Origin of the sequence: Azospirillum argentinense (assembly GCF_000632475.1) — a bacterium.
GTDB classification, from domain to species: Bacteria; Pseudomonadota; Alphaproteobacteria; order Azospirillales; family Azospirillaceae; genus Azospirillum; species Azospirillum baldaniorum.
In genome coordinates this window covers 2,096,379-2,151,777 of record NZ_CP007793.1, presented here as the reverse complement: position 1 = coordinate 2,151,777, position 55,399 = coordinate 2,096,379, and the positions used below count along the sequence as shown (strand labels likewise).

At 68.2% G+C, this 55,399-nt stretch carries 54 protein-coding genes (2 of these 54 only partly in view); 31 read left to right on the top strand and 23 right to left on the bottom strand.

Annotated features, from left to right (window positions below; genetic code table 11):
* Positions 1 to 51, bottom strand: the 5' portion of a protein-coding gene (locus ABAZ39_RS10240; RefSeq protein ID WP_051657926.1) for a PRC-barrel domain-containing protein. The gene continues 459 nt to the left of window position 1, outside the view; the window shows 51 of its 510 coding nt (coding positions 1-51); its start codon is at positions 49 to 51; the stop codon falls past the left edge of the window.
* A gap of 528 nt (positions 52 to 579) precedes the next feature.
* Between ABAZ39_RS10240 and ABAZ39_RS10235 the strand changes: the two genes are divergently transcribed.
* A complete protein-coding gene (locus ABAZ39_RS10235) occupies positions 580 to 4,299 on the top strand; it encodes a vitamin B12-dependent ribonucleotide reductase (protein ID WP_038529130.1) in 3,720 nt (1,239 codons plus the stop codon).
* A 110-nt stretch (positions 4,300 to 4,409) separates the two neighbouring features.
* Here the strand turns inward: ABAZ39_RS10235 and ABAZ39_RS10230 are convergent, their stop codons facing one another.
* A complete protein-coding gene (locus ABAZ39_RS10230) occupies positions 4,410 to 4,892 on the bottom strand; it encodes a bacteriohemerythrin (RefSeq protein ID WP_014239689.1) in 483 nt (160 codons plus the stop codon).
* Positions 4,893 to 5,103: 211 nt separating this feature from the next.
* On the opposite strand from ABAZ39_RS10230, the gene ABAZ39_RS10225 reads away from it, so the two are divergent.
* Complete coding sequence (locus tag ABAZ39_RS10225) at positions 5,104 to 6,708, top strand: S10 family peptidase (protein ID WP_038529128.1); 1,605 nt, start codon at positions 5,104 to 5,106, stop codon at positions 6,706 to 6,708.
* A gap of 111 nt (positions 6,709 to 6,819) precedes the next feature.
* Here the strand turns inward: ABAZ39_RS10225 and ABAZ39_RS10220 are convergent, their stop codons facing one another.
* A complete protein-coding gene (locus ABAZ39_RS10220) occupies positions 6,820 to 8,685 on the bottom strand; it encodes a flagellin N-terminal helical domain-containing protein (RefSeq protein WP_038529126.1) in 1,866 nt (621 codons plus the stop codon).
* A gap of 405 nt (positions 8,686 to 9,090) precedes the next feature.
* On the opposite strand from ABAZ39_RS10220, the gene ABAZ39_RS10215 reads away from it, so the two are divergent.
* Both ABAZ39_RS10215 and ABAZ39_RS10210 read left to right on the top strand, forming a co-directional pair.
* Complete coding sequence (locus tag ABAZ39_RS10215) at positions 9,091 to 9,558, top strand: RidA family protein (protein ID WP_038531171.1); 468 nt, start codon at positions 9,091 to 9,093, stop codon at positions 9,556 to 9,558.
* 91 nt (positions 9,559 to 9,649) lie between these two features.
* Positions 9,650 to 10,870, top strand: coding sequence for a GNAT family N-acetyltransferase (locus ABAZ39_RS10210; RefSeq protein ID WP_051657924.1), 1,221 nt, complete (start codon positions 9,650 to 9,652; stop codon positions 10,868 to 10,870).
* Positions 10,871 to 10,877: 7 nt separating this feature from the next.
* Here ABAZ39_RS10210 and ABAZ39_RS10205 read toward each other — a convergent pair whose 3' ends face one another.
* On the bottom strand, positions 10,878 to 11,354 hold the full coding sequence (locus ABAZ39_RS10205; protein WP_038529124.1) for a nucleoside deaminase: 477 nt from the start codon (positions 11,352 to 11,354) through the stop codon (positions 10,878 to 10,880).
* 179 nt (positions 11,355 to 11,533) lie between these two features.
* Between ABAZ39_RS10205 and ABAZ39_RS10200 the strand changes: the two genes are divergently transcribed.
* On the top strand, positions 11,534 to 12,844 hold the full coding sequence (locus tag ABAZ39_RS10200) for a pentapeptide repeat-containing protein (protein ID WP_051657923.1): 1,311 nt from the start codon (positions 11,534 to 11,536) through the stop codon (positions 12,842 to 12,844).
* Positions 12,845 to 12,847: 3 nt separating this feature from the next.
* Here ABAZ39_RS10200 and ABAZ39_RS10195 read toward each other — a convergent pair whose 3' ends face one another.
* A complete protein-coding gene (locus ABAZ39_RS10195) occupies positions 12,848 to 13,960 on the bottom strand; it encodes a CaiB/BaiF CoA transferase family protein (protein WP_038529122.1) in 1,113 nt (370 codons plus the stop codon).
* A gap of 152 nt (positions 13,961 to 14,112) precedes the next feature.
* Between ABAZ39_RS10195 and ABAZ39_RS10190 the strand changes: the two genes are divergently transcribed.
* On the top strand, positions 14,113 to 14,304 hold the full coding sequence (locus ABAZ39_RS10190; RefSeq protein ID WP_038529120.1) for a YegP family protein: 192 nt from the start codon (positions 14,113 to 14,115) through the stop codon (positions 14,302 to 14,304).
* A 97-nt stretch (positions 14,305 to 14,401) separates the two neighbouring features.
* On the opposite strand, the gene clpA is transcribed toward ABAZ39_RS10190, so the two are convergent.
* The 4 genes from clpA to ABAZ39_RS10170 form a co-directional block, all read right to left on the bottom strand.
* On the bottom strand, positions 14,402 to 16,717 hold the full coding sequence (gene clpA / locus ABAZ39_RS10185) for an ATP-dependent Clp protease ATP-binding subunit ClpA (protein WP_014239699.1): 2,316 nt from the start codon (positions 16,715 to 16,717) through the stop codon (positions 14,402 to 14,404).
* 8 nt (positions 16,718 to 16,725) lie between these two features.
* Complete coding sequence (gene clpS, locus ABAZ39_RS10180; protein ID WP_038529118.1) at positions 16,726 to 17,052, bottom strand: ATP-dependent Clp protease adapter ClpS; 327 nt, start codon at positions 17,050 to 17,052, stop codon at positions 16,726 to 16,728.
* Positions 17,053 to 17,507: 455 nt separating this feature from the next.
* Positions 17,508 to 17,993 (bottom strand): phasin family protein, encoded by a 486-nt coding sequence (locus ABAZ39_RS10175; RefSeq protein WP_014239701.1) that lies wholly within the window; start codon positions 17,991 to 17,993, stop codon positions 17,508 to 17,510.
* Between the two features lie 268 nt (positions 17,994 to 18,261).
* Positions 18,262 to 18,798, bottom strand: a complete 537-nt coding sequence (locus tag ABAZ39_RS10170) for a phasin family protein (protein WP_051657922.1) — start codon at positions 18,796 to 18,798, stop codon at positions 18,262 to 18,264.
* Positions 18,799 to 19,218: 420 nt separating this feature from the next.
* On the opposite strand from ABAZ39_RS10170, the gene ABAZ39_RS10165 reads away from it, so the two are divergent.
* Positions 19,219 to 19,980: a proteasome-type protease gene (locus ABAZ39_RS10165; protein ID WP_038529116.1), complete on the top strand. Its 762-nt coding sequence runs from the start codon at positions 19,219 to 19,221 to the stop codon at positions 19,978 to 19,980.
* Between the two features lie 108 nt (positions 19,981 to 20,088).
* Here ABAZ39_RS10165 and ABAZ39_RS10160 read toward each other — a convergent pair whose 3' ends face one another.
* A complete protein-coding gene (locus ABAZ39_RS10160; RefSeq protein WP_247881565.1) occupies positions 20,089 to 20,811 on the bottom strand; it encodes a hypothetical protein in 723 nt (240 codons plus the stop codon).
* Between the two features lie 313 nt (positions 20,812 to 21,124).
* Between ABAZ39_RS10160 and ABAZ39_RS10155 the strand changes: the two genes are divergently transcribed.
* The gene (locus tag ABAZ39_RS10155) at positions 21,125 to 22,516 is read left to right on the top strand and encodes a D-alanyl-D-alanine carboxypeptidase family protein (protein WP_038529112.1); all 1,392 of its coding nucleotides are present in this window, start codon (positions 21,125 to 21,127) and stop codon (positions 22,514 to 22,516) included.
* A gap of 78 nt (positions 22,517 to 22,594) precedes the next feature.
* Here the strand turns inward: ABAZ39_RS10155 and ABAZ39_RS10150 are convergent, their stop codons facing one another.
* Complete coding sequence (locus ABAZ39_RS10150; protein ID WP_081862945.1) at positions 22,595 to 23,431, bottom strand: ABC transporter substrate-binding protein; 837 nt, start codon at positions 23,429 to 23,431, stop codon at positions 22,595 to 22,597.
* Positions 23,432 to 23,543: 112 nt separating this feature from the next.
* Complete coding sequence (locus ABAZ39_RS10145; protein WP_038529110.1) at positions 23,544 to 24,239, bottom strand: ABC transporter permease; 696 nt, start codon at positions 24,237 to 24,239, stop codon at positions 23,544 to 23,546.
* A 119-nt stretch (positions 24,240 to 24,358) separates the two neighbouring features.
* Here ABAZ39_RS10145 and fdhD point away from each other — a divergent pair, with 119 nt between their 5' ends.
* The 13 genes from fdhD to ABAZ39_RS10080 all read left to right on the top strand — a co-directional run bounded on the left by fdhD (position 24,359) and on the right by ABAZ39_RS10080 (position 35,628).
* Positions 24,359 to 25,240: a formate dehydrogenase accessory sulfurtransferase FdhD gene (fdhD, locus tag ABAZ39_RS10140; protein WP_038529108.1), complete on the top strand. Its 882-nt coding sequence runs from the start codon at positions 24,359 to 24,361 to the stop codon at positions 25,238 to 25,240.
* Entirely contained in the window at positions 25,230 to 25,856 is a 627-nt protein-coding gene (gene mobA / locus ABAZ39_RS10135) for a molybdenum cofactor guanylyltransferase MobA (protein ID WP_038529106.1), read from the top strand. The genes fdhD and mobA overlap by 11 nt, the downstream gene beginning before the upstream one ends.
* Positions 25,853 to 26,347 carry a DUF3305 domain-containing protein gene (locus ABAZ39_RS10130; protein WP_038529104.1) on the top strand — a complete coding sequence of 165 codons (495 nt, stop codon included), beginning with the start codon at positions 25,853 to 25,855 and terminating at the stop codon, positions 26,345 to 26,347. The genes mobA and ABAZ39_RS10130 overlap by 4 nt, the downstream gene beginning before the upstream one ends.
* Before the next feature lie 143 nt (positions 26,348 to 26,490).
* Entirely contained in the window at positions 26,491 to 27,081 is a 591-nt protein-coding gene (locus ABAZ39_RS10125; RefSeq protein ID WP_038529102.1) for a DUF3306 domain-containing protein, read from the top strand.
* A gap of 290 nt (positions 27,082 to 27,371) precedes the next feature.
* Positions 27,372 to 27,983, top strand: a complete 612-nt coding sequence (locus tag ABAZ39_RS10120; protein WP_038531157.1) for a TorD/DmsD family molecular chaperone — start codon at positions 27,372 to 27,374, stop codon at positions 27,981 to 27,983.
* A gap of 176 nt (positions 27,984 to 28,159) precedes the next feature.
* On the top strand, positions 28,160 to 28,360 hold the full coding sequence (locus ABAZ39_RS10115) for a hypothetical protein (protein ID WP_038529100.1): 201 nt from the start codon (positions 28,160 to 28,162) through the stop codon (positions 28,358 to 28,360).
* A 15-nt stretch (positions 28,361 to 28,375) separates the two neighbouring features.
* Positions 28,376 to 31,264 carry a formate dehydrogenase subunit alpha gene (locus ABAZ39_RS10110; protein ID WP_038529098.1) on the top strand — a complete coding sequence of 963 codons (2,889 nt, stop codon included), beginning with the start codon at positions 28,376 to 28,378 and terminating at the stop codon, positions 31,262 to 31,264.
* A 20-nt stretch (positions 31,265 to 31,284) separates the two neighbouring features.
* The gene (gene fdh3B, locus ABAZ39_RS10105) at positions 31,285 to 31,881 is read left to right on the top strand and encodes a formate dehydrogenase FDH3 subunit beta (RefSeq protein ID WP_038529096.1); all 597 of its coding nucleotides are present in this window, start codon (positions 31,285 to 31,287) and stop codon (positions 31,879 to 31,881) included.
* A complete protein-coding gene (locus tag ABAZ39_RS10100; RefSeq protein WP_038529094.1) occupies positions 31,878 to 32,072 on the top strand; it encodes a hypothetical protein in 195 nt (64 codons plus the stop codon). Before fdh3B ends, ABAZ39_RS10100 begins: the two co-directional genes overlap by 4 nt.
* Positions 32,073 to 32,118: 46 nt before the next feature.
* Positions 32,119 to 33,177 carry a formate dehydrogenase subunit gamma gene (locus ABAZ39_RS10095; protein WP_038529093.1) on the top strand — a complete coding sequence of 353 codons (1,059 nt, stop codon included), beginning with the start codon at positions 32,119 to 32,121 and terminating at the stop codon, positions 33,175 to 33,177.
* Positions 33,178 to 33,188: 11 nt separating this feature from the next.
* On the top strand, positions 33,189 to 33,566 hold the full coding sequence (locus tag ABAZ39_RS10090) for a hypothetical protein (RefSeq protein ID WP_038529090.1): 378 nt from the start codon (positions 33,189 to 33,191) through the stop codon (positions 33,564 to 33,566).
* A 115-nt stretch (positions 33,567 to 33,681) separates the two neighbouring features.
* Entirely contained in the window at positions 33,682 to 34,686 is a 1,005-nt protein-coding gene (locus tag ABAZ39_RS10085) for a WD40 repeat domain-containing protein (RefSeq protein ID WP_051657921.1), read from the top strand.
* 243 nt (positions 34,687 to 34,929) lie between these two features.
* The gene (locus ABAZ39_RS10080) at positions 34,930 to 35,628 is read left to right on the top strand and encodes a class II aldolase/adducin family protein (RefSeq protein WP_038529088.1); all 699 of its coding nucleotides are present in this window, start codon (positions 34,930 to 34,932) and stop codon (positions 35,626 to 35,628) included.
* 2 nt (positions 35,629 to 35,630) lie between these two features.
* Here the strand turns inward: ABAZ39_RS10080 and ABAZ39_RS10075 are convergent, their stop codons facing one another.
* From ABAZ39_RS10075 to ABAZ39_RS10025, 11 genes are all read right to left on the bottom strand, one after another.
* A complete protein-coding gene (locus ABAZ39_RS10075) occupies positions 35,631 to 37,703 on the bottom strand; it encodes a sensor histidine kinase (RefSeq protein WP_038529086.1) in 2,073 nt (690 codons plus the stop codon).
* 192 nt (positions 37,704 to 37,895) lie between these two features.
* A complete protein-coding gene (locus tag ABAZ39_RS10070) occupies positions 37,896 to 38,699 on the bottom strand; it encodes a DODA-type extradiol aromatic ring-opening family dioxygenase (RefSeq protein ID WP_051657920.1) in 804 nt (267 codons plus the stop codon).
* 112 nt (positions 38,700 to 38,811) lie between these two features.
* Complete coding sequence (locus ABAZ39_RS10065) at positions 38,812 to 39,291, bottom strand: F0F1 ATP synthase subunit B family protein (protein ID WP_038529084.1); 480 nt, start codon at positions 39,289 to 39,291, stop codon at positions 38,812 to 38,814.
* Positions 39,288 to 39,938, bottom strand: a complete 651-nt coding sequence (locus tag ABAZ39_RS10060) for a F0F1 ATP synthase subunit B family protein (RefSeq protein WP_051140136.1) — start codon at positions 39,936 to 39,938, stop codon at positions 39,288 to 39,290. The genes ABAZ39_RS10065 and ABAZ39_RS10060 overlap by 4 nt, the downstream gene beginning before the upstream one ends.
* An 87-nt stretch (positions 39,939 to 40,025) precedes the next feature.
* Positions 40,026 to 40,250 carry an ATP synthase subunit C family protein gene (locus ABAZ39_RS10055; protein WP_014239727.1) on the bottom strand — a complete coding sequence of 75 codons (225 nt, stop codon included), beginning with the start codon at positions 40,248 to 40,250 and terminating at the stop codon, positions 40,026 to 40,028.
* 73 nt (positions 40,251 to 40,323) lie between these two features.
* The gene (locus tag ABAZ39_RS10050) at positions 40,324 to 41,067 is read right to left on the bottom strand and encodes a F0F1 ATP synthase subunit A (RefSeq protein ID WP_035672105.1); all 744 of its coding nucleotides are present in this window, start codon (positions 41,065 to 41,067) and stop codon (positions 40,324 to 40,326) included.
* A gap of 12 nt (positions 41,068 to 41,079) precedes the next feature.
* A complete protein-coding gene (locus ABAZ39_RS10045; protein ID WP_014239729.1) occupies positions 41,080 to 41,442 on the bottom strand; it encodes an AtpZ/AtpI family protein in 363 nt (120 codons plus the stop codon).
* Positions 41,443 to 41,618: 176 nt separating this feature from the next.
* Positions 41,619 to 42,221, bottom strand: a complete 603-nt coding sequence (locus ABAZ39_RS10040) for an SCO family protein (RefSeq protein WP_038529081.1) — start codon at positions 42,219 to 42,221, stop codon at positions 41,619 to 41,621.
* 71 nt (positions 42,222 to 42,292) lie between these two features.
* Positions 42,293 to 42,523 carry a hypothetical protein gene (locus ABAZ39_RS10035; RefSeq protein WP_038529079.1) on the bottom strand — a complete coding sequence of 77 codons (231 nt, stop codon included), beginning with the start codon at positions 42,521 to 42,523 and terminating at the stop codon, positions 42,293 to 42,295.
* Between the two features lie 27 nt (positions 42,524 to 42,550).
* Positions 42,551 to 44,695 (bottom strand): bacteriohemerythrin, encoded by a 2,145-nt coding sequence (locus tag ABAZ39_RS10030; protein ID WP_038529076.1) that lies wholly within the window; start codon positions 44,693 to 44,695, stop codon positions 42,551 to 42,553.
* A gap of 289 nt (positions 44,696 to 44,984) precedes the next feature.
* A complete protein-coding gene (locus ABAZ39_RS10025) occupies positions 44,985 to 45,722 on the bottom strand; it encodes a PhoH family protein (protein WP_038529073.1) in 738 nt (245 codons plus the stop codon).
* A 741-nt stretch (positions 45,723 to 46,463) separates the two neighbouring features.
* Here ABAZ39_RS10025 and minC point away from each other — a divergent pair.
* The 10 genes from minC to ABAZ39_RS09975 form a co-directional block, all read left to right on the top strand.
* A complete protein-coding gene (minC, locus tag ABAZ39_RS10020; RefSeq protein WP_038529070.1) occupies positions 46,464 to 47,222 on the top strand; it encodes a septum site-determining protein MinC in 759 nt (252 codons plus the stop codon).
* Positions 47,223 to 47,363: 141 nt separating this feature from the next.
* Positions 47,364 to 48,179: a septum site-determining protein MinD gene (gene minD, locus ABAZ39_RS10015; protein WP_035672130.1), complete on the top strand. Its 816-nt coding sequence runs from the start codon at positions 47,364 to 47,366 to the stop codon at positions 48,177 to 48,179.
* The gene (minE, locus tag ABAZ39_RS37805) at positions 48,176 to 48,571 is read left to right on the top strand and encodes a cell division topological specificity factor MinE (RefSeq protein WP_014239739.1); all 396 of its coding nucleotides are present in this window, start codon (positions 48,176 to 48,178) and stop codon (positions 48,569 to 48,571) included. The genes minD and minE overlap by 4 nt, the downstream gene beginning before the upstream one ends.
* Before the next feature lie 240 nt (positions 48,572 to 48,811).
* Positions 48,812 to 50,215 carry a CRTAC1 family protein gene (locus ABAZ39_RS10005; protein WP_038529063.1) on the top strand — a complete coding sequence of 468 codons (1,404 nt, stop codon included), beginning with the start codon at positions 48,812 to 48,814 and terminating at the stop codon, positions 50,213 to 50,215.
* 264 nt (positions 50,216 to 50,479) lie between these two features.
* Positions 50,480 to 51,028: a PAS domain-containing protein gene (locus ABAZ39_RS10000; protein WP_051657919.1), complete on the top strand. Its 549-nt coding sequence runs from the start codon at positions 50,480 to 50,482 to the stop codon at positions 51,026 to 51,028.
* On the top strand, positions 51,003 to 52,313 hold the full coding sequence (locus tag ABAZ39_RS09995) for a methyl-accepting chemotaxis protein (protein WP_038529061.1): 1,311 nt from the start codon (positions 51,003 to 51,005) through the stop codon (positions 52,311 to 52,313). Before ABAZ39_RS10000 ends, ABAZ39_RS09995 begins: the two co-directional genes overlap by 26 nt.
* 430 nt (positions 52,314 to 52,743) lie before the next feature.
* Entirely contained in the window at positions 52,744 to 53,850 is a 1,107-nt protein-coding gene (locus tag ABAZ39_RS09990) for a methyl-accepting chemotaxis protein (RefSeq protein WP_038529058.1), read from the top strand.
* 79 nt (positions 53,851 to 53,929) lie between these two features.
* Complete coding sequence (dgcA, locus tag ABAZ39_RS09985) at positions 53,930 to 54,928, top strand: N-acetyl-D-Glu racemase DgcA (RefSeq protein WP_038529055.1); 999 nt, start codon at positions 53,930 to 53,932, stop codon at positions 54,926 to 54,928.
* Positions 54,925 to 55,308 (top strand): cupin domain-containing protein, encoded by a 384-nt coding sequence (locus tag ABAZ39_RS09980; RefSeq protein WP_038529052.1) that lies wholly within the window; start codon positions 54,925 to 54,927, stop codon positions 55,306 to 55,308. Before dgcA ends, ABAZ39_RS09980 begins: the two co-directional genes overlap by 4 nt.
* On the top strand, positions 55,305 to 55,399 hold the 5' portion of the coding sequence (locus ABAZ39_RS09975) for an aminotransferase class V-fold PLP-dependent enzyme (protein ID WP_038529049.1). Its footprint extends 1,108 nt past the window's final position; the window shows 95 of its 1,203 coding nt (coding positions 1-95); its start codon is at positions 55,305 to 55,307; its stop codon lies off the right edge, out of view. Before ABAZ39_RS09980 ends, ABAZ39_RS09975 begins: the two co-directional genes overlap by 4 nt.

The window sequence follows — 55,399 nt, the reverse complement described above, 5'->3', positions numbered from 1 at the left end:
ACCGGTCATCAGCGCCAGGGCGGACAGGGTCGCGATCACCGTCTTGTGCATGGAAGCTCTCCTCGTTGCACGAAACCGACCCTTCCAACCGGAGGGAGCGGGAAAGGTCACGCGGGGCCGCCTGTGACATCGTGGGGCGACTCGGGGCGCCGTCCGGGTGCCTCGCCACGGGGCGGGTCCAGCGGGCAAAAGTGGGGTCGCGGGTATGAAGGGCTGGAGAAGGGCGTACCGCCGATTCGCCCCCGTGGCTCCTGGGGTCGGAGGGGCCCGGCAACCCCGCGAAAGTGACGGATTCCTTACAGGAATCAGGCGCCGGAGGCTTTCGGTGCAGGACTAGATGTGGGGGTGGGCGGATTTTTTCCGGGAACCGGCGGCGGCTTGGCCCGTTGACCTGATGCGCCATATCTAGGAGGTAGGCCCGCGTCAAGCACACAATATCTTGGGCCGGGTCTTGCTTGGCCCAAAGCTTGAGGCTAGGATGCGCACCAACATACAGGGTGTTGCGTTCGTCAGCCAGCGCGAGCTGCGCCGCACGGAGCGCGACACCTTTGTTCGCCAGCCAGAGGGAGCACGAGTCACATGCGGGTCCAGCGTCGTTTCACGAAAGAGGGTCAGGATGCTTACGCCGCTCTCGGCTTCCGCCGCACGACGAGCGAGATCCGCAACCCTGACGGCTCTGTGGTCTTCCAGCAGACGGACATCGAGGTTCCCGAGAATTACAGCCAGGTCGCCAGCGACATCCTGGCCCAGAAGTATTTCCGCAAGGCCGGCGTTCCGGTCGCCCTGAAGGCGGTCGAGGAGAACACCGTCCCGTCCTGGCTGTGGCGCAAGACCGCCGACGAGGCGGCGCTGGCGGCCCTGCCGAAGGAGAAGCGCTATTCCGGCGAGAAGTCGGCCAAGCAGGTCTTCGACCGTCTGGCCGGCACCTGGACCTACTGGGGCTGGAAGGGCGGCTATTTCGACACCGAGGCCGACGCCCGCGCCTTCTTCGACGAGATGCGCTTCATGCTGGCCGCCCAGATGGCGGCTCCGAACAGCCCGCAGTGGTTCAACACCGGCCTGCACTGGGCCTACGGCATCGACGGCCCGAGCCAGGGCCACTTCTACGTCGATTTCAAGACCGGCCTGCTGACCTCCTCCGCCTCGGCCTACGAGCACCCGCAGCCGCACGCCTGCTTCATCCAGTCCGTCGCCGACGATCTTGTGAACGAGGGCGGCATCATGGACCTGTGGGTCCGCGAGGCGCGCCTGTTCAAGTACGGCTCGGGCACCGGTTCCAACTTCTCCCGCCTGCGCGGCGAGGGTGAGAAGCTGGCCGGCGGCGGCAAGTCGTCGGGCCTGATGAGCTTCCTGAAGATCGGCGACCGCGCGGCGGGCGCCATCAAGTCGGGCGGCACCACCCGCCGTGCGGCCAAGATGGTCACGGTGGACATGGACCACCCGGACATCGAGGCCTACATCGACTGGAAGGTGACCGAGGAGCAGAAGGTCGCCGCCCTCGTCACCGGCTCCAAGATCTGCCGCGAGCACCTGACCGCCATCATGGCCGCCGCCCAGGATGGCCAGGACCCGAAGGTCAACAAGGAGCTGAAGAAGGCCATCGTCGCCGCCCGCAAGGCGCAGGTGCCGGAGAACTACGTCCAGCGCGTGATCCAGTTCGCCGCCCAGGGCTTCACCAGCATCGAGTTCAAGACCTACAACACCGATTGGGACTCGGACGCCTACCTGACGGTGGCCGGCCAGAACTCCAACAACTCGGTGCGCATCTCCGACGACTTCATCCAGGCCGTCCTGAACGACGACGAGTGGAAGCTGATCCGCCGCACCGACGGCACGGTTCATCGCACGCTCCGCGCCCGCGACCTGTGGGACAAGGTCGGCTACGCCGCCTGGGCCTGCGCCGATCCGGGCGTGCAGTTCGACACCACGATCAACGACTGGCACACCTGCCCGGCCTCGGGGCGCATCAACGCCTCGAACCCGTGCTCGGAGTACATGTTCCTCGACGACACGGCCTGCAACCTCGCCTCGCTGAACCTGATGTCGTTCCGTCTGAAGGACGGGTCCTTCGACGTCGAGGCGTTCGAGCACGCCTGCCGCCTGTGGACCATGGTGCTGGAAATCTCCGTGCTGATGGCGCAGTTCCCGTCCAAGGAGATCGCCCAGCTGTCCTACGAGTTCCGCACGCTGGGCCTGGGCTTCGCCAACCTCGGCGGCCTGCTGATGTCCTCCGGCCTGCCCTACGACTCGGCGGAAGGCCGCGCCTACTGCGCCGCCATTTCGGCGGTGATGACCGGCGTCGCCTACGCTACCTCCGCCGAGATGGCGCAGGAGCTGGGCGCCTTCCCGGCCTATGAGCAGAACCGCGACCACATGCTGCGGGTCATCCGCAACCACCGCCGCGCCGCCTGCGGCGAGATGGAGGGTTACGAGGGCCTGTCGGTCAAGCCGGTGCCCTTCGTCGCCGACGAGTGCCCGGAGCAGGAACTGGCGATGGCCGCCGTCCGCGCCTGGGACATGGCGCTGGAGCTGGGCGAGCAGCACGGCTTCCGCAACGCCCAGGCCACCGTGGTCGCCCCGACCGGCACCATCGGCCTGGTCATGGATTGCGACACCACGGGCATCGAGCCGGACTTCGCGCTGGTGAAGTTCAAGAAGCTGGCCGGCGGCGGCTACTTCAAGATCGTGAACCGTCTGGTGCCGGAGGCTCTGCGCACGCTGGGCTACACCGTTGACCAGATCGCCGCGATCGAGCGCTACGCGGTCGGCCACGGCACGCTGAAGGGCGCGCCGGGCGTCAACCACGAGACGCTGGCGGCCAAGGGCTTCCCGGCCGAGGTGCTGGAGAAGCTGGAGGGCAACCTCGCCACCGCCTTCGACATCAAGTTCGCCTTCAACCGCTGGACGGTCGGCGCCGACGTCATCGTCGACACGCTGGGCATCCCCGCCGAGCAGATGGACGCGCCGGGCTTCGACCTGCTGACCGCTCTCGGCTTCACCAAGGCCGAGCTTGAGGCGGCGAACACCTTCTGCTGCGGCGCCATGACGCTGGAGGGTGCGCCCTTCCTGAAGGACGAGCATCTGCCGGTGTTCGACTGCGCCAACCCCTGCGGCCGCATCGGCAAGCGCTTCCTGTCCTGGGAATCGCACATCACCATGATGGCCGCATCGCAGCCCTTCATCTCCGGCGCCATCTCCAAGACCATCAACATGCCGAACACGGCGACGGTCGAGGAATGCAAGGACGCCTACCTGCTGTCCTGGCGCCTGGGCATTAAGGCCAACGCGCTGTACCGCGACGGCTCCAAGCTGAGCCAGCCGCTCTCCGCCGCCCTGCTGGACGACGAGGAGGACGCGGTCGAGGAGATCGTCGAGGCGGCGAACGCCACCCGCACCCAGATGGTGTCCGAGCGCATCGTCGAGAAGGTCGTGGAGCGCATCATCGAGCGCAAGCGCACCGAGCGCGAGCGTCTGCCGCACCGCCGCAAGGGCTACACCCAGAAGGCGACCGTCGGCGGCCACAAGATCTACCTGCGCACCGGCGAGTACGAGGACGGCCGCATCGGCGAGATCTTCATCGACATGCACAAGGAGGGCGCCGCCTTCCGCTCGCTGATGAACAACTTCGCCATCGCGGTGTCGATCGGCCTGCAGTACGGCGTGCCGCTGGAAGAGTTCGTGGAGGCCTTCACCTTCACCCGCTTCGAGCCGTCGGGCATGGTGACCGGCAACGACACCATCAAGATGGCGACCTCGGTCATCGACTACATCTTCCGCGAGATCGCCATCTCCTACCTGGGCCGCACCGATCTGGCGCACGCCACGCCGGAGGATCTGGTGCCCTTCACGGTCGGCAGCGGCGACAAGCAGGGCGACCTGCCGGAGACCGGCGCGGTCCAGCCGTCGGACATTGTCCGCAAGGTCGCGTCCACCGGCTATGTCCGCAACAACCTGCGCGTCCTGAACGGCGGGCAGACCCAGCGGGTCTCCGCTGCGGCGGCCCTGGCCGCCACCGGCACCGCGGCCCAGGCCACGGCGTCCGCCGCCCACGCGGCGGTGGCCTCCAGCCCGGCGGTCGGCGCCGCGGTGGTCCATGCCGGCGGCACGGCCCCGGTCGGCGGCACCACCGGTACGGCTTACGGCGGCAGCAACAGCGACCAGCGCTACGACCGCATCCGCGAGGCCCGCGCCCGCGGCTACGAGGGGGATCAGTGCGGGGAGTGCGGCAACATGACGCTTGTCCGCAACGGCACCTGCCTGAAGTGCGACACCTGCGGCTCCACCACGGGCTGCAGCTGAGGCCAGTCGGTTCCATCCCCGGCATGGCGTGGAAAAGGGGAGGTCCTCGGACCTCCCCTTTTTTCATGCGGGCTGCCGTGAACGCACGCTCCGGCGGGAGCGGGACGGGATCAGACCGGGATGTTGGGGAAGACGCGGCCGGACAGCTGGGCGTCGGCCAGCTCCGCCGGAACGGCGTCGCGCTCCTTCAGCCAGCGGGCGAACTGGCGGTCGGCGGAGTTGATGTGCAGCATCAGCCATTGCGGCAGGAAGGTCGCCAGATACTCGGCGATGTTCTCCTCCGGCACGTTGCCGGTGGTGAAGGCGTGCAACTGCTCCCACGCCAGGGAATGCTGGACCAGATGGTCGGCCAGGAAAGGATAGCCGGCCTCCTCCATCACCTTCTGCTCGCTCGCGAAGTGAATCTCCGTATAGACCACCGCATCGGCCAGCGTCCGATAGACCTCTTCGCGGGAGCGGCCCTCGGCGACGGCGACATGGAACGCCTGGACCAGTTCGATCCAATGCTTGTGCTGCTCGTCGATGTCCTCGACGCCCAACGCAAGATCGTCGCTCCAGACGAGATCCTGAAAATTCTCGGCGGGCATGTCCATGATCGCGATGACTCGGCTTAGGGTGGTGGAAGCCTGCACATCATAAACACGGTCGTATGTGCATCAATGGTCTGAATTGAGATAAATTGTCGCGGTTTCGGTGGTGATCCGGGACGCGCGACGAGGGGCTGTGTCCTTGCCGGACACCGGCTGCGGGTCAATATGCGGGGCTGTGACGACACAGCCGACGGGATGCGCCATGCGACGTGCCATGAACCGCCGCCTCCGCCTTTTGCCACTGCTCGCCGCGCTGGCGCTGCCGCCGATCCAGGCCGCGAGCGCCCAGGACGTGGCGCCCCAGAGCGCACCGGCCCGGAACGAACAGAACCAGGGCGCCCCGAAGCCGGCGGACCGGGCCGGCGGGTTCGACGCCCAGCGCAGCGAGACCAGGCACCAGCTGCCCTTGCCGTCCGGGCCGCTCGCCTACACGGCGGTGGCGGAGTTCCTGCCGCTGCGCGACGGCCCGCGCGAGGAGGCGGCGGCCCGTGTCTTCACCGTCTCCTATACGTTGGATGGAGGCACGCCGGACGGGACGTCCCGCGGCCGGCGGCCGGTCGCCTTCGTGTTCAACGGCGGGCCGGGGGCCTCTTCGGCCTATCTGCACCTGGGTGCGCTGGGGCCGAAGGTGGTCGGCTTCAACGATGACGGGTCGCTGATCCGCCCGCCAGCCCCTCTGCTCGACAACCCGGACAGCTGGCTGGCCTTCACCGATCTGGTCTTCGTCGATCCGGTCGGCACGGGCTACAGCCGGGGCATCCTACGCGACGGCGGGCGCGACGGCGGGAAGGACGGCGGCGCGCGGCGGGACGAGGACCCCGGCAAGCGCTTCTGGTCGGTCGACGCCGACAGCCGGGCCATGGCCGAGATCGTCCGGCTCTGGCTGACCCGCAACGGGCGCTGGGAGTCGCCGAAATTCCTGGTGGGGGAAAGCTATGGCGGGTTCCGCATCGCCAAGATGGCCAACCGGCTGATCGACGACACCGGAATCGCGGTCAACGGGCTGATCATGGTGTCGCCGGTGGTCGATTTCGCCACCATCCGCGGCGGCGGCGGGCTTCTGGTGCCGGCGCTGCGGCTGCCCTCCTACGCCGCCTCGGCCGCCGCCAACGGTCTGGCGTCCGGCACCCCGGAGCAGGCGGCCGTGGCGGCGGAGCGCTACGCCTTCACCGGCTACCTCACCGGGCTGGCCGGGCTGGACTATCGCCGGCCCGGCGCGGCGCGGGACTTTTTCGCCGAGGTGGCGCGCACCACCGGCCTGCCTGAGGAGCTGGTGACCCGTTTCCGCGGCGAGATTCCCACCGACGTCTTCGCTCGCGAACTGCTGCGCGGGCGTGGGCAGGTCGCCAGCGTCTATGACGGCACCTTCACCGCCGCGGATCCCGACCCGTCGGCGGCGCGCCTGTCCTTCGATCCTTTCCTGAAGGGCACGGTGCCGACCTACACCACCGCCTTCGCCGCCTACGCCCACGAGTGGCTGGGCGTGCGGACGGAGGTGCCGTTCGATCTGCTCAGCGACCGGGTGAACCGGGGCTGGGAGTGGCCGCGCTCCGGCCAGCCCAGCGCGGTGGACGATCTCCAGGCCGCCCTGACCCTGCAGCCCGCGCTGCGGGTGCTGATCGCCCATGGGCGCACCGACCTCATCACCCCCTACATGGCGTCGCGCTGGGTGGCGTCCCGCCTGGAGCTGCCGGACGGGCAGGCCGACCGGGTGGCCGTGACCGTCTACGAGGGCGGCCACATGATGTACACGCGCGCGCCCGAGCGCGCGAAGCTGGCCGCCGACGCGCGGGCCCTGATCGAGGCTGCCCTGCGGTAGGGTGGCCTCTGATAGGGCGGATGGGCGGCCAAAAGAAAACAGGCGCCCCGGTGGGGCGCCTGCTGCGCAATGCCTTGCCTCGGCCTGTGGTCGCCGGCTGGACCTTGCCGGTTAGAACAGACGCAGGATCGACTGCTGCGACTGGTTGGCCAGCGAGAGGGCGATGGTGCCGAGCTGCTGACGGGTCTGCAGCATCAGCAGGCTCGCGCCTTCCTCGTTCTGGTCGGCCAGCGTCAGCTTGTTGGCGCCTTCGACCAGCACGTCGCTGAACTCCTTGGTGAAGGTTTCGCGGGTCGTGATGATGTTCAGGTTGGTCGACAGCGTCTGCGAGGCCGAACGCAGGCTCTGCTTCGCGTAGTCGATGCTGGCGACCGCCTTGTCGATGTCGGCGCGGTCCGTCCAGTCGTTCTGCGCGTAGTCCAGACGCAGGCCCTGGCCGCTGGTGCTCAGGTTCTGCGACTTCACCGTGATCGCGTTGGTGTTGCGCTCGTTGAGCTGCACCGTCAGATCATTGGAGGTGTTGGCGTCGGTCACCTGCACCGAGACCAGGTTGGCCGCCGAGCTGGCCGCCGCCGCCTGCTTGATGCTCTTCTGGTCGACGTTGAAGCGCACCGTGCCGGTGTCGAACGCGAAGGCGTTCTCGCCTTCCGACAGCTTGCCCTCGCCGCGCTTGGACATGCCGTCGCGGGTCACCGTGGCGCCGCTCAGGTTGCTGACCTGGATCTGGATGTCGACCTTCTTCTCGATGGTCGAGATGCCGTTGCCGGCGTTGGCGGCCTGCTCCAGAAGATTGCGGTCCACCACGAAGGACACCACGGTGCCCGACGCGAAGCTCTCGGAGATGCGCTTGGTCAGGGCGTTGTCGGCGGAGGCCTTGACGGTCATCTCGCGGGCGGCGTTGGTCGTCGTCGCGCCCGACAGGGTGATCGTGCCGGTGCCGTTGACCGTGACGGTATCGACGTCCTTGCCGCTGAGGCGGCCGTTGGCGCCCAGCGCGTTGTTGATCGACGCCGTGAGCTGCCTGGCGATGTTGACGCGGGCGGTCTGGCCCGTCGCCACGTCACCGGCGGTGGCGATATAGGTGAAGGTCTGGTCTTCGACGGTGATGGTGAAGCTGTCGCCCGCCTCGATCGTGCCGCCCATCGTCACCTGGGTGAGCTGCGCGGTGCCCGACTTCGCCGCCTCCGTCGTGTTGGCGGCCATGGTCTGGCTGTTGTCGAAGTAGGTGATCGTGCGCGACTCGTTGCCGTCCGTAATGATGAAGGACCGCTCGCGGCCCTTCGCGCCGCGGACCTCGATCTGCACGTCGGAGAAGCTGCCGAGCGACGTGGCCATCGTGCCGGACAGCTTCAGGCCGACCAGGCCGTGGGCCATCTCGGCGCTGTTGATCTCGCCGGCCGCGCCCTCGATGGAGCCGTCGCCCTTGACGCGCACCGTGTAGGTGTCGGTCGACACCACGTTGGTGACGCGGGCGTTCTCGATGCCCTGGATGGTGTTGACGGCGCGGCGCGACTCGCTGGTGGAGTCCAGGCGCATGCCGTCGCCGGCCAGCAGGTTCTTGCCGGCATAGCCGCTGTCGCCGGCCAGCTTGTCGATCTGCTCCTTCAGCGCGTTGAACTGGTTGGCCAGCGTCTTGCGGGTGGCGACGGAGCCGGCATCGGTGCCGAGCGCGGAATAGGCGGCGGTGGTCAGGCCGCGCGCCTGCTCGATCATGCTTTCGATCGCGGTCACGCCCTTGTCGGCGGCCTTGATGGTGCTGATCGACTGACCCATGGCGTCCTTCAACGACGACAGGTCACCGGCGCGCTGGGTCAGGCTCTTCGCTGCGAAGAACGACGTCGGACCGTCGAGAGCCGAGTTGATCTTGTTGCCGGTCGAGAGGATGTTCTGTTTGACACCGATCTTGTCGTTCACGCTCTGCAGTTGCAGCAGATTCGTGCGCATTGACGCGGTGAGAGTGACGTCGTTGATGGCCATGGTTCCAAGTCTCCTTCTGAGGCTCGCCCCGCGGCTGGTGCTTGAAACCGAAGCGAGGCAACGTGCATTTGCGCGGTCCTCCTCTATCAAGACCCGTGCCAATTTCCGGGCCATCTGGTAACGCATTGATACTGAAAGAGATAATGGGGCCTTGCGTGATGGGGTGGCCCGCGCAGGCCGGACGGTCCTTCCCATGCCGGTGGAAAGTTTTGCCGGGCAGAAAGGGTGTTGCGCCCCGGACTCCGGGACAAAACTTCCCAGTTGGCCGACCGGTCGGCCGCGCGCCGGGTGCCGGTAAGCTCTTGGTGCCGGCGGAGGAGGGAGCTATCGTCGGGGTCTCGCACCCATCGCGGCGCCACCCATCGGAGCGTTCTCGGCGCCCGCAACGAAGACGGAGGGATGAGCATGGCCGGACGCATCGAGGCGCGGCTGAAGGAGTTGGGGATCGAGCTGCCGCAGGCGGCGGCCCCGGTGGCGGCCTATGTGCCCTACACCCAGTCGGGCAACACGCTCTACGTGTCGGGGCAGGTCACCGTGTGGAACGGCGAGCGCCGCTTCGTCGGCAAGCTGGGCCAGGACTTCACGGTGGAGCAGGGCCAGCAGGCGGCGCGGCTGTGCGCCCTGAACATCATCGCCCAGGCGAAGGCGGCCTGTGGCGGCGATCTCGACCGGGTGGTGCGCGTGCTGCGGCTGGGCGGCTTCGTCAACGGCACGCCGGACTTCCATGACCATCCGCTGGTCATCAACGGCGCGTCGGAACTGATGATGCAGGTGTTCGGCGACGCCGGAAAGCACGCCCGCGCCGCGGTCGGCGCCCCGTCGCTGCCCGGCAACGTGGCCGTCGAGGTGGACGCCATCCTCGAACTGGCCTGATCCGGGCTCCGCATCGGGGGGAGGGGGCGGGCCTCTTGCCGCGGCGCGGCAAAGCGCCCACCTCCCTCGGCGTACCCGCGAAGGAGAGACCATGCCCGACGGCAAGGACAGCGGCCCCACCCTCGGCGCCGACCCCGAGGCCGGGGGGACGATCACCGTCAAGGTTCTGACCGGCATCGGTCTGGCCGATCCCCAGGAATGGGACGCCTGCGCCGGGCCGGACAACCCGTTTCTCAGCCACGCCTTCCTGCTGGCGCTGGAGGAGTCGGGGTCGGCCATCGGCCGCACCGGCTGGCAGCCCAGCCACCTCGCCGCCCTCGACGGGGCGGGGCGCATCATGGGCGCGGTGCCGCTCTATCTGAAGAACCATTCCTATGGCGAATATGTCTTCGACCACGCCTGGGCGCACGCCTATGAGCGGGCGGGCGGGCAGTATTACCCGAAGCTGCAGTGCGCCGTGCCCTTCACCCCGGTGCCGGGGCCGCGCCTTCTGGTCCGGCCCGGCGCCTCGATCCAGGGGATGGAGGCGGTCGCCGGCGCCCTGATCCAGGGGATGGAGGAGGTGGCGCGGCGCTATGGCGTCTCCTCGGTCCACGTCACCTTCCCGGAGGAGGGCGATTGGCGCCGCCTCGGCGAGGCCGGCTGGCTGCTCCGCGAAGGCGTGCAGTATCATTGGGAAAACCGCGGCTACGCCAGCTTCGACGATTTCCTGGGCACCCTGAACAGCCGCAAGCGCAAGACCATCCGCAAGGAGCGGCGCGAAGTGGCGGAGAGCAGCGTCCGGTTGCACAGCCTGACTGGCGCCGACCTGAAGCCGGAGCATTGGGACGCCTTCTACCGCTTCTATCTGGAGACCGCCGACCGGAAATGGGGCGGCGGCTATCTGAACCGCGCCTTCTTCCGGCTTCTGGGCGAGACCATGGCCGACCGGGTTATGCTGGTGATGTGCGAGGACAACGGGGAGTGGGTGGCCGGCGCCCTGAACCTGATCGGGGCCGACGCCCTCTATGGCCGCAACTGGGGCTCCGACGGCAGCTATCGTTTCCTGCATTTCGAGGCGTGCTACTACCGCGCGCTGGACTTCGCCATCGAGCGCGGCCTCGGCCGGGTCGAGGCCGGCGCCCAGGGGGAGCACAAGATCCAGCGCGGCTACCTGCCGGTGCCGACCTACAGCGCCCACTGGGTGGCCGACCCCGGCTTTCGCCGCGCCATCGCCGATTACCTGCGCCGCGAGCGGCCCGGTGTGGCGGCGGAGCGCGAGGCGCTGATGGAGCTGTCACCCTACCGCCAGGATGGCCTGCCGGAGCAGTAGGGCCAGATCAGTAGGGAACGCGGTCGGGCCGGGCGGCCCATTCGTCGAAGACGGCGCGCGCCTCGTCGGCCAGCAAACGCTGCATGGGGACTGCCCGCTGCTCCAGCGGCAGGGCAATTTCCGTGTAGAGGAAGGCGTCGTCGAAACCGATGGACGCCGCGTCGTCGCGCCCGTTGGCGTAGACGATGCGCCCGATCCGCGCCCAGTAGATCGCCGACAGGCACATCGGGCAGGGCTCGCAGCTCGTGTAGACGGTTGCCCCGGCGAGGCTGAAGCTGCCGAGATCACGACAGGCGTTGCGGATCGCGACGACCTCGGCGTGCGCCGTCGGGTCGTTGGTGGAGGTCACGCAGTTCCACCCCTCGCCGATGATCCGGCCGTCCCGCGCGATGACCGCGCCGAAGGGGCCGCCGGCGTTGCCCTGCATATGTGTGCGGCTGAGCGCGATGGCGCGGCGCAGGCACTCCGTGTCGAAACTCGTCATGCTTTCCCTCTCCCAACCCTAACCGCGTTGTCGTTCAATGGTTTAAAGACTGCTCCATGGCCCCGGTCCGGCATGCGTCCGTGGCATTGCAGGGGTGGCGGACGATTGGGGATTTCTCCTTTACTGCCCATGCGCAATGCGTAGTGTGGGCGGGATCAGCCGACCGACGGACCCGCCCGATGACCGACCGCGCCATGGAATTCCTGAAGCAGGTGCGGGACCATCTATTCTATCTCAAACTGAGGCCGGGCGGTGTGCGCCTTCAGGCGAAGGGCGTCGATCTGTCGAGGCTGCGGCTGAAGGGCTTCAACCTGCAAACGGCCATCCTCACCCAGGGCAACTTTTCCGATGCCCAGCTTGAGGAGGTCAGCTTCGCCATGTCCGACCTGTTCGGGGCGAATTTCAGCCGGGCGAAGCTGGTGGGCTCCTCCTTCGCGCGGGCGGACCTGCGTGGGACGAACTTCCTGAAGGCCGACCTGACCCGCACCGACTTCGAAGGGGCCGATCTGCGCCCCGGCCAGATCATGGTCCACCGCGCCGGGCGCGAGGACGAGGAGGAGCGGCGGCCCGCCAACCTGACGGACGCGCGGATGGACGGCGTCAACTTCAAGGGCGCCGACCTCAGCCACGCCGAACTGGCCAACGCCTCGACGGCGGGCGGCGACTTCAGCAACGCCAACCTGTTCGCCGCCAATCTGGCCGGGGCCGACCTGACCGAGGCGAACTTCAGCGGGGCCAAAATGAAGCGCGCCGTGCTGAACGGCGCCAACCTGACCCGCGCCATCCTGCGCAACGCCGACCTGCGCGAGGCGACCCTGCGCAACGTCGACCTGACCGTGGCGGACACGCGGGGCGCCAACCTCAGCGGTGCCGTCTACATGAAGAACGCCGACGCCCTGCCGGCGCCGGTGCGCAGCGTGCTGGACGCCCATATCCTGTGGATCAACAGCGGCGGCGGGGCCGGGCTGCGGGCGGACTTCACCGGGATGGACCTGCGCGGGCTGGACCTCACCGCCTGCGATCTGTCGGGCGGGGTGTTCCGCGACGCCAAGCTGGACGAGGCGCGGCTGTCCAACGCCTCGCTCTCGCTGGCCGATTTCGGCGGGGCCAGCCTGCGCCGGGTGCGGCTGGACCAAGCGGTGCTGACCGGGGCGAACCTGAGCGGGGCCGACCTGACCGGGGCGGACCTCCACGGTGGTGACCTCGGCATGGTGGAGTTGCGCAACCCGGACGGCACCCCGACCGGGCGGAGCTGGCCGACCAACCTGACGAACGCCACGCTGGCCGCCGCCGACCTGCGCGGCGCCCGGCTGACCGGGGCCAAGCTGGCCGGCGCCAGTTTCGAGATGGCCAACCTCGCCTCCGCCGACCTGCGCGGCTGCGACGACGCGGCGGCGAACCTGTCGAAGGCCAGCCTGATGGGCGCCCGCCGCGGCCCGCTGGACGCGCGGCCGCCGCGCGACGGCGGCGGGCCCCTCATCGCCCTGTAGGCCTCACGTCCAGGCGGCGAGCACCGCGGCCGCGGTGGACTCGCGCAAGGGCGCGCGCTCGGGCGGACTTCCGCCATCGACGCGCAGGCCCATCAGGGTCTCCACCAGCGGCTCCGGTCCCGGCGTGACGCGGACTTGGCCGCGGGCGGCGATGTGGGGGTGGTCCGGCATCTCCGCCAGCGTCGGCAGTGCCTCGAAGCAGCAGTCCACCGGGTCGAGCAGCGCCTTCCAGTCGGCGAGGCTGCGTGTGGCGAACAGGGCGTCCAGTTCCGCGATCAGGGCGGCCTGGGGCAGCGGGTCGCCCTGCCGGGCGATCCAGTCGGGGCGTCCCACCGCCTCGCAGAAGCCTTGCCAGAACTTGGCCTCCAGCGCCGACAGGGTGGCGAAGCGGCCGTCGGCGGTGCGGTAGATGCGGTAGCAGGCGGCCCCGCCGGACAGCAGCGCCTCGCCGCGGGCCGGGACCTCGCCGCGGGCGTCGGCGGTCAGGTTGAAGCCCTGCCAGCCCAGCACCGTTTCCATGATCGACAGGTCGAGGAAGCAGCCTTCGCCGCTGCGCTGGCGCCCGAACAGGGCGGCGACCACCGCCAGCGCTGCCTGCTGGGCCGAGGCGAAGTCGGCGACCGGCGGGTGGCTGATCGAGGGGTGGTCCGGCGTGCCCGAGGAATCCAGGCCGCCGCCGACCGCCATGTAGTTGAGGTCATGGCCCGCCCGCCGGGCGTAAGGACCGCTGCTGCCCCATCCGGACAGGCTGGCGTGGACCAGCCGCGGGTTCAGCGCGCGCAGCCGGGCGTGGCCGACCCCCAGCTTGTCCAGCACGCCCGGGCGGTAGCTTTCCACCAGGGCGTCGGCCCCGGCGATCAGCGTCTCGAAGGCGCCGCGGTCGCCCTCGTCCTTCAGGTTCAGGCGGATGACCGTCTTGCCGGCGTTCAGCAGCTTGTAGGCGGCGGTCGTGCCGTCGGCATCGGTGGGACCCATTTGGCGCAGCGGATCGCCGCTCGGCGGCTCCACCTTCACCACTTCGGCGCCGAGGTCGGCCAGCATCTGGGCGGCGTAGGGACCCGGCAGATACTGGCCGAGATCGATGACGCGCAGTCCGCTCAGGAAAGGAAGGGGCATGGTGCGTTTCCTCGTTCTTCGTTTCGGCGTGCTTCGTTTTGGGGGCCGCCTGGAAGGAGTGTCCATGATGCGGCGTCGGGAATGCAACCGCCTACCCTTCACAGTCGTGCCGCCTCCGCCGTCCGTATCAGACCAACGGCGAGGAGGAACACATGTCCACGGGCAAGGCTGCCAAATACAAGGTCTACAAGGATCACCGCAACGAATGGCGCTGGACCTTCCACGCCGCCAACGGCGAGGCCATCGCCGTCAGCAGCGAGGGCTACACGGCCGAGCGCGACTGCCTGCACGGCATCGCCCTGATGAAGAGTTCCAACGACGCGGTCGTCCTGGTCGAGGAATGATGGTTCAAAGAGGAATGATGGTTCAAAGAGCCGGCCGACCGGACAAAAAGAAAGGGGGCCTTGCGGCCCCCTTTTTCGCGTTGCGTGCGAGCCGGCGTCATTCCGCCAGTTCGTGCACGACCTCGTCCTCGTCCTCGTCGCCGGAGCGCCGCTTGCGCGACCCCTCGGTGTACTCGAAGGCGGGCTTGTCGTCCTTCACGGTGACCTTGACCAAACCGCCCTTGGCGAGCTTGCCGAACAGCAGCTCTTCCGCCAGCGGCTTCTTCAGGTGCTCCTGGATCACGCGGCCCAGCGGACGCGCGCCGTAGAGCGGGTCGTAGCCCTTCTTGCCCAGCCACTCGCGGGCCTGATCGTCGAGTTCGATCGTGACGCCGCGGTCCTCGAGCTGCGCTTCCATCTGCATGATGAACTTGTCCACCACGCGGTTGATGACCTCCTGGGTCAGCGGCGCGAAGGGGATGATCGCATCCAGACGGTTGCGGAACTCCGGCGTGAACAGCTTCTCCACCGCTTCCATGTCCTCGCCGACCCGACGCTCGCGCTCGAAGCCGATGGCCGGCTTGGCCATGTCCGCGGCGCCCGCGTTGGAGGTCATGATGAGGATGACGTTGCGGAAGTCCACCGTCTTGCCGTTGTGGTCGGTCAGCTTGCCGTGATCCATGATCTGCAACAGGATGTTGAACAGATCCGGATGGGCCTTCTCGATCTCGTCGAGCAGCAGCACGCAATGCGGATGCTGGTCGATGGCGTCGGTCAGCAGGCCGCCCTGGTCGAACCCGACATAGCCCGGAGGGGCGCCGATCAGGCGGGAGACGGTGTGCCGCTCCATATACTCCGACATGTCGAAGCGGGTCAGCTCGATGCCCAGCGTGAGGGAGAGCTGGCGGGCCACCTCGGTCTTGCCGACGCCGGTCGGGCCGGTGAACAGGTAGTTGCCGATCGGCTTCTCCGGCTCGCGCAGGCCGGCGCGGGCCAGCTTGATGGCGGAGACGAGCGCATCGATGGCCTTGTTCTGGCCGAAGACCATGGTCTTCAGGTCGCGCTCCAGGTTGAGGAGCGTCTCCTTGTCGTCGCGGCTGACCGACTTCGGCGGGATGCGGGCGATCTTGGCGACCACCGCCTCCACGTCCTTGACGGAGATCTTCTTCTTCCGCTTGTTCTCCGGCAGCAGCATCTGCGCGGCGCCGACCTCGTCGATGATGTCGATGGCCTTGTCCGGCAGCTTGCGGTCGCCGATGTACTTCGCGGACAGCTCCACCGCCGAACGGATCGCGTCGTTGGTGTAGCTCACCCGGTGGTGCTTCTCGTAGTAGGTCTTGATCCCCTGGAGGATCTTGATCGCATCCTCGACCGTCGGCTCGTTGACGTCGATCTTCTGGAAGCGCCGGACGAGCGCCCGGTCCTTCTCGAAATAGTTCCGGTATTCCTTGTAGGTCGTCGAACCGATGCAACGCAGCGAGCCGGAGGCGAGGGCCGGCTTCAGCAGGTTCGAGGCGTCCATCGCACCGCCCGAGGTCGCACCGGCGCCAATGACCGTGTGGATCTCGTCGATGAAGAGGACGGCACCTTCCGTGGCCTCCAGTTCGGAGACGACGGCCTTGAGGCGCTCTTCGAAGTCGCCGCGGTACCGCGTACCGGCGAGCAGGGAGCCCATGTCGAGCGCGAAGATGGTGGCGCCCTTCAGCACCTCCGGGACCTCGCCATGGACGATGCGGCGGGCCAGCCCCTCGGCGATGGCGGTCTTGCCGACACCGGGGTCACCGACATACAGCGGGTTGTTCTTCGACCGCCGGCACAGGATCTGGATGGTCCGTTCGACCTCCTGCTCCCGTCCGATCAGCGGATCGATCTTCCCGCTGGCCGCCTTCTTGTTCAGGTTGACGCAATAAGCCTCTAGGGCTTCGCTGCCTTTCTTCACGACCTTCTCCGCCGCCGCGTCCTCGTCGGCTCCGGTAACGCGCTTCGCTTCCGAGCGGCCCGGGGCCTTCGCGATTCCGTGAGAGATGTAGTTCACCGCGTCGAAACGGGTCATCTCCTGCTCCTGCAGGAAATAGACCGCGTGGCTTTCGCGTTCAGAGAACAGGGCGACGAGCACATTTGCTCCCGTCACCTCTTCACGCCCCGACGACTGGACGTGGATGGCCGCGCGTTGCAGCACCCGCTGGAAGCCAGCCGTCGGCTTAGCATCATCGGGCCTGTTCGTGATCAGGTTCGCAAGCTCGTTGTCGAGGTAATCCGAGAGTTCGGCGCGCAGTCGGTCCAGATCGACCCCACAAGCGCGCAAGACGGCCATTGCATCGGCATCCTCGGTCAATGCGAGCAGCAAGTGTTCGAGCGTCGCGTATTCGTGCCTGCGCTCGTTCGCATGGGCCAGGGCTCGGTGCAGCGTCTGTTCCAAGTTACGCGACAGCATCTGTGGCCTTAATCCTTTTCTAGCGTACATTGCAGCGGGTGCTGGTGCTGGCGCGCAAAGTCCATCACCTGCGTGACTTTCGTCTCCGCCACCTCGTAGGTGAACACGCCGCACAAGCCCACACCCCGCCGGTGCACATGCAGCATGATCCGCGTAGCCTCCTCGCGCGACTTGGCAAAGAAGCGCTCCAAGACATGAACGACGAATTCCATAGGTGTGTAGTCGTCGTTCAACATCAAGACCTTATACATCGAGGGCTTTTTAGTCTTAGGCTTGGTTTTGATAACCACGCCCGTGGTGGTGCCCTCGTCGCCGTGCTTGTCGTTTTCGGCCATGGTCTCAACAGGTCAACATCGCGATGTACGTCGCATGAATGATATGAGAACTCCGGGCGCGGTGGGAAGGGGCCGTTTTCGGTGAGTCCCCATTTGGGAGAGGCCCATTCGGAACAAGACCTGCCCGGCTACCCCGGAATTGGTGGAAGGCATTTGATTTTGCGGCAGAACTGCCGCACCGGCGTGCCAAAAATGGCACGACCCGTAGCCTGTAGATGTCCCTCGCGCCCAAAAGAAACAAGCCCGGCGGTCTGCACCGCCGGGCTTTCCCGGAACTTCACAATGCCGTGAGGCGGCAGGATTTAAAGCGGTACCGCCTTGCGCCGTCCGCACCCCCGGACGACAGCGTCCCGGGGGCGGCGGAGGTGGGAGCCGCCCCGGCCCTGCGGCCGGGTCTGTGGAATTGCTGGCTCCGGGACATTTTGTCTCAGGCTGACGTCTGGGACCGGCCTGGATCAGGCGGCCTTCGCCGCGACCGGCTTGGACAGCGTCTCGACCGTGACCTGGAGGCGGTCGTTGATCGGCGCGAAGGCGTCCTTGGCGGTCTTCAGCGACAGCTCCTGCAGCTTGGCGCTCTCCTTGACGAAGGTCTCGAAGCTCGCCTTGGCGAAGCTGCTCTGCAGCTCGACCAGCTCCTGAACGGTCTTGACGGCCAGCAGGGCCTTACCGGTGGCGGCGCTCTTCTCCAGCGAGGACTGGGTGAAGGAGGCGACCTGCTTGCCGGCTTCCTCGGCGCCCTTGGCGACGATGGTGCCCGACTTCACGACGGCGTCGACGTTGCCCTTGGTCAGGGCGGTCAGCTCGTCGAAGCCCTTCAGGATCTGGGCCGAGGCCTTCTCGAACTGCTCCTGCTGGGCCTTGACCAGGCCGTCCACGTTCTGCTTGGCGGCGGACACGGCGTCTTCGAAGGTCTTGGTGGCGGCGGCGAACTTGTCGGTCATGGAACGGCTCCTCGAATTTCATCGGGTTGACCCGCGCCGGACCCACCGATTGGCGACCGCGCGGATGATCCGACCAGCGACCCCGTGGCTTCGGGCGTCGGGTCGATGCTGCAATGCAGCATGACTAAACTTAAGGCAGGTTCCGGCGCCTGTCAACGGGATTTTGTGCGGTGCACAAAAACTTTTGCGCGTCCCGGCCGGCCCCGTCACGCGCGGAGCCCGGCCGTCGTGGAACGGCCGGGCTCCGTGGTTTCGCCGTGTGGGCGGATCAGGCTGCGATCGGCTTGGACAGGGTGCTGACGGTGACCGACACGCGGTCCTTCAGCGGGGTCAGGGCCGCCGTGGCGACGCGGGTGCCGATGCCCTGGAGGCGGGAGGACTCCGCGACGAAGGCGTCGAAGCTGGCCTTCACATACTCGCTCTGGAGATCGACGACCTCCTTCAGCGACTTGGCGGTCAGCAGGGCCTTGCCGGTGGTGACCGACTTGTCGAAGGAGGCCTGCGCGTAGGCGGTCACCTCGCGGGTCAGCTCCTCCGCGCCCTGGGTGGCGATGCTGCCGCTCTGGATCAGCGCTTCCACGTTGGCCTTGTTCAGGGCCTGAAGCTCGGCGGAGATCTTCAGAAGCTGGGAGGACAGCTTCTCGACCTGCTCCTTGGTGGCGGAGGCGGTCTGCTCGAACGTCTTCGCGGCCTGCTCCTGGCCGGCCTTGACGAAGCCCTCGACCTGCTCCTTGGCCTGGGCGGCGGCGTTCTCGAACGCCTGGGTGGGGGCGGGGGCCGGCTTGGCCTTCGTCACGGTCGTCATGCCTTGCGTTCCTTCCTTGGTCGAAGCCCGGCGCGCATCAACCCGGACCGGCGGACCGTCCGCCTGCGGGGCGCAGACCGGCTGCGTTGGGGAGACCCGGACGGCTCCGGGCCCGAAAATGCTGCAGTGCAGCAATGGCTAAACTATGGGCATTCTCCGGTGGAGTCAACAAAGAATCTTGTGCGCCGCACAATATATCAGTTGAGCCCGGTCCCTTTGCTTGGTCGGTACGGCGAAAGCTCCACCGTTCCGCCTCATGGGAAAACCGATCCACTTCGGTTCGACTGGGCGGAGCCTTTACGAAAGCTTTACCGCCAATCCTGCCCAATCATACTCTGCCCGCCGAAGGGACGCGCTTCGGCCAAAGGTCAGACCAACCGCGGCGAAACGTCGCAGCTTTCAGTTCGGGAACGTTCTTTCATGACCTATTGCCTCGGCATCAAGACCCGCGACGGCCTGATCGGCCTGTCCGACGGGCGCATCACCAGCGGTTCGCAGCTGTCGTCCGCGCGCAAGGTGACCATGGTGGGCAGCGGCGGCGACCGCTTCTTCATCCTGAATTCCGGCCTGCGCAGCGTGCGCGACAAGACGCTGGCCTACCTGCGCCGCGACATGTCCCGCCGCCGCGGCGAGACCTATCCGACCATGCTGGATGCGCTGTCGGCCTTCACGGCCTGCCTGCGCCAGGTGGCGGCGGAGGACAAGGAGGCGCTGGAGGCGTCCAAGCTGGCCTTCAACCTGCACGCCATCATCGGCGGCCAGCTCGCCGAGGACCGCGAACCCTACATGTTCCTGGTCTACCCGGAGGGCAACTGGATCGAGGTGGACGAGCGCACGCCCTACCTGTCGATCGGCGCCACCGCCTACGGCAAGCCGATCCTCGACCGCGCGCTGTCCTACAGCACGGACATGCGGACGGCGCTGAAGATCGCCTACCTGTCCTTCGACAGCACGCGCTTCTCGTCCAACGACGTCGGCTTCCCCATCGACATGGTGACCTTCAACGCCGAGGAACGGCTGTGGCGCCAGTCGAACTTCGACTACGACGATCTGGTCGAGCAGCGCCTGTGGTGGAACCGGAACATCACCGAGCTGGCCCGCCGCATGCCCGACGGCCCATGGGTGGACACGCTGCTGGCCGCCGGCGCGCGGGCGGATGTCGCTGAGGAAGAGGTGGTCTAGTTTCTTGCCCCCTCCCTAACCCTCCCCCTCTTCGAGGTGGAGGGGATTTTTCTCCCTCCCCTGCGAAGCGGGGGAGGGCCGGGGAGGGGGCAATGTCAGCCCTGCCCACTACTTCCCGGCGAACAACCACGTCCCGAAGGGCGCCGTCGGTCCGACCAGCCCGTCGCGGCCCACCTGGACCTCGAACACCACACCGGCGCTGTCCACCTGTCCGCCGGTCGGCAGGGTGCGCGGCGCGTCCTGCGGGCGTGGCAGGGCGGGGTAGGGCACGCCGGTCCCCTGGCCGCTGCCATCCAGCTCCTTCAGCGGCCCGTCGAACCGGATGTCGGAGAAGCGGTCGGACGGGTAGGGGTAGGCGTTGAAGAACCAGCTTCCCCGCCGGCAGCCGTTGATCAGCCAATAGACGCCGTTGGACGGCAGGCGCACCCCGCTCGGCGCCGGCTCGAAGGCGCCGCTCTCGTAGAGGCGCAGGACGAACAGGGCGAACTGGCGCGGCGAGAGCTGGGCCTTGGCCACCGGGCCGCGGGCGACCGCCGCTGGGTCGTCCAGGTCGATGCGGGCGAGGTCGGTGGCCTCCAGCACGCGCGCCTCGACCATCGCGCCGCCGGTGCCGCGGTCGCCGACGATGTCGTAGGTCCGCACATGCTTCTGGTAATCGGCGTTGAAGACCAGCCTGTAGCGGTCGGTCTCCCCCTTGGTGCAGGCGGCGCGCAGGTCGTCGCCGTTGAGGTAGCTGACCCAGGTGAGCTTGCGCGCCACCGGGTTGTCGGTCGGCCCGACCGAGGCGCAGCCGGCGAGAAGACCCGCCGCAGCCACCGTGATTCCCGTCACCCTGGCGCATCTCCCTCTTCGTCCGTCCCGTGGGGCAGCGCGCGGAATTGTCGGGCGTCGCACGGGCGGGCGGGTCATGAGGTGCCTCGCGTCCAGTCGGGAAGGGAAATGGTCCTGCGCTTCCGGGAAAATGGATCGGCGGTCGCGCTCCTTCAACGCGGTTCGCCCCCTACGGGTCCGCGCCTCATCCAATTTCGTCACAGCGCCGCCGAAGAAATCGAAGCGGCAAATTAACGAATTGTCGCTAGACACTGATTTCCATGGAATTTACCATTGCGCCAAACAGCAAGTATTAGCCTTTGGCGGGGGCATCATGAACGTAACGGGCCAGACCGTTCGAAGCCTGCTTTTTGCGTTCGCTTGGCGCGGGCGCGAAACGGAGGGGGAACAGGCCACAGAACGTTTGGCGAATGGACGTTCGACTCTGAGAAGTGCCTTCAGCATTACCCCTTTCGTTCGAGGGCTATGCGGCCGAGGCCTGTGCGGCGCCCTGGCGGTGCTGGCGGTGACCATCCTGGCGCCGTTGCCGGCGCTGGCCGCGAAATACGCGGCGATCGTCGTGGACGCGCGCACCGGTGAGGTGCTGCACGAGGAGAACGCCGACACCCTGACCTACCCGGCGTCGCTGACCAAGATGATGACGCTCTACCTGACCTTCGACGCGCTCGACGAGGGGCGGCTGCGGCTGGATCAGGCGCTTCCGGTGTCGGCCTGGGCGGAGGCGCAGTCGCCGACCAAGCTCGGGCTGCGCGCCGGCAAGACGCTGCGGGTGGAGCAGGCGATCCTCGGGTTGGTCACCAAGTCGGCCAACGACGCCTCGGTCGTGCTGGCGGAGGCGCTGGGCGGCAGCGAGGCGAAATTCGCCGAGATGATGACCCGCAAGGCCCGCGAGCTGGGGATGCGCAACACGGTGTTCCGCAACTCCAACGGCCTGCCGAACATGCAGCAGGTGACCACGGCGCGCGACTTCTCGATCCTGTCGCGGGCGATGCTGTCCGACCACTCCCGCTACTACCCCTATTTCAGCCGCCGCGCCTTCGTCTATGGCGGGCGCAGCCTGAACAACCACAACCGGCTGATGTCGCGCTACGAGGGCATGGACGGCATCAAGACCGGCTACACCGTGGCCAGCGGCTTCAACCTCGCGGCGTCGGCGGTGCGCGACGGGCGGCGGCTGGTCGCCGTGGTGCTGGGCGGCAAGTCCGCGGCCTCGCGCGACGCCCGTATGGAGGCGATTCTCGACAAGGCGTTCGACAAGCCGAGTCGCGGTTCGGAGGCGCCGGTCGTCGCCCGCGCCGGGGACGAGGACGCGCCGCGCGCCACCGCGAAGGGCAGGCCGCCGGCCAAGCCGGAGACCATCGCGCAGCTCGCCTCCACCGTCTCGACCCCCGCGGCGGTCCGCCCGCCGGCTCGCGCCCGCGACGAGGACGGCGACACGAAGGCCGACGGCTCGAAGTGGGGCGTGCAGGTCGGCGCCTTCTCCACGCGGGAGGCCAGCAACCGGGCGCTGACCCAGGCGACCAAGCAGGCGCCCTTCCTGCTGCGCGCCGCCAAGCCGGCGGTGACGCCGGTGAAGGCGAACGGCTCCACCGTCTACCGCGCCCGTATGGTCGGGTTGGATGAGCGGACCGCCCGCAAGGTCTGCTCGGAGCTGACCCGCAACGGCCACCGCTGCGTTACGGTGTCACCGAACGAGAAGCTGTAAGCCGCTTCGTCTCCGCCAAAAAGAAAAGGCGCAGCCGCGGGGCTGCGCCTTTTTTTGTGTCCGCGGAGCGGGGGCCGGTCAGGCACCCGGCTCGTTGGCGTTCGGGAAGAACAGCGAGTTGCCGTTGATCTTGTAGTCAGCGATGGCCTGCTGGCCCTCGGCGGAGACCAGCCAATCGACGAAGGCCTGCCCGTCGGCGGCCTTGACGTGGCTGAACTTGGCCGGGTTCACCAGCATGACGCCATACTGGTTGAACAGGCGCTTGTCGCCCTCCACCAGGATGTCGAGGTCGCCGCGGTTCTTGAAGCTGAGCCAGGTGGCGCGGTCGGTCATGGCGTAGCCGTTCACCGCGGCGGCGGTGTTCAGCGTGGCGCCCATGCCCTGGCCGATGGCGCGGTACCAGCCGTCACCCGTCGTGGGATCGACGCCGGCAGTCTTCCACAGCGCCTGCTCCGACTTGTGGGTGCCGCTGTCGTCGCCGCGCGACACGAAGGGGGCCTTGGCGGCGGCGATGCTCTTCAGCGCCGCGGACACGTCCTTGCTGCCGCCGACCTTGGCCGGGTCGGCCTTCGGCCCGACGATCACGAAGTCGTTGTACATGACCGGCTTGCGCACGGTGCTGAAGCCCTCGGCGACGAACTTGTCCTCCGACGGCTTGTGATGGACGAACAGCACGTCGGCGTCGCCGCGCTTGGCGATGTCGATGGCTTGGCCGGTGCCCTTGGCGACCACGCGGACCTCGATCCCGGTCTTCTCGGTGAACTTCGGCAGGATCGACTTGAACAGCCCCGAATCCTCGGTCGAGGTGGTGGAGGCCACGGTGATGAAGCGGTCGGCGGCGGTGGACGGCTGAACGGAGCCGAGCAGCAGAGCCGCCGCGGCGGCGCACCCCAGCACGAAAGAACGGCGCAGCATCGGACTATCCCTCTCCAGGTTCTTGCCCGCCTTGGTTGCGGGCTGTGGCGGCGACTATGGGAAACTTCGAACGGCTTTGCAAATTTTCCAGAATCGGTGAGCGGACAGCGGCTCAGGCCCGCCGCGTCTCCCGCACCATGGCGGCGGCGAGGTTAACCGACAGCGACAGCGTCATCAGGATGACGCCGAGGCCGAGCGCCAGCGGCAGGTCGCCCTTGCTGGTCTCCAGCGCGATGGAGGTGGTCATGACGCGGGTCACCCGGTCGATGTTGCCGCCGACGATCATTACCGCCCCGACCTCCGCCGAGGCTCGCCCGAAGCCGGCCAGCACGATGGTCAGCAGGCTCCAGCGCGCCTCCGACAGCAGGGTGAACAGGGTGGTCAGCGGCCCGGTCCCCATCACCCGCAACAGGTCGCCATACTCCATCAGCAGATCCTCGACGATCTGGCGGGTCAGGGCGGCGACGATGGGGACGATCAGCACGGTCTGGGCCACGATCATCGCGGTCGGGGTGAACAGCAGCCCCAGCACCCCCAGCGGACCGGAGCGCGACAGGATCAGATAGACGATCAGCCCCACCACCACCGGCGGCAGCCCCATCGCCGTGTTCAGGAACAGGGTCACCGCGCGCCGCCCCGGAAAGCGGAAGGCGGCCACGGCGGCGCCCAGCGGCAGGCCGATCAGGGCCGACAGCAGGACGGCGGTCAGACTGACGCGCAGCGACAGGCCGACGATCCCCACCAGACCGGGGTCGAAATCGGCGATCAGATGGAAGGCGGTGACGAAGGCCAGACCGAACTCATGCATAAAAGTACTCGTGCATACCAAGCGCTCGCGCGTCAAATCGGGGCCGCATCGCTTCCGTCTTGCGGGAGCCGATCATCCGCCGCTTGCCCCGGCGCGCAATCTTCCCCACTCTTCCGGTCATGGACCTCTCGGAATTCACCATAAGGCCGGACCCGGCGAATCCCAAGCTGACGGAGCGCGTTTCCGGGCTGGATCAGGACGGGCGCCCGGTGGAGGCGTCGGTCACCGTGGAACGGCCGCTGACGCTGTACCTGAACGGGCAGGAGATCGTCACCATGATGACGATCGCCGACTACCCCGATTATCTGGCGGTGGGCTACCTGCTCAACCAGAACATGCTGAAGCGCGACGACCGGATCACCGGCATCGACTACGACGAGGAGATCGACACCGTCGTCGTCCGCACCGAGCGCGCCACGAACTACGAGCAGAAGCTCAAGAAGAAGACGCTGACCTCCGGTTGCGCCCAGGGCACCGCCTTTGGCGACGTGATGGAAACCTTCGAGTCGGTGCGGCTGAACCCCGACGCGCGGCTGAAGACCTCCTGGATCTACGCTTTGTCGAAGAAGATCAACCTGACTCCCAGCCTGTACCTGGAGGCCGGGGCCATCCACGGCTGCGTGCTCTGCCAGGACGACCGCCCCCTCGTCTATATGGAGGACGTCGGGCGGCACAACGCGGTGGACAAGGTGGCGGGCTACATGCACCTGCACGGCGTGCCGGCGCACGACAAGATCTTCTACACGACGGGGCGCCTGACCTCCGAGATGGTCATCAAGACGGTGCAGATGGGCATTCCGATCCTGATCTCGCGCTCCGGCTTCACCGCCTGGGGGGTGGAGCTGGGACGGCAGGCCAACCTGACCATGGTCGGGCGGGCCAAGGGCAAGCGCTTCCTCGCTTTGGCCGGCACCGACCGGCTGGACTTCGACGCCGATCCGGCCGCGGTCGGCGACGAGGGCGGGCGCCACCAGCGCAAGGGGAGTCGCGATGACGACTAAGGGCATTGCCGGCGTGCTGCTGGCCGGCGGCCTGTCGCGGCGCATGGGCGGCGGCGACAAGAGCCTGCGCACGCTGGGCGGGCGCAGCATCCTGGAGCGCATTGTCGCCACCGTGCGCCCGCAGGTCGGGCCGCTGGTGCTCAACGCCAACGGCGACCCGGCGCGCTTCGCCGCCTTTGGCCTGCCGGTGGCCGCGGACGTGGTGGAGGGCTTCGCCGGGCCGTTGGCCGGGGTTCTGACCGGGATGGAGTGGGCGCGGGCCAACGCGCCGGACTGCCGCTGGCTGGCCAGCTTCGCCACCGATGCGCCCTTCATCCCCGGCGATCTGGTCGCGCGTCTGGCGGCGGCGGTGGAGCGCGAGGGCGCCGACCTCGCCTGCGCCCGCTCCGACGGGCAGGAGCATCCGGTCTTCGGGCTGTGGCGGGTCGACCTCGCCGACGACCTCCGCCGCGCCATGGTGGAGGAGGACATGCGCAAGGTGGACGCCTGGACGGCCCGGTACCGTCTGGCGGTTGCCGACTTCGCCACCGATCCGGTAGACCCCTTCTTCAACACCAACCGTCCCGACGATCTGGCGGAGGCGGAACGGCTGATGGCGGCGGGACTGGTCCGATGAGTGAAGCGCTGAACAGAACCGAGACGATGGCCCTCGGCATCGTGCTGGAGCGCCGCAAGGGCACCAGCGCCTGGGCGGACTGGGCGTGGCGTCCGGTCTCGGTGATTCCCGGCGCCCCGCCGCCCGACGGCCCCTGGAGGTTGCTGCGCGAGGGGGAGGGCTGGGCGCACTTCCACGCCGCGACCCTGCCGCTGGAGCTGTTCCGCAGCGACACCGAAGGCTACAAGCTGAACCTGTCGCAGGAGCCGCCGCGCCTCTGGGTCGTCCTGCGCCCGGACGAGACGGGCGAGCCGGGGGGCGTCGTGCCCTTCGTCGTCACCGCCTCCGCCCACGAATGCGAGGCCTATCAGGTGAGCGGCGTGGAGATGGTGGAGACGGTGCCGATGCCGCCGGAGGTCACGGCCCTGGTCCGCGACTTCACCGAGCAGCACCATGTGGATGTCCCCTTCGTGAAGCGCGAGCGCAAGCGGCACTTCCCGAAGCAGGGGTGATGAATTCTTGATGGGGCTCCGGCGCCGCGCCCCCCTCCCGGCCTCCCCCCGCTCTCGGCGGACCGAAGGTCCGCCTGCCGCGTCAGCGCAAACCTCTGGTTTGCGCGAGAGCTTAAGGTCTGGCAATCCCCGAGACGCACAGCATGACTGACGAATCCTTCCTCTCCCGCTGGTCCCGCCTGAAGCGGCAGCCCGCCGCCCCCGCCCCGGAGCCGGCCCTGGAGCCAGCACAGCCGCCGCCGGCCGAGGAGCCGACCGCGCAACTCCCGGTGGACGCGACAGCCGAGCCGGCCGAGCCGGCCGAAGCCGCACCGGACTCCGATGACCCGCTGAAGGACCTCCCCCCGGTGGAGGAACTGACGCTGGAGTCCGACTTCACGCCCTTCCTGCGGGCGGAGGTCCCGGACGACCTGCACCGGCAGGCGCTGCGCAAGCTGTGGACCTCCGACCCGATCTTCGCCAACGATGACGGGTTGAAGGACTACGCCGACGACTACGCCAGCCTGTTCACCGGGTCCTCGCCGGTGAAGACGCTCTACCGCGTCGGCAAGGGCTTCCTCGACGCCGCGGAAGAGGCGGCCGAGAAGGCGGAGCAAGGAGCCGGCGGGACGGCCGCGGACGGCAACGTCGATGAAGACGGGAAAGAAATAGTGGCGCTTCCCGAAGGTGCGGAGCCCGAGCGGGTCCCCTCTGCTTCGCAGGAACCGGGTATCGATATGATAAAAAGAGCATAGCGCTAATCCAGCCCAAGTCGCGGTAAGCACACTTCTGAGTCAACCTTTGTTGACAAACACCGCGAATCTGCCCTTTAATATACCAATCCTGAACGTTAAGCCCCTGATATGGCGAGGCTTTTCGCGGGTGCAATATGAGGTTGTCGGTCCAGGGCGTCTCGGGCGCCGGCCCATGACGCCGTGAGACTGCAGCGGGCGAGCCAATGCGCCGCCGTTGTCGCGACGGGTGGGGCCGGGTGCCGGAGCTTTGCCGATCTGGTCCTTTTGTCGTGTCGGGAGGGATGAACGCCGTGTCCGTGACCGGTGAACACGATCCGTCGGGCCTGCCGCCGGAGGAGATGCAGCGGGCGCAGCTCTACGCGCTGCTGGCGCATCTGCTTGCCCGCCCACCCGGCGGGGAGTTTCTGGCCGCTCTGTCGGCGCTGGACGGCGACGCGAGCCCGCTCGGGCAGGCGCTGCGCGGTCTGGCCGAGGCCGCCCGCGGCACGGACGCCGCCGCGGTGGAGGAGGAGTTCAACACCCTCTTCATCGGTGTCGGCGGTGGCATCCTGTCCCCTTACGGCTCCTACTATCTCACGGGTTTCCTTCACGAAAAGCCGCTGGCCGAACTGCGCGGCGACATGGCGCTGCTGGGCATCGCCCGCGCCGACGAGGTGAAGGAACCCGAAGACCACATCGCCGCCCTGGCCGAAATGATGGCGGGTCTGATCACCGGGGCCTTCGACGCCCCGGCCGATCTGGAGGAGCAACGCCGCTTCTTCGACCGCCACATCGGTTCCTGGGCCGGCCGGTTCTTCACCGATCTGGAATCCACGCCGTCCGCCGCCTTCTACCGCGCGGTGGGCACGCTGGGTCACCGGTATCTGGAGGTCGAAGGCAAGGCCTTCGACATGGCGGCGTGATCGGGCGGCGTGACGGGGCGGCCCGACCGCGCACCGGCACCGCCGCCGAACAGACAGCAAAACAACGAGACCGGTCCACGACAAGGCCGGTCCGGAAACGCTCAAAACAAGGCCCGGAAACCGGGCGTCCCATCGGTCTTCAGTCTCGGGGAAGCCGCGAAGAATAGGGTGAAGCTATGACGGACAAGAAGGAAAAGACCACGCTGGCGCGGCGCGACCTGTTCCGCGCGGCTGGATTGGGCGTCGGCGCGCTCGGCGCCGCCGCCGTGGGCGCCGTGGCGGGTGCGGAGCCGGTGCAGGCCGCCGAGCCCGCTCCCGCCCAGGGCTACCGCGAGACCGACCATGTCCGGACGGTCTACGAACTGAGCCGCTTCTAAGAAGGACCGCCGCACATGCTGACAAAGAAGAAGGCGGCTGCTTCCGGCGGCCGTTCGCTGGCGAAGATGGTTTCCGGCTTGACCGGCAACACCGTCGACCGTCGTTCGTTCCTCCGCACCTCGGGCATCGCCGCCGGTGGCGCCGCCATCGCCGCCACCATGCCCTTCGGCATGGTGAAGAAGGCCGAAGCGGTGACCGCCACCCCCGCCGCGGGCGCGCCGGTCAAGCTGGTCAAGAACGTCTGCACCCACTGCTCGGTCGGCTGCACCGTCACCGCCGAGGTGCAGAACGGCGTGTGGATCGGCCAGGAGCCGAGCTTCGACAGCCCGATCAACCTGGGCGCCCATTGCGCCAAGGGTGCCGCGGTGCGCGAACACGCCCACGGCGACCGCCGCCTGCGCTACCCGATGAAGATGGTGGACGGCAAGTGGACCCGGATCTCCTGGGACCAGGCCATCCAGGAGGTCGGCGACAAGCTGCTGGCGATCCGCGAGAAGTCCGGCCCGGATTCGGTCTTCTGGCTCGGCTCGGCCAAGCACAGCAACGAGCAGGCCTATCTGATCCGCAAGTTCGCCGCCTTCTGGGGCACGAACAACGTCGACCATCAGGCCCGCATCTGCCATTCCACCACCGTCGCCGGCGTGGCGAACGTGTGGGGCTACGGCGCCATGACGAACTCGTACAACGACATCCAGAAGTCGCGCGCGATGTTCTTCATCGGCTCCAACGCCGCGGAGGCCCATCCGGTCTCCATGCTCCACATCCTGAAGGGCAAGGAGCAGAACAACGCCCCGCTGATCGTCGCCGATCCGCGCTTCACCCGCACCGCGGCCAAGGCCGACGAGTACATCCGCTTCCGCCCCGGCACCGACGTCGGCCTGATCTGGGGCATCCTCTGGCACATCTTCGAGAATGGCTGGGAGGACAAGGAGTACATCGCCAAGCGCGTCTACGGCATGGACGAGATCCGCGCCGAGGTCGCCAAGTGGACTCCGGAAGAGGTCGAGAAGGTCACCGGCGTTCCGGGCTCGCAGCTGAAGCGCGTCGCCCGCACGCTGGCCTCCAACCGTCCGGGCACGCTCGTCTGGTGCATGGGCGGCACGCAGCACCACATCGGCAACAACAACACCCGCGCATACTGTGTGCTCCAGCTGGCGCTGGGCAATGTCGGCGTGACGGGCGGCGGCACCAACATCTTCCGCGGCCACGACAACGTGCAGGGCGCCACCGACTTCGGCGTCACCTCGGACTCGCTGCCCGGCTACTACGGTCTGGCGGAGGGTGCGTGGCGCCACTGGGCGCGCGTCTGGGACGTCTCCTATGACGAGGTCCTGGCCCGCTTCAAGGACAAGAAGCTGATGGAGGCCACCGGCATCCCGGTGTCCCGCTGGTTCGACGGCGTCCTGGAAGCCAAGGAGAACATGGACCAGCCCGAGAGCATCAAGGGCATGGTCTTCTGGGGTCACGCGCCGAACAGCCAAGTCCGCCTTCCGGACATGAAGAAGGCGATGGAGAAGCTGGAGCTGCTCGTCGTCGTCGATCCGTTCCCGACGATGACCGCCGTCCTGTCCGACCGCAAGGACAACTTCTACCTGCTGCCCGCCGCCACCCAGTTCGAGACCGTCGGGTCGCGTACCGCGTCCAACCGCTCGGTCCAGTGGTGCGACAAGATCATGGAGCCGCTCTTCGAGGCGAAGACGGACCATGAGATCATGTACCTGTTCGCCAAGAAGTTCGGCTTCGCCGAGCCGATGTTCAAGAACATCAAGCTCCACGGCAACGAGCCGGACATCGAGGACACGACGCGGGAGTGGAACCGCGGCATGTGGTCGGTCGGCTACACCGGCCAGTCGCCGGAGCGGCTGAAGCTGCACATGCAGCATCAGGCGACCTTCGACAAGACCACGCTGCGCGCCAACGGCGGCCCGTGCGACGGCGACTATTACGGCCTGCCGTGGCCGTGCTGGGGCACGCCGGAGATGAAGCATCCGGGCACCGCCAACCTCTACGACACCTCCCTGCCGGTCGCCGAGGGCGGCGGCGCCTTCCGCGCGCGCTTCGGCGTCGAGCGCAACGGCGTGACGCTGCTGGCCGAGGGCTCCTACCCGGTCGGGTCGGAGATCAAGGACGGCTACCCGGAAGTCACCTACGCCATGCTCGACAAGCTGGGCTGGACCGGGGACCTGACCGAGGCCGAGATGGCGGTCATCCGGAAGATCGGCGGCGAGAAGATCGGCGCCGTGTCCTGGACCACCGACCTGTCGGGCGGCATCCAGCGCGTGGCGATCAAGCACGGCCTGAACCCGCCGGGCAACGCCAAGGCCCGCTGCGTCGCCTGGAACTTCCCGGACCCGGTGCCGGTGCACCGCGAGCCGCTCTACACGCCGCGCCGCGATCTGGTCGCCAGCTACCCGACCTACAAGGACACCAAGTCCTGGCGCCTGCCGACGCTCTACAAGTCGATCCAGGACCGCGACGTGTCGAAGGAGTACCCGATCATCCTCACCTCCGGCCGTCTGGTCGAGTATGAGGGCGGCGGCGACGAGACCCGGTCGAACCCCTGGCTGGCCGAACTGCAGCAGGACATGTTCGTCGAGATCAACCCGTTCGATGCCAACAACGCCGGCATCAAGGACGGCCAGATGGTCTGGGTCGAGGGTGCGGAGCAGGGCAAGGTGAAGGTCAAGGCCATGCTGACCGAACGTGTCGGCCGCGGCGTCGCCTTCATGCCCTTCCACTTCGGTGGCCATTATCAGGGCCAGGATCTGCGCGCCAAGTACCCGCAGGGCGCCGACCCGATCGTGCTGGGCGAGGCGGCGAACACCGCCACGACCTACGGCTACGACTCGGTCACGCAGATGCAGGAAACCAAGACCACCCTCTGCCGGATCTCGGCGGCCTGAGACGCTAGGAGTTCATCACCATGGCCCGCATGAAATTCCTCTGCGACGCGGACCGCTGCATCGAATGCAACGCCTGCGTCACCGCCTGCAAGAACGAGCACGAGGTGCCCTGGGGCATCAACCGCCGCCGCGTCGTCACCATCAACGACGGCAAGCCGGGTGAGCGGTCGATCTCGGTCGCCTGCATGCATTGCTCCGACGCGCCCTGCAAGGCCGTCTGCCCGGTCGACTGCTTCTACCAGACCGAGCAGGGCGTGGTCCTGCACAACAAGGACCTGTGCATCGGCTGCGGTTACTGCTTCTACGCCTGCCCGTTCGGCGCCCCGCAGTACCCGCAGGCCGGCAACTTCGGCACCCGCGGCAAGATGGACAAGTGCACCTTCTGCGCCGGCGGCCCGGAGGCCGACAACACGGACGCGGAGTACAGGAAGTACGGCCGCAACCGTCTGGCCGAGGGCAAGCTGCCGCTCTGTGCCGAGATGTGCTCGACCAAGGCCCTGCTGGCCGGCGACGGCGACAAGGTGTCGGACATCTACCGCGAGCGCGTGGTCGCCCGCGGCTTCGGGTCCGGCGCCTGGGGCTGGGGCACCGCCTATCAGATGAAGGCGGGGTCGTGACCGTGATCCGCCGCACCGTCTGTGCGATGGCGCTCCTTCTCGTCACCCCGCTTCTGGCGGGGTGCAACGAGGAGGAGCAGGCGCGCCCGATCCATCTGGAGAAGGGCGTCTACCGCGGCGCCGCGGACACGCATCTGTCCGCGGATCAGGTCCAGGCGCTCCAGCAGCGCTCGGCCGGCCAGCGTTTTTGAGAGGGCGTTTCCGATGGGCGCTGTTCTCAAGGGAAGGGCTGACGCAATGACGTCGAATCATTCCAAGGGCGGGGTCGGCAGGACACTGCACATCGTCCTGCTGGGCGTCGCCATGCTGGCGCTGACGCTGGTCATGGCCAACGTCTCGGCCGCGTCGGCGGCCGAGACGTTCCCGCCGGTCGCCAGCCAGCCGGCGGACGGCACCTCCAAGACCGACATGTGGCGTGGGGTCCGCTCCGGCGAGCAGGGCTATGTCTCCATCCCCAACAAGAGCGCCGGCGTGCTGGTGCAGTCGGAAGGGGAGCTGTGGCGTTCGGTCCGCAACGGCCCGCTGTCCACCTACGGCGGCTGGGCGCTGGGCGGCATGATCGGGCTGCTCGTCCTGTTCTTCCTGGTGCGCGGGCGCATCCGGATCGATGGCCAGAAGACCGGCCGGACCATCCAGCGCTTCAACGCTTTCGAGCGGGGCGTGCACTGGCTGACCGCCGGCAGCTTCGTCATCCTGGCCTTCACCGGGCTGAATGTGCTGTACGGGCGCTACACCGTCCTGCCGCTGCTGGGGCCGGAGGCGTTCGCCACGATGACTCAGTACGGCAAGTTCGCCCACAACTACCTGGGCTTCGCCTTCATGCTGGGCATCCTCCTCATCTTCGTGATGTGGGTGAAGCACAACATCCCGGAGCGCAATGACATCACCTGGGCGCTGAAGGCCGGCGGCCTGTTCAGCAAGGGCGTGCATCCGGCGGCGAAGAAGTTCAACGCCGGCCAGAAGGTGATCTTCTGGGCGACGGTGCTTGGCGGCGCGGCGCTGGGCTTTACGGGCGTGCAGCTGCTCTGGCCCTTCTCCTTTGCCTCGATGGCCGACATGCAGCTCTACCAGCTGATCCACGCCGCGGTGGCGGTGGTGCTGACCGCGGTCATCATCGCGCACATCTACATCGGCTCGGTCGGCATGGAAGGCGCCTTCGACGCCATGGGCACGGGCGACGTCGAACTCCAGTGGGCGCGCGAGCACCATTCGCTGTGGGTTCAGGAGGTCACGGGTGAAACCCCCGGCCGTCATGGGGGTCATCACCACGGCCGCCACCGCGCGCCCGCCGAGTGAGGATCCCATCCATGCGTTCTTTCCTCATCGGCCTGCTGCTGGCCGGGGCGGTCGCCGCTCCGGCCGTCGCCCAGACCTCTCCGGCGGCCAAGCCGGCGGACGAGGTGAAGCGGATCGTCGAGCAGACCTACAACGTGCAGGTTCTGCGCGTGACCGAGGCGGCGCTGGAGGACGGCACCGCCGTCTACAAGGTCGCCGCCATGATGCCGGGGACCGCCGGCAACGCCGCCTTCATGGTCAACACCCTGACCGTCGATGCGGCGACCGGTCTCGCGCTTCCGCCCTTCCGCCACCACGCGGCGGGCTACAGCCTGCCCCAGGGCGGCAGCTACGAGCCGAACCGGACCTCCAACAACCCCGCGGTCGCCCGCGGGCACACATGGCGCTGAAATAGCCGGGCGCTGAGAAAACCGGGCACCAAGAACGTCCGGCGCTGATACCTGTTACCCCTGACCGGCGGCTGAGAGGCCGCCGGTCTTTTCCTTTTCGGGAGGTGGTTCGGGCATGGGGAAAGGGCGTCATCCGGGGAACCCGCCGTGCCACACCCGCCGCCGGCTGCTCGCGCTGGCCGCGGCTGCACCCGTCCTGACCGCTCCCCTGCTGTCCCGAGCCGCCGACCTCATCGGCCATGGCGCCATGGTGAACGCCGTCGCCGTGTCACCCGACGGCGCCCGCGTCCTGACCGGAAGCTGGGACTATTCGGCCATCCTTTGGGACCTCGCCTCCGGTTCCCAACTCGCCTCCTTCCACGAGCACGCCGCCGGCGTGACCGCCGTGGCCTTTCAGCCGGACGGCAAGCGCGCCCTGACCGGCAGCCGGGACGCCGCCATCATCCTCTGGGACCTGGAGAGCGGACGCCCACTGCGCCGTTTCGAAGGCCACACCGGCACCGTCGCCGGTCTGGCGGTGGCGCCGGACGGCCGAAGCTTCGCCTCCGCGGGCTGGGACTTCGCCATCCGGGTCTGGGACCCGGAGAGCAGCGCCGCGCTGCGGGTGCTGGAAGGGCATGGCGCCAACGTGAACGCCGTGGCTTACACCCCGGACGGTGGGCGGCTGGTCTCCGCCGGCTACGACTTCCAGATCCGCGTCTGGGACGCCGCGACTGGGCGGGAGAAAGCCGTTTTGGAAGGGCATGAGGGCAGCGTCAACGGTCTAGCCCTGTCCCCCGACGGGTGGCTGGCCGCCACGGCGTCGAGCGACGAGACGGTGCGGCTGTGGGACCTGGAGGGTGGCACGCTCCTGCGCACGCTCTATGGGCACAGCGGCTTCGTCACCTCCGTCGCCGTCTCGCCCGATGGCAGGACCCTGCTGTCTGGCGGGGGCGGCGATCGGCGCGTCCGGCTGTGGGACGCCGCCACCGGGCGACAGCTCGCTTCCTTCCGCGGCCATGAGAAGCCGGTCCTGGCGGTCGCCTTCACCCCGGACGGGCAGGGCGCCCTGTCCGCCGGCTACGACGCGGTGGTCCGCCATTGGGACCTGATGAGCAAGGCCGACGCCGACCGTCCCTGAGGCCTTGCGGCTGGCATGATTAGCCCTCTCCCCTCCGGGGAGAGGGTGGCCCAGAGGGCCGGTGACGGGGTTGCGCTTGTGCCGAACGTGGCGCCACGCGCAACCCCCTCACCCTGACCCTCTCCCCGGAGGGGAGAGGGGAATTGGAACATGCCTCAGTTCGGCCTCCGACCGTTCTTGACAGGCACTGTTCACCCATGGCCCGTTCGGTACTCCGTCGTCCCAGAATCGAGACCGCCGCCCATGACCAGCCTGTCCCACCCGGTGCAGCGCCGCGCCATCATCGACACCTGCCTCGCCATGAACGGGGCGGGCGTCAACCAGGGCGCCTCGGGCAACCTGTCGGTGCGGGTGGAGGGCGGCTTCCTCATCACGCCGAGCAGCCTGCCCTACGACGAGACGGCGCCCGAGGACATCGTGGAGATGGGTTTCGACGGGACCTATGTGGGACGGCGGCGGCCCTCGTCGGAATGGCGCTTTCACCGCGACATCCTGAAGGCGCGGCCCGACGTGGATGTGGTGCTGCACGCCCATTCGACCTTCGCGACGGCGCTGGCCGTCCATGGCCGGGGCATCCCCAGCTTCCATTACATGGTGGCTCTGGCCGGCGGCGATTCGATCCGCTGCGCGCCCTACGCCACCTTCGGGACGCAAGAGCTGTCCGACCACGCCGTCGTGGCGCTGGAGGGGCGCTTGGCCTGCCTGCTGGCCAACCACGGCATGATCGTGCTGGGAAAATCCTTGAAGGGCGCGCTGGCCCTGGCGGTTGAGGTGGAGACCCTGGCCCGCCAGTATCTCCATGCCCATCTGCTCGGCGAGCCGGTCATCCTGCCGCCCGAGGAGATCGCGCGCGTCGCCGAGAAGATGCGCCGCATGAAGTATGGCCTGCCGCCCGACGAGGGGGCCGGGCCGGAGGACACCGCCCGCCCCCGCGAGGCCTGACGTTAAGAGGCCAGCTGGGCGACGGGGCGCAGGGGGGCGACGGTAACCAGCGGACGCTTGGCAGCCCCGGCGGTGCCGACCTGGAGCGGGCGTTCCTCCGCCGGGGGCTGGTAGTAGGCGGGCAGGGCCACCGTGACGCGGGTGCCCTGACCGGGCTCGCTCGCCACCTCGATGTCGCCGCCGAGCATGGCGGCGTAATGGCCGACCAGGGTCAGGCCGAGCCCGGCACCGCGGCGCTTGGCGCCGCCGCCGCCCTGGACGAAAGGCTGGAACAGCCGGGCGGTCTGGCTGGTGGCGAAGCCGCTGCCGCTGTCGGTCACGGTGAAGCGCAGCCAAGGCTCGCCATCACGCTCGACCCGCTCGGCGGCCAGCCGGACGGCGCCGCCCTGGGTGAACTTGCAAGCGTTGTCGAGCAGGTTCAGAAGCGCCTGCCGGACCTTGCCGAAATCCGAATACATCTGGCCGAGCGCCGCGGCCTCCGCCTGGAGCGTCACCTCGTTGCCGTTGAGGTCGGCGGCGGGCAGCGTGCGCTCCCGCGCCTCGATCAGCAGCCGGTGCACGTCGAAATCCTGAAGCACGACGTCCATGTTGCCGGCCTCGATCCGGGCGTAGTCGAGGATGGCGTCGACCAGCGTCAGCATCTGCTCACCGGTCCACTGGATCTGCTCGATGTCGGTCGCCAGTTCCCCGGCGCCCAGCCGGTGCAGCTCGCCCATCAGCGACTGGCTGGAGGCGACGATCTCGTTGAGCGGGGCGTGAAGCTCCTGCCCGATGTTGACCAGGAAATGGGTCTTCGCCTCGTTGGCGGCGTCGGCGCGCTCCTTGTCGCGCAGCAGCTGGCCGTGCCGGTCGGCGGCCTCCTGGCGCTGGCGCTCCATCTCCGCGGTGTTGTCGCGCAGGACGCGGACGGCGCGGGCCATGGCGGCCACCTCGTCCGCCCCCTCGTCCGGCGGCAGGGCGATGTCGGTCCGTCCGGCGGCGAGCGAGGTCACGGCGGCGGCCATGCCGGCGACCGGACGGGCGACCCGGCGGTTGACGAACCAGACCATCGCCAGACCGGCCAGCGTCACCCCCAGCGCCGCCCACAGGGCGATGCGCACCGTGCGCCAGGACTGGTCGGTCAGACCGCCGCGCAGCTCGGCCGCCACGGCGTCGTTGCGCTGGCGGATTTCCGCCGCGCGGGTGGCGACGACGGCGGCGTTGGGCGTCAGCCGCTCGGCGCGCAGCCCGTCCTCGTCGACCAGGGAGGCCTCGATGCTGTCCAGCACCCCGTCGATGCCGGCCAGCGCCGCCTCCACCTCGTCGATGGTCTGGCGGGTGCCAGGGACCCAGAGGTAGCGGTTCATCTCCGCCAGCTTGGCGCGGGCGTTGCCCAGCTCGGCGCGCATGCGCAGCGAGTCGCGGTCGTCGCGCCGCGCCACGTAACGGCCGAGATGGTCCTGCATCATCAGGATCGCGACAGTCGCGTCGCCGGCCAGCGCCGCGGAATCGACGCCGCCCGCGTCCTTCAGCCGGCCCAGCCCGGCGCGGATCTGGGAAATCTGCGGCTCCAGCACCGACTCGGTCAGCCGGGCGCGCTCGCCGCGCAGGGCGACCAGCGCCTCGAAGCCGCTCCAATAGGCGTCCAGCGCCGCGCGCGCGCCTTCCACCGAGCGGCGGTCGGCGTCGTCCTGCACCATTCCGGCCAGGGCGGTCAGCCGCTCCAGCAGGCCGTCGCGGCGCAGCCCGGCGTCGAGCAGGCTCTGCTGGTCGCCCTCGGCCAGATGGTCGCGGACCGAGACCTCCAGGTCGCGCAGCCCGATGTCCAGGTCGGCGGCGGTCTGGGAGGCGTCGGCGTAGCCGGAGAAGGTGCCGACCTCGCGGCTGACCCCATAGAGCGAGGCCACGCCGATCAGCGCGAGCAGAAAGACCAGAGCCAGGACCACGCCGAAGCCCAGCCCGACGCGCGCGGCGAGCGTCAGATCGTCCAGGCGACGCAGGAAACCGAGCCCCGGAACGGAGCGCGCGAGGCGGGCCGGGGCACCGAGGGGGGAGGGGGCGTCGCCGGACCGGGGCAGGGTTCCGTTCCGCTTCACGCCACGTCCCGTACGCGCTGTCGTTGGTAAGCCACGAGATCCGGCCGAAGGTTGCGGGCGGGAAAAGCCCGACGTTGTCAGAAACCCCTCCGTGTGCACGGACGGGTGGCGCGGATTGTAGCTTGGCGCGGCAACGGCGCAAACAGACAAGTGCGTCGGGTTCAGCCCCCTTTAAACATCCCCGGTACCGCCTCAGATCGTGCCATGGAAGGCGTAGGCTTGCATGCCGATGCTGCCATGCTCGAACCCGGAGTGGAGCCGCTCCGTCCGCACCGCGTTTCCGGCAGCGCCGAAGGCTACGGGCAGGGGCAGGAAATGCTCGTCGGTGGGATGCGCTGCCTTGGCCTGCGGACAGAGCGTCTTCCAGCCGGCCAGCGACGCCTCGTCTCCCGCCGTCAGCACCCCGTCGAGCCAGCCGGCGAAGTCCTCCGCCCAGCCGGCCACGTCGCGCTCGCCGAAGCGGAAGTCGCCGAGATTGTGGACGGCGCCGCCGCTGCCCAGGATCAGAACGCCTTCTTTCCGCAGGGGCGCCAGGGCGCGGCCCAGCGCGATGTGGTCGGCGGCGGTGGCGCCGGGCTGGACGGAGAGCTGGGCGACCGGGATGTCGGCCTCCGGGTACATCAGCATCAGCGGCACCCAGGCGCCGTGGTCGAGTCCCTGGCTGGGGTCCACCGCGGCGCCGGTCAGCGCCCGCACGCGGTCGGCCAGCGCCGGGGCGCCGGGGGCCGCGTAGCGCATCGCGTAAAGGGCGCGGGGGAAGCCGTAGAAGTCGTGGATGGTGTCCGGTCGAGCCGTCCCGCTGATCGCCGGGGTCGGGGTCGTCCAGTGGGCCGACACCGCGATCACCGCGCTCGGGCGGCCCAGCCGCGTGCCCAGACCGGCCAGGAAATGGCGGCCCGGCGAATCCTCGATGATGAGGGTGGGGGCGCCGTGCGAGACGAAGACGCTGGGGAAGGCGGAAGAGGGCAGGGCGGTGGCCGGCTGGATCGTGGTCATGGAATGGGCTCCGGGTTGCCAGACCATTCCACCAAAGAAAAACCCCGGCGCCTAGGCCGGGGTTTTTCGAAAGACCGTTGCCGGTTCCGCAACGATGCGCCGGGATCGGCGATCAGTGCAGGTGCTTCGGCAGCTCGGCGATCGACTGTTCGATCAGCTTGTCCGCCTGGGCCGGCTGGATGCCGGTTTCCAGGATGCGGCGGCTGGCGTCCATGGCGATGTCGACGGTCAGGTTGCGGACCTCGGCCAGCGCCCCGGCTTCCGCCTGGGCGATGCGGTCCATGGCCTGGGCCTCGCGGCGCTTCAGCGACGCTTCGAGATCGGCGCCGGCCTGCGAGCGGAGGCGGTCGGCCTCCTCGCGGGCGTGGGCGATGATGGCCTCGGCCTCCTTCAGCGCGTCGCGCTGACGGCGCTGGTAGTTGGCGAGCAGCGCCTGGGCGTCTTCACGCAGGCGCTGGGCCTCGTCCAGCTCCGCCCGGATCTTCTCGGCGCGGGCGTCGAGAAGGCCGGTGATCGCGCCGGACGCCTTCTTCCACACCAGGGCGGCGAAGATGATGAAGGCGATGGCGACCCACATTTCAGGCGTGTTCATGACCGGCGCTCCTCGATCACGGCGGCGACCGCCGCATCGGCCTGGGCCGCGTCGACGTTCAGCCCGGCCAGACGGCCGGCGACGTCACGGGCGATGTCGGCGGAGATGGAGCGGACATTGGCGATCGCCTGCTCCTTGGCCGCGGCGATGTTCGCCTCGGCGCTGCGCAGACGCTCGGCGTTCTCGGCGTTCAACTGGGCCTGACGGGCGTGGTTGTTCGCGTCGATCTCGGCGGCCACCTGGGCGATCAGGGCCTGGGCTTCGGAACGGGCCCCGGCGAGGGACTGATCGACCTGGGCCATGGCGGCCTCGGCCTCTTCCTTGAGCGAAGCGGCCTTGCTCAGGTCGCGCGAAATGCGCTCCTGGCGCTCCTCCAGAACCTCGGCCACGCGCGGCAGCGCTTTCTTGGACAGGAGGTAGTAGAGGGTGATGAAGGTCAGCGCCAGCCAGAAGATCTGGGTGGGGAAGGTGGCGGGATTGAGCTGCGGCAGGCCGCCGGCGGCGTGCTCGCCGCCATGGGCGGCTTCCGGCGCGTGCTCCGCCGTCGCCGCCAGGACGTTACCGGCAAGCACGGTCAGAGTGGCGAGCGAGGCGCCCGCAGCACCCGACCAGCGGACCAGCCGTCGCTTGGCCAACAGGTTCGGCATGGATCGGTCCCCCTAGGCAAGAATGCGGCGCCGAAACTTCGAGAGCCCGGCGCCGCGTCAGAGCGAAATTGAAAGTTCGCTCGGGCCTTAGGCGAACAGGATCAGGAAGGCGATCAGCAGGGCAAACAGCGCGACGGCTTCCGTCAGCGCGAAGCCCAGAATGCCGATCGGGAAGACCTTCGGCTGGACGGCCGGGTTGCGGGCGATCGAACCGATCAGGGTCGAGAAGATGTTGCCGATACCCAGGCCGACGCCGGCGAGGGCGATAACGGCCAGACCGGCACCGACGTACTTGGCGGCTTCAGCTTCCATGGTACTCATTCCTCTAGGTAAGGGTGAACTGTGGTGGAAAAGGTAACGAGGTGATCCGGGTCGGCGCTGGTGCTCAGTGCAGTTCCAGCGCGTCGCGGATGTACAGGCAGGTCAGGATCGAGAAGACGTAGGCTTGCAGGAACGCGACCAGGAACTCGAAGCCGGTCAGCGCGATGTTGATGGCCAGCGGGACGAGGCCGGCGAGGAAGCCGACGGCACCCAAGCCGCTGATCATCATAACCGTGAAGCCCGCGAACACCTTCAGCATGGTGTGACCGGCCATCATGTTGGCGAACAGTCGGATCGACAGGCTGACGGGGCGCATCAGGTAGGAGATCACCTCGATCGGGATGAGGATCGGGGCGAGCGCCAGCGGCGCGCCGTGCGGCATGAAGAAGCTGAAGAAATGCAGGCCGTGCTTCATCAGGGCCAGGACGGTCACGAACACGAACACCGTCGCCGCCAGCGTGAAGGTCACGATGATGTGGCTGGTGAAGGTGAAGGTGAACGGGATCATGCCGACGAGGTTGCCGAACAGCACGAACATGAAGATCGCGAAGACGAACGGGAAGTACGGGCGGGCGTCGTGCCCGGCGTTGTCCCGAACCATGTTCGCGACGAATTCGTAGAAGATCTCGGCCAGGGACTGCAGGCGGCCCGGAACCAGGGCGCGGCCAGACATGCCGAAGACGAGCAGCGCGTAGATCAACGCGACCGCCACGACCATGAAGAAGGCCGAGTTCGTGAAGGACACGTCATACCCGGCGATCACGATCTGGAGGATCGGGTTGATCTGGAACTGGTGCAGCGGATCCAAGGTCGTCCTCGCTCAGTGTGCGTCGCCGTTGGGGCGCTCGTTGTCATCCTCACGGGCCCGGCGGTAGCCGGGGGCTAATCCGAGCCCGGTGATGGCCCGGTAGACATTCAGAATTCCGGCCGCCGCGCCGAGGAAGAACATGACGATCAATCCCCAGGGCGCCGTTCCGAGCCAGCGGTCGAGCAGAAGCCCGCCACCGACGCCAACGATCATGGCAGCGACCAGCTCGGTCCCGATTCGAAAGGCGATGCCGAGAGGACTCTGCGGCAGCCGGTGATATTTCCCCGGACCGCTCTGCGATTCCTTCCCTTCACGCGCCTTCTTCAGTCGGGCGTCAAGCTCTGCCAGAGACGGCGGGGGCTTTTCGTCGCTCATGTCGCTTCGTTGTCCCCGTTGTCTCGCAGCCACGCGAAAGCGGCGAGACCATACGGACAGGGCACAACCCTGTCAAGTCGCAAAACCCTTAATACAAGTGCTTGAAAACCCAACAAAACCGCGCCGAAACCTTGGTATTACCGGGTCAAGGGGCGCGGCTCCGCTCATGTTTTCCGTCAGCCGGCAATGCGGGTGCCCAGATCCTGGGCCACGCGGTCGGCGGTGGTGCCCGCCGGATAGACCCCGAGGAAGCGCCCGTCGGGGCCCATCAGGTAAAGGAAACTGGAGTGATCCATCAAGTAATCCTCCGGTTTTCCGCCTTCCTGCGGCGCCTTGGCGTAATAGACCCGGTAGGCCTTGGCCGCCGCCTTGACCTGCTCCGGCGTGCCGGTCAGCCCGACCAGATTGGGGTGGAACAGCCCGACATAGTCCTTCAGATGCGCCACCGTGTCGCGCTCCGGGTCGACGGAGATGAACATCGGCTGCACCTTCTCCGCCTGCACGCCCAGCAGATCCATGGCGCGGGCCATCGTGCCCAGCTCCGTCGGGCAGACGTCGGGACAATAGGTGTAGCCGAAATAGATCAGCAGATACTTGCCGCGATAGTCGGCGTCGGTGACCGTCTTCCCGTCCTGGTCGGTCAGGGTGAAGGGACCGCCGATGGGCACGCTGCTCTGCACCGTGCTGGAGGCGTTGTCGACCTGCCACCAAGCGATGCCGGCGGCGATCACGAGCCCCACGACGGAGGCGGCGGCGATGCGGATGAGTCGGGCTTTCATGACCGACTGGAATGGGGCGGCGCACGGTCCAGGTCAAGAGGACAATCTGCCCAGGGCGGGGCGTCGCGCGCTCACCAGAGGCGCCGGGTGGCCCAGCGCAGGGCCAGCGCCGCCGGGACCGTCACCAGCGCGATCAGGAAGATCGTGGTGCCGGTCAGGGTGCCGGTCGTTGCGTAGATCGCAACGGCGGCGAGACCTCCCGGAATGCCGAAGAGCAGCCAGGTCAGGCGGGGCTTGCAGGTTATGAAGCCGACGAGAGCCCAGGCTATCAGCCGTACCAGCACATGGATCACCCAGTCCATCTGAGACCCTGCTCCGTTTCCGGCTCCTCACGCGGCCTTGCGCGCCGGCTCTCCCGAATGGGCCAGATGGTTGCCGATGCGCTTGTCGAAGCGCTGGATGTGGCCGGTCAGCCAATCGCGGAACAGCGCCAGCAGATCGTCGCCGACCCGCGCCTCCCCGGCTGCGAAGCGCTGCTTCAACTCGGCCACGCGCTTGCGCAGGGCGTCGTGCTGCGCCTTGTGCTGGACGAAGTCGGGATAGCCCGACCGCTGCATCACCCGCTCCTCCTCCTCGAAATGCAGGACGGTGTAGGCGACGAGCTGGTCGATGGCCGACCCGATGGCCTGCGGCACTTCGCCGCCCCGGATGCGCCGGGCCGCCCGGTTGATCAGCGCCACCAGGATCATGTGGTCGTTGTCGATGTCCTCCTGCCCGACGGCCAGAGTGTCGTTCCAGGGCATGAAGACCTCTTCGCCGGCGGGGGCGAAGAGGGTGGCCAGCTCCGCGCTGTTGATCGCCTCCACATTGACCAGGAAGGCGTCCACCAGGGCGCGCAGGGCGCCGGCCTGCTGCGCGAGGCTTTCGGCGGCGTCGAGCAGGCTGTTGGCGGCCTTCTCCGTCTCCAGGGCCGAGGCCGAAACCTCGTCGATGCTGGTGGAGACCTGCCGCGTGCCTTGCGCCGCCTCCCCCGCGCTGCGGGCGATCTCGCCGGTCGCCGCACCCTGCTGCTGGACCGCAGCGGCGATGGAGGTCCCGATCTCGTCGCTGCGGGCGATGATCCCGGCGATCTCGCGGATGGCGGTGACGGCGCCGTGGGACGCCTGCTGGACCTCGCTGATCTGGGCGGCGATCTCCTCCGTCGCCTTGGCGGTCTGGCCGGCGAGGTTCTTCACCTCGCCCGCCACCACGGCGAAGCCCTTGCCCATCTCGCCGGCCCGCGCCGCCTCGATGGTGGCGTTGAGCGCCAGCAGGTTGGTCTGGCTGGCGATGCTGGTGATGAGGTCGGCGACCTCGTTGATCTTCTGCGCGGCGTGGCCCAGCCCGTCGATGCGGTCGCTGGCCTGGCGGGAGGCGGTCACCGCCTCCATCGAGATGTGCGAGGAGGTGGCGACCTGGCTGCCGATCTCCGCGATGGCGCTGCTCAGCTCCTCGGCGGCGGCGGCGACGGTCTGCACGTTCACCGACGCCTGCTGCGACGCCCCGGCGACCGAGGCCGCTTCGCGCATGTTGCGGTCGGCGGTGTCGGACAGGGAGCGCGCCGTGTTCTCCAGCGCCTGCACCGCCTGCCCGACCGTGCCAACCATGGCGCTGACCGTGGTGTCGAACCGCTCGGTCAGCCGCTCAAGGGCGCGGGCGCGCTGTCCGGTCACGCGGTGCTCCACCTGCTGGCGCTCCCAATGGCGCTGCAGGTCGATCTGGTTCTTGCGGAAGATTTCCAGGGTGCGGGCCATGACGCCGATCTCGTCGCCGCGCTGCGTGCCGGACACCGTCACCGCCGTGTCGCCGCCGGCCAACGTCTGCATCACCTCGGTCATGGCGTGCAGCGGACCGACGATGGCCCGGCTGACCAGCAGGGCGATGCCCGTCGCCACCAGGGCGATCAGCAGCCCCAGCCCGCCGAGGAACAGGGCGGCCTCGCGGAAGGCGGCGGCCACGTCGTCCACATAGATGCCCGACCCGATCAGCCAGCCCCAGGGCTCGAACCCGCGCACGTAGGAGATCTTCGGCACCGGTTCCGCCTGGCCCGGCTTCGGCCACAGGTAATCGACGAAGCCGCCCTCCGCCGCGACGCCGACGCGGGTCATCTCGACGAACAGCAGCTTGCCGTTCGGATCGGCGGTGCGCGACTGGTCCTGCCCGTCCATCTCCGGGCGGATGGGGTGCATGATCATGCGCTGCGCGCGGTCGATGACGAAGAAATACTCCGAACCGGCGTAGCGCAGCCGGCGCAGCGCGTCCTTGGCCGCCGCCTGGGCGGCGTCGCGGGTCAGCGCGCCCTTGCGCTCCATCTCCTCGTAGTGGGCGACGAGGCTGTGCGCGACCTCCACCACGCTGCGGGTCTTGTCCTGGCGGTCCTTCATCATCTCGGCGCGCAGGCCGAACAGGCTGACGGCGGCGATCAGGGCGAGGCCGACGGCCGCGACGCCCAGGATGACGGAGATCTTACCCTTGATGCTGATGCGCTCGAACACCTGACGTTCCTCCGGAATCTTCCTTATGTCCGGCACACCGGCGCCGGTTCCGGGCGGTGCGACGACCGCCCGGAAATTCTGCTAAATTTTTTGTTACTTTTGCTCCGCACGCCGGATCGTCGTCAAGGCGGATCAACCCAGGGTGAGAAAACGTCGCGGGCCGCCGTCCAGAAGTTTGAAAGAGAAAGATTGCGGCGCCGGGAAAAAGAAAAGGGAGGCCCGAAGGCCTCCCGCAGTTGCGAATTGGAAAGGGTGGTTGCGCGTCGATGCCCTTCGTTTGCCGATGGCGTCAGAGCACGGTCAGCATGCTGGCGACCAGGGGGTGGCGAACGATGTCGGTGTCGCTCAGCCGGACGACGGAAATGCCCTCCACCGCCTCCAGCCGGCGCGCGATGTCGGCCAGACCCGACAGGTTGTCCAGCAGGTCCGTCTGGTCGGGGTCGCCGGTCAGGACCATGGTGGAGTGCCAGCCCAGGCGGGTCAGCAGCATCTTGATTTGGGCGTAGGTGCAGTTCTGCGCCTCGTCGATCACCACGAAGGCGTTGTTCAGGGTGCGCCCGCGCATGAAGCCGACCGGCGCGATCTCGATGGTGCCGTCGGCCATCAGGGCGCGCAGGCGCTTGGCGCCCAGCCGCTCGCTCAGCGCGTCGTAGAGCGGGCGCAGGAAGGGGGCCATCTTCTCGTGCATGTCGCCTGGCAGATAGCCGATGCTCTCGCCCGCCTCGATGGCCGGGCGGGACAGCACGATGCGGTCGACCTTGCCCTCCTCCAGCGCCTCCACCGCGGAGGAGATCGCCAGATAGGTCTTGCCGGTGCCGGCGGGGCCGAGCGCCACAACGAGGTTATGGTCCTTGATCGCCTCCATCAGCCTCTTCTGGTTGGGGCTCTGGGGCTTGACCTTGCGGAGATAGCTCTGGTCGCGGCGGTCGTCGCCGCCCACGGGATCCCAGCCGGTGGCGGGGAACAGTGGGTGGACCGTCGACTCGGACGCTGAAACGGCGCTGCCTTTGGTCTGGCGTTTGGCCATATCGCTCTCCTAACGTCACGTTGGTGGGCGGCGGCTCCGGGCACAAAAAAACCTCCCGCAAGGGGGAGGTCGTCGATGCTGCTGTGCAGCAGGATGGCCGGAGTCTGGCTTGCCGGTGCGAGGCGTGCGTCCCGTCGGCTGCGCCCGTCATGGGGTGCCGGCGACATTCGGACGCTCGGGAACGAAGCAGGGTGCAAGCGGAACCTCTTCGTCGGAATAGGAACCTCACATCACAAACATAGGGCGCGCGGCGGCGAAGGTCAGGCGGAATTGCGGGCATCGCAAAAGATTCACACAAGATGTTGTGGATGAGTCGCAGGTGGGAGCGCAGCGGCGACGGACTACCGCCAGAGGCGGAGGGAACCCGCCGCCACCGCGACAAGGGGATGTGCCGAGAGCGCGCGAACCATCTCTGCGGGTGTGGCGACGAGGGAAAGATGCCGCAGCGCGAAAAGGGCATATCCCTGCAAAACCCTTTGCCCGGCGAATCCAGTTCCATTACCATACTTTGTAGTGAGACCTTCCGCTGACGCAACACATGGACCTCAAGCCCGGACGGGGACCCCCTGTTCCGGCCCATGGCGCGTGTGTCCGGTGGTTGTCACTCCATTGGCGCCGGGAAAGGCTTGAACGGATGGGGTCCGCGCCGCTAGAACCCGGGTGGTTGACCCTTCCGCCCTGGTGCCTGGCCGATGGCCCCAGACATGCGGACGACACGGATTCGGCAGGAACACAAGCAGGATGGCAGCGGTGAGCAGCGCCAGGCAGGGTGCCGATCGGGACGGTCCGTTCCAGTTGCGGGGCAATTCCTTCACCATGATGGTGCTGAAGGTGAATGATCCGGCGTCGCCGGACTTCTTCACCCAGCTCGCCGTCAAGGTGCGGCAGGCGCCCAATTTCTTCCGCAACGCCCCCGTCGTCCTCGATTTCGAGGAGCTGACGGAAGACACCCCGCGCTTCGACATCGCCGCCCTGGTGACCAACCTGCGCGCGCTGTACCTGCTGCCGGTCGGCTTCCGGGGCGGGCCGCGCGCGGTCCATGAGGGAGCGCTCGCCGCCGGGCTGACCCCGATGCCCGCCGGCCGCGCCGCCAAGCTGGAGTCCGCCGCCCCCCCTGCCGACCCGCAGGCCGGCGCCGCCCCGATTCCCGCCCCGCCGCCCGAGCCGCTCTACCGCCCGGCGCTGCTGGTGACCGAGCCGGTGCGCTCCGGCCAGCAGATCTACGCCGAGAAGACGGATCTGGTCATCACCGCCCCGGTCTCCCCCGGCGCGGAGGTGGTGGCCGACGGCAACATCCATGTCTACGGCGCGCTGCGCGGCCGGGCGCTGGCCGGCGTGTCCGGCGACACCAACGCGCGCATCTTCTGCCACAGCCTGGAGGCCGAGGTCGTCTCGGTGGCCGGGCTGTACCGCGTCAGCGAGGATTTCGGGAACGACGTGCTGAAGAAGCCGGTGCAGATCTTCCTGCGCGACGGCTATCTTCACATGGAGCCCCAATGATGACGCTTTTGAGCGCTTTCTGTCGAACGGCCCTCTGTGCGAGGACGGTGTCACGCAAAGCGTGCCCGGCACAGGCCCCGATCTGCGTAACCCGGTAACCGGACCTTGGCGGCAACATTTAGGAACGTGGGAGAAGCTCCGTTGGGCAAGATCATCGTCATGACTTCCGGCAAGGGCGGCGTCGGCAAGACGACCTCCTCCGCCGCTTTCGCGACCGGACTCGCCTTGCGCGGCTTCAAGACGGTCGTCATCGATTTCGACGTCGGGCTGCGCAACCTCGACCTCATCATGGGCTGCGAGCGGCGCGTGGTGTTCGACTTCATCAACGTCATCAACGGCGAAGCGAAGCTGAGCCAGGCGCTGATCAAGGACAAGCGCATCGACAACCTGTCGATCCTGCCGACCTCGCAGACCCGCGACAAGGACGCGCTGACCCGCGAAGGCGTGGAGAAGGTTCTGAACGAACTCTCCAAGGACTTCGACTACATCGTCTGCGACAGCCCGGCGGGCATCGAGCGGGGCGCGCTGATGGCGCTGTACTTCGCCGACCACGCGGTGATCGTGACCAACCCGGAAGTCTCCTCGGTCCGCGACAGCGACCGCATCCTCGGCGTGCTGGCCTCGCGCTCGCGCCGGGCGGAGCAGGGGCTGGAGCCGGTGACCCAGCAGCTCCTCCTCACCCGCTACGATCCGGAGCGGGTGGAGCGCGGCGAGATGCTGAAGGTCGACGACGTTCTGGAGATCCTGGCGATCCAGCTGCTCGGCGTGATCCCGGAGAGCCAGGCCGTGCTGCGCGCCTCCAACGTCGGCATGCCGGTCATCCTCGACGAGGCGTCCAACGCCGGCCAGGCCTATCTGGACGCGGTCTCCCGCTTCCTGGGCGAAGACGTCGAGCACCGCTTCGTCACGCCGCAGAAGAAGGGTCTGTTCAGCCGCCTCCTCCGGAGGTCCGCATGAGCATTTTCAGCTTCTTCCGCTCCGCCCCCCGCGCGTCGGCGGTCCAGGCCAAGGAACGCCTCCAGATCGTCATGGCGCACGAGCGCGCCGGGCGGACCGGCCCGGACTATCTGCCGATGCTCCAGCAGGAGCTGCTGGCGGTCATCGCCAAGTACATCGACATCGACCAGAACAAGGTCGAGGTGAAGCTGGACCGCGGCGGCGACTGCTCGACGCTGGAGCTGAACATCGAGCTGCCGGCCCGCGAGGCGGCCGCCAAGGCTCTGAAGGAAAGCGCCAAGCTGGCGGTGGCCGGCAACCGTCCGGCGGCCAAGGACGGCGACGAGTCCGATGCGGTCAAGATGGCCGCGGGCGGCGCCCTGACCAACGGCGGCGTCAAGAAGCGTCGCTGAGCGTCCTTGCGCTCCGTGAACCGATCCCGCCGCAGCCGGCCCGCTGCGGCGGGATTTTTCATGCCCTTCGGGACGCTTCCCGCGCGGTCATAGGCCGCAGTTCCCTGGCGGGCTGGACTTCCGTGCGGGTTTACCTCCGCCGTTCGAAGAGGTATCAACGGATTAGAGCCCGTCAGGGACCGGCCTTCGCGGGCCAAACCCTCCCCGGGCCGTGTCGCGGCAGTGAGGGAGTGGCGGCCGATGTTCTTCGAATGCTCGCGGCTGATCGACGGCAACCAGCCGCGCCTGTCCAACGGCATCACCGTGACCGACGTCGACGGTGACGGGGCATTCGAACTGGTGGTCACGGGCTACGCCACCAACAACCTCATCCTCAAATGGGACGGCTCCCGGCTGGTGGACATCGCCGGGCCGCTGCTGGCCGACGCCTCGGGCTGCGCGGTGGCCATCGCCGCCGCCGATGTGGACGGCGACGGGCGGGAGGAGCTGTATGTCCTGAACTCCGACCGGGCGAGCGGGCCGAAGGAGATGGGCGACCGGCTGTTCGCCTGCTTCGGCAAGCACTGGCTCGACCTGCTGGCCCAGCCGGAGAACGCCGGCATGGCGAACCGCGTCGCCGGACGGTCGGTGATCGCCATGGACCGGCATGGCCATGGCCGCTACGGATTCGTCGTGGCGGCGGACGGCGGCCCCTTCCGCCTGTTCGAGCTGAGCCGGCGCGGGCGGCTGGAGGACGCGGCGGAGGACGCGGGCATCGACCTGATCGGCGCCGGGCGCGGGCTTCTCGCCCTGCCGTTCCTGTCCGATCGCGTCGACCTGTTCGCCTGCAACGAGGGTGGCCCGAACTTCCTGTTCCGCAACCTCGGCGACGGCACCTACGAGGAAATCGCCGAGGAGCGGGGGGTCGCCGATTCGCGATTCGCCGGGCGGGCGGTGACCGCGGTGGACGGGCCGGGCTATGGCGGGTTCGGGCTGCTGGTCGGCGCCTGGGAGGGGCCGCAGCGCCTGTTCGTCCAGCGCTCCGGCGGCGGCTTCGTGGACGAGGCCGATCCCGAGATGTCCTTTCCGGGTCGGGTGTCCAGCGTGATCGCCGCCGATTTCGACAACGACGGCTACGAGGAGCTGTTCTTCAACCTGCACGGCGAACCCAACCGCCTGTTTGGCTGGCGCGACGACCGCTGGCAGGCCATCGAAATCGGCGACGCACTGGAGCCCAAGGGGCTGGGGACCGGGGCGGCGGTGGCCGACATCGACGGCGACGGACGGCTGGAACTGCTGATCGCCCATGGCAATGGGGTGGGCACCGGGCACGGTGGGGGGCATGGCGGCGGATCGCCGCAGCCCCTGTCGCTCTACCGCACGGCGGCGAACCACAACGGGTGGCTGCGCGTGCTGCCGCTGACCCCCTACGGCGCGCCGGCCCGCGGCGCTGTGGTCGCCTGTACGGCCAACGGGCGTCGGCAGGTGCGGTCCGTCTGCGCCGGGTCGGGCTATCTCTGCCAGATGGAGCCGGTGGCCCATTTCGGGCTGGGCAGCGCCCGCGGGGTGGAGCGGCTGGAGGTGCGCTGGCCGGACGGCATGACGGCCATCGTCGAGAACCCGCCCATCGGCCGGCTGCTGACCGTTCCCTATCCGCCGGAATGAGGCCGCCGGAGTGAGACGCGGCACAATGTTGCGTCCGGTCAACGGTTGAGCGATGTCGCAGGTTGAGCGATGTCGGGCGGACGGTTGAGCTGAATCATATTTCTGTCCGGCAACAAATTTAATCTTTTGTATAACCTGCATGGTCTTTATTTTGCGGCGTCCGCCAGTGCCCGACGGGAACGCGCGGATGGGGAGATGTACGCCCTGTAACCGACCGCGAACCAATAAGGGGGCGCCGGGCTCTCGGCCCGCGACCGCAGGCACATGGCACACAGCGACGTTCTCAGTCCCGGCCCCCGCGACCGGACGCTGACCGGGGTCGAGCGGTTTTTCGACGCCGACGAGGTCATCGTTTCCAAGACCGACCTGAAGGGCCGGATCACCTACGCCAACCGCGTGTTCCAGCGCGTCGCCGGCTACAGCGAGGCGGAACTGATGGGCGCTCCGCACTCCATCGTCCGCCATCCGGACATGCCGCGCTGCGTGTTCAAGCTGCTGTGGGACACGCTGGGGGCGGGGCAGGAGATCTTCGCCTACGTCGTCAACCGGGCGCGCAACGGCGACCATTACTGGGTCTTCGCCCACGTCACCCCCAGCTACGACGTCAACGGTCGGCTCGTCGGCTACCACTCGTCGCGCCGGGTCCCGGACCGCAGCGCCATCGACAAGGTGGTGCCGCTCTACCGCACGCTTCTGGACATCGAAAACCGCCACGAAGACCGCAAGCAGGGCATGAACGAGGCTTTCGCCACCGTTGTCGGGCTGCTGACGGAGAAGGGGATCGGGTATGACGAATTCGTCTTCTCTCTCTAAGGCGTTCGGGCTGGGGGCGGTCGCCGCGCTGCTCGTCGCAGCGCTGTTGGTGACCGACGCGCTGGACGTCGGCGGCGCGCCGCTGCGCATCGGGATCGGCGCTGCCGCGCTGGCCGCGCTGGTCGGCGTCATGCTGTGCATGGTGCGCGCCCGCGCCGCGGTGGGGCAGGCGGTGGCCGTCTGTCAGGCGGTGTCGCGCGGCGACTTCGAGGCGCGGGTCGTCAACGTGCGGGAGAAGGGCGACCTGGGCGAGCTGATGCACGCCCTGAACGACTCGATCGACCGCACCGACGCCTTCATCCGCGAGGCCACCGCCTCGATGAGCTACGTGTCGGCCAACAAGTATTTTCGGCGGATCGTGCTGAAGGGGATGCAGGGCAACTTCCTGCACGCGTCACGCACCATCAACACCGCCACCGACGCCATCGCCGCCAAGGTGAAGGGCTTCGCCGGGGTGACCGACCGCTTCGAGACTCAGATCCGCGCGGTGTGCGAACAGGTGTCCGGCACCGCCCATCAGCTGGAGATGTCGGCCCGCACCATGGAGACCGACGCCCAGACCGCCACCGGCAAGGCCTCCTCGGTGGCCGCCGCCGCGTCGCAGACCGGCTCCTCGGTCGGCAGCGTCGCCGTCGCGACGGAGGAGCTGTCGGCGTCGATCCGCGAGATCGCCCGGCAGGTGGAGGAGGTCGCCAAGGTCGCCGCCAACGCGGCGGGCGAGGCCGAGCGCTCCAACGCCCTGATCGCCGAGCTGTCGGGCGCCGCCAAGACGGTGGGCGAGGTGGTCACCCTGATCAACGACATCGCCAGCCAGACCAATCTGCTGGCGCTCAACGCCACCATCGAGGCCGCCCGCGCCGGCGAGGCGGGCAAGGGCTTCGCCGTGGTGGCGCAGGAGGTCAAGCGGCTGGCCGACCAGACCGCCAAGGCCACCGGCGACATCGCCGGGCAGATCGCCGGCATCCAGTCCTCCACCGACGTGGCGGTCGCTTCCATCGTCGGCATCGGCCACACCATCCAGGACATCAACCAGATCGCCGGCGGCATCGCCGCGGGCATCGGGCAGCAGGGCTCGGCGATCCGCTCGATCGTCAGCAACATGGATCAGGCCGCCGCCGGTACCCGCGCCGTCACCGAGGACATCCAGGACGTCACCACCGCCGCCGAACGCACCAGCGGCACCGCCCACGAGGTCTTTGCGGCGTCGGAGCGGATGAGCGTCCAGGCCGACCGCCTGACCCGCGAGGTGCAGCTTTTCCTCGACGAGATGCACAAGGTCGCCTGACGCTTTTTTGTGCATTTCAGCCATTTTTGTCTGAAAAATCGCACTTGCTCATTAGACGGGCATTGATTAGACGCCCGGCATTTGCTTGTATGCTAAGCAGTGTCGGAGCGGCGGGCAGGGGTCCTGCGACCTTTTGCCTCATTTTTTAGGAGAAACCGTTGCTTTTGTTGCGGCGCACGCGGTGTGCGGGGTGCGGTGCGGCAAGGCCGGTGCCGTGTGTGATTGTTCGGACTCCAATATGACGCCGAATTCATCACAATTTCGAAACTGACATCTCAGAAACGTTGAGGCTGAACCCGGGGCGCCGCCCGAAAATGCAGGCGTTCCGCGGCTTTGCGCGTCCGGAGGGTTCCGGGCGGGCGTTTGGCACAGCGTTTGATGGTTAGACGTCTAAAAAGATATCCCACCCAAACTCACAGAGGTGCTCGGGATGAGTGTGGCCGGAAACGAACTGTTCGAGCTTTCCCGGGGCGTCCTCGATGTCGCCTCCCGGAAGGTGTCTTTGATCGAAGACATCACCCGCCGCACCAAGATGCTGGCGATGAACGCCCTGATCGAAGCGTCGCGGGCCGGCGACGCCGGGCGGGGCTTCGCGGTGGTCGCGAACGAAGTCTCCGAGATTTCCAAGCAGGTGAACACCATCACCAAGGAGCTGCGGTCGGAGATCGTCTCCCGCGTCGATCACCTGACGACCACGGGCAGCGCCATGGTGCAGGAGATGCACGGGCGGCGTCTGGCCGACCTGTCGCTGAACATGATCGAGATCATCGACCGGAACCTGTACGAGCGGTCCTGCGACGTGCGCTGGTGGGCGACCGACAGCGCCGTGGTGGACTGCGCCGCCGACCCGACGGAGGTGAACCGCGAGCACGCTTCGCACCGGCTGAGCGTCATCCTGGAGTCCTACACCGTCTATCTCGACCTGTGGATCGCCGACCTGAAGGGGGAGGTGATCGCCACCGGCCGTCCCGGCCGCTACCCCGGCGCCCAGGGCGCCCGCGTGGGGGACGAGGGGTGGTTCCGCCAAGCGCTGGCCACGCGCAACGGCGGCGAGTTCACGGTGGGCGACGTGGCGCGCAACGGCCGCCTGGAGGACCGCGTGGTCGCCACCTACGCCACCGCGATCCGGCGCGGCGGCGAGGCGGACGGCGATCCCATCGGCGTGCTGGGCATCTTCTTCGACTGGGAGCCGCAGGCCGCCGCCGTCGTCCAGGGCGTGCGGCTGGAGGATGAGGAGCGCGCCCGTTCGCGCTGCCTTCTGCTCGACGCAAGGCACCGGGTGATCGCCTCGTCCGACGGGCGCGGCATCCTCAGCGAGACCGTCCAGCTCCGCCGCAGCGGCGAGAGCATGGGCCATTACGCCGACGGGTCCGGACGCACCTACGGCTACGCGCTGACGCCGGGTTACGAGACCTACAAGGGGCTGGGCTGGTACGGGGTGATCGTGCAGGACCCGGACCCGCGCCAGCAGCAGGCGCCTGCAACCGCTGGTATGGGTGGGCGAATGGGAATGAACGGCGCCGGGCTTCACGGGTAAGGCTGGCATTCGCACCCTGCTCTGGTCATCGCGGCGGGTTTGCTTACACTTCGGGTCCGCCGCGTTGCTGGAGAGTTTCATGTCGTCCACCGCCCGCCGTCTTTACGTCCGCCGCGATACCTTCCCCATCGCGGGGACCTTCCGCATATCGCGCGGCGCCAAGACCGAGGCCGAGGTCGTGGTCGCCGAGGTGGTCGAATCCTGCAAGCGGGGCCGTGGGGAGTGCGTGCCCTACGCCCGCTACGGGGAGTCGCTGGACGAGACGGTCAAGACGCTGGAGTCCCTGGCCGGGGCGGTGGCGGACGGGCTGGACCGCGAGCGGCTGTGCACCCTCCTGCCGCCGGGGGCCGCGCGCAACGCGCTGGACTGCGCGCTGTGGGACCTGGAGGCCAAACAGGCGGGCAAACCGGCTTGGCGGCTCGCCGGCTTGCCCGACGCGCCGAAGAAGCTGACCACCTGCTACACGCTGAGCGTGGACGAACCCGCGGCGATGGCCGCCTCCGCCAAGGCGCGGGCGGCGGACCATCCGCTGCTGAAGATGAAGCTGACCGGGGAGGGCGACCTCGACCGCGTGCGCGCGGTGCGCGAGGCCGCCCCGACCACCCGCCTGATCGTCGACGCCAACGAGGCCTGGACGCTGGAGATGCTTCGCCGCTTCGCCCCGGTGCTCGCCGATCTCGGGGTGGAACTGATCGAGCAGCCGCTGCCCGCCGGCGAGGACGAGGCGCTGCGCGGCATCGACTGTCCGGTGGCGCTGGGCGCCGACGAATCCTGCCATGGGCTGGACTCGCTCGACCGGCTGAAGGGCATCTACCGGGTTGTGAACATCAAGCTGGACAAGACCGGTGGCCTGACCGAGGCGCTGCTGCTGAAACAGGCGGCGCAGGAGTCCGGCTTCGACATCATGGTCGGCTGCATGGTCGCCACCTCGCTGGCCATGGCGCCGGCCGTCCTGCTGGCCCAGGGCGCGCGCTACGTCGACCTCGACGGGCCGCTGCTGCTGGCCGAGGACCGCACGCCGGCCCTTCATTACGACGGCGGCACGCTGTTCCCGCCCGCCCCCGAACTCTGGGGATGAGCGTCCCGGCCGGCAACCTGCTGGCAGGCCTGCCGTCCGGGAGCTTGCCGGACGAGATTTTTACGACATTGACGGACACGGCGTCGTTGTCCGGGACGGTGCGGATCGAACGCATCTTGTCCACCGGTCAGGCATCGCCGGACGGCTTCTGGTACGATCAGGACTGGGACGAGTTCGTGCTCGTCGTCCTGGGCGGCGCCCGCTTGCAGATCGAGGGTGAGGCGGAACGCGCGCTCGGCCCCGGCGACTGGATGATGATCCCCGCCCGGCGGCGGCACCGCGTCGCCTGGACCGATCCCGCCGCCCCGACCGTCTGGCTGGCGGTCCACATCGGCGCACAAAAACCGCCGCAAAAAATCCGGCAGGGGGAAACCGCATGACCATCGACATCGCGCGCGCCCGCGCGGAGACGCCGGGGACCCGGCACGTCGTCCACTTCAACAACGCCGGGGCCGCCCTGCCGCCGCAGCC

Excerpts from the sequence above, each read along its gene's own strand:
- ABAZ39_RS10080 (WP_038529088.1), top strand. The coding sequence starts at position 34,930 with ATGACCAGCCTGTCCCACCCGGTGCAGCGCCGCGCCATCATCGACACC.
- ABAZ39_RS10230 (WP_014239689.1), bottom strand. The coding sequence starts at position 4,892 with ATGGACATGCCCGCCGAGAATTTTCAGGATCTCGTCTGGAGCGACGAT.
- ABAZ39_RS10085 (WP_051657921.1), top strand. The coding sequence starts at position 33,682 with ATGGGGAAAGGGCGTCATCCGGGGAACCCGCCGTGCCACACCCGCCGC.
- ABAZ39_RS10170 (WP_051657922.1), bottom strand. The coding sequence starts at position 18,798 with ATGACGACCGTGACGAAGGCCAAGCCGGCCCCCGCCCCCACCCAGGCG.
- ABAZ39_RS10115 (WP_038529100.1), top strand. The coding sequence starts at position 28,160 with ATGACGGACAAGAAGGAAAAGACCACGCTGGCGCGGCGCGACCTGTTC.
- dgcA (WP_038529055.1), top strand. The coding sequence starts at position 53,930 with ATGTCGTCCACCGCCCGCCGTCTTTACGTCCGCCGCGATACCTTCCCC.
- ABAZ39_RS10155 (WP_038529112.1), top strand. The coding sequence starts at position 21,125 with ATGAACGTAACGGGCCAGACCGTTCGAAGCCTGCTTTTTGCGTTCGCT.
- ABAZ39_RS10150 (WP_081862945.1), bottom strand. The coding sequence starts at position 23,431 with ATGCTGCGCCGTTCTTTCGTGCTGGGGTGCGCCGCCGCGGCGGCTCTG.
- fdhD (WP_038529108.1), top strand. The coding sequence starts at position 24,359 with ATGGACCTCTCGGAATTCACCATAAGGCCGGACCCGGCGAATCCCAAG.
- clpS (WP_038529118.1), bottom strand. The coding sequence starts at position 17,052 with ATGGCCGAAAACGACAAGCACGGCGACGAGGGCACCACCACGGGCGTG.
- ABAZ39_RS09990 (WP_038529058.1), top strand. The coding sequence starts at position 52,744 with ATGAGTGTGGCCGGAAACGAACTGTTCGAGCTTTCCCGGGGCGTCCTC.
- ABAZ39_RS10130 (WP_038529104.1), top strand. The coding sequence starts at position 25,853 with ATGAGTGAAGCGCTGAACAGAACCGAGACGATGGCCCTCGGCATCGTG.
- ABAZ39_RS10045 (WP_014239729.1), bottom strand. The coding sequence starts at position 41,442 with ATGAGCGACGAAAAGCCCCCGCCGTCTCTGGCAGAGCTTGACGCCCGA.
- ABAZ39_RS10055 (WP_014239727.1), bottom strand. The coding sequence starts at position 40,250 with ATGGAAGCTGAAGCCGCCAAGTACGTCGGTGCCGGTCTGGCCGTTATC.
- ABAZ39_RS10195 (WP_038529122.1), bottom strand. The coding sequence starts at position 13,960 with ATGCCCCTTCCTTTCCTGAGCGGACTGCGCGTCATCGATCTCGGCCAG.
- ABAZ39_RS10225 (WP_038529128.1), top strand. The coding sequence starts at position 5,104 with ATGAACCGCCGCCTCCGCCTTTTGCCACTGCTCGCCGCGCTGGCGCTG.
- minC (WP_038529070.1), top strand. The coding sequence starts at position 46,464 with ATGGCAGCGGTGAGCAGCGCCAGGCAGGGTGCCGATCGGGACGGTCCG.
- ABAZ39_RS10145 (WP_038529110.1), bottom strand. The coding sequence starts at position 24,239 with ATGCATGAGTTCGGTCTGGCCTTCGTCACCGCCTTCCATCTGATCGCC.
- mobA (WP_038529106.1), top strand. The coding sequence starts at position 25,230 with ATGACGACTAAGGGCATTGCCGGCGTGCTGCTGGCCGGCGGCCTGTCG.
- ABAZ39_RS10060 (WP_051140136.1), bottom strand. The coding sequence starts at position 39,938 with ATGCCGAACCTGTTGGCCAAGCGACGGCTGGTCCGCTGGTCGGGTGCT.
- ABAZ39_RS09995 (WP_038529061.1), top strand. The coding sequence starts at position 51,003 with ATGACGAATTCGTCTTCTCTCTCTAAGGCGTTCGGGCTGGGGGCGGTC.
- ABAZ39_RS10125 (WP_038529102.1), top strand. The coding sequence starts at position 26,491 with ATGACTGACGAATCCTTCCTCTCCCGCTGGTCCCGCCTGAAGCGGCAG.
- ABAZ39_RS10165 (WP_038529116.1), top strand. The coding sequence starts at position 19,219 with ATGACCTATTGCCTCGGCATCAAGACCCGCGACGGCCTGATCGGCCTG.
- ABAZ39_RS10210 (WP_051657924.1), top strand. The coding sequence starts at position 9,650 with ATGCCCGACGGCAAGGACAGCGGCCCCACCCTCGGCGCCGACCCCGAG.
- ABAZ39_RS10205 (WP_038529124.1), bottom strand. The coding sequence starts at position 11,354 with ATGACGAGTTTCGACACGGAGTGCCTGCGCCGCGCCATCGCGCTCAGC.
- ABAZ39_RS10200 (WP_051657923.1), top strand. The coding sequence starts at position 11,534 with ATGACCGACCGCGCCATGGAATTCCTGAAGCAGGTGCGGGACCATCTA.
- clpA (WP_014239699.1), bottom strand. The coding sequence starts at position 16,717 with ATGCTGTCGCGTAACTTGGAACAGACGCTGCACCGAGCCCTGGCCCAT.
- ABAZ39_RS10175 (WP_014239701.1), bottom strand. The coding sequence starts at position 17,993 with ATGACCGACAAGTTCGCCGCCGCCACCAAGACCTTCGAAGACGCCGTG.
- ABAZ39_RS10025 (WP_038529073.1), bottom strand. The coding sequence starts at position 45,722 with ATGGCCAAACGCCAGACCAAAGGCAGCGCCGTTTCAGCGTCCGAGTCG.
- ABAZ39_RS10000 (WP_051657919.1), top strand. The coding sequence starts at position 50,480 with ATGGCACACAGCGACGTTCTCAGTCCCGGCCCCCGCGACCGGACGCTG.
- ABAZ39_RS09980 (WP_038529052.1), top strand. The coding sequence starts at position 54,925 with ATGAGCGTCCCGGCCGGCAACCTGCTGGCAGGCCTGCCGTCCGGGAGC.
- ABAZ39_RS10190 (WP_038529120.1), top strand. The coding sequence starts at position 14,113 with ATGTCCACGGGCAAGGCTGCCAAATACAAGGTCTACAAGGATCACCGC.
- ABAZ39_RS10235 (WP_038529130.1), top strand. The coding sequence starts at position 580 with ATGCGGGTCCAGCGTCGTTTCACGAAAGAGGGTCAGGATGCTTACGCC.
- minE (WP_014239739.1), top strand. The coding sequence starts at position 48,176 with ATGAGCATTTTCAGCTTCTTCCGCTCCGCCCCCCGCGCGTCGGCGGTC.
- ABAZ39_RS10065 (WP_038529084.1), bottom strand. The coding sequence starts at position 39,291 with ATGAACACGCCTGAAATGTGGGTCGCCATCGCCTTCATCATCTTCGCC.
- ABAZ39_RS10090 (WP_038529090.1), top strand. The coding sequence starts at position 33,189 with ATGCGTTCTTTCCTCATCGGCCTGCTGCTGGCCGGGGCGGTCGCCGCT.
- ABAZ39_RS10110 (WP_038529098.1), top strand. The coding sequence starts at position 28,376 with ATGCTGACAAAGAAGAAGGCGGCTGCTTCCGGCGGCCGTTCGCTGGCG.
- ABAZ39_RS10040 (WP_038529081.1), bottom strand. The coding sequence starts at position 42,221 with ATGAAAGCCCGACTCATCCGCATCGCCGCCGCCTCCGTCGTGGGGCTC.
- ABAZ39_RS10095 (WP_038529093.1), top strand. The coding sequence starts at position 32,119 with ATGACGTCGAATCATTCCAAGGGCGGGGTCGGCAGGACACTGCACATC.
- ABAZ39_RS10220 (WP_038529126.1), bottom strand. The coding sequence starts at position 8,685 with ATGGCCATCAACGACGTCACTCTCACCGCGTCAATGCGCACGAATCTG.
- ABAZ39_RS10215 (WP_038531171.1), top strand. The coding sequence starts at position 9,091 with ATGGCCGGACGCATCGAGGCGCGGCTGAAGGAGTTGGGGATCGAGCTG.
- ABAZ39_RS10070 (WP_051657920.1), bottom strand. The coding sequence starts at position 38,699 with ATGACCACGATCCAGCCGGCCACCGCCCTGCCCTCTTCCGCCTTCCCC.
- ABAZ39_RS10035 (WP_038529079.1), bottom strand. The coding sequence starts at position 42,523 with ATGGACTGGGTGATCCATGTGCTGGTACGGCTGATAGCCTGGGCTCTC.
- ABAZ39_RS10005 (WP_038529063.1), top strand. The coding sequence starts at position 48,812 with ATGTTCTTCGAATGCTCGCGGCTGATCGACGGCAACCAGCCGCGCCTG.
- fdh3B (WP_038529096.1), top strand. The coding sequence starts at position 31,285 with ATGGCCCGCATGAAATTCCTCTGCGACGCGGACCGCTGCATCGAATGC.